Consider the following 57,322-nt stretch of genomic DNA (forward strand, 5'->3'; position numbering starts at 1 on the left):
GGGGGGGGGGGGGGGCGGGGGTGGGGCGGGGGTGGGGCCGATGTGCGGTGGTGGGTGAGGGGGTGGGGTGTCTGTGGTGGATGGGGCTGGGGTTCGGGTGGGGTTACTTGGGGGAGCCGGGGGGGAGGGGGATCCACTTGTGCGACCAGGTGATCAGGGCGTCCAGGACGGGGGCCAGGTCGTGGGCCTTCTCGGTGAGGTGGTATTCGACCTGGACGGGGGTGGTGGGCTGGACTGATCTGGTGAGCAGGCCCTCCGCCTCCAGGGTGCGGAGGCGGGAGGACAGCATTGTGTCGCTGAGGCCGGGGACGGCTTCCTTGATCTGGGCGAATCGGTGGGAGCCGGTGAAGACGGCGCGGAGGATGGCGCCGGTCCAGCGTGCGCCGATCAACTCCACGGCGGTGTGGAAGCGGGTGCAGACCTCGTGGATCTCGGACATGGTTCCTCAGGCTGGCTGGGGGGTTTCGCGTAGCGGGCACAGGGCCTCGGAGACACGCTTGAGCTCGTCGAACATGGCCTTGGCGGAGGACAGCATGACGTCGTTGGGGGAGACGTTACCGTCCTCGTCGATGAACTGGTGGACGAAGGGGATGGCGACGGCCTCGGGCAGGGGGGTCATCTTGAGGGTGGTGACCACCTGCTTGATCATCTGTGCGGCCCTCGTGCCGGCCGCGACGCCGCCGTAGCTGACCAGGCCGACGGGCTTGTAGGCCCACTCGTGGTGCAGGTAGTCGAGCGCGTTCTTCAGGGGCGCGCTGTACCCGTAGTTGTACTCCGGCATGACGAACACGAACGCGTCCGCCTCGGCGACCTTGGCGCTCCAGTCCTTGGTGTGCTGGTGGACGTACGTCCGCAGCCGCGGGTGGTGCGGCTCGTCGAGGAACGGCAGGCCCACCTCGGCGAGGTCCACAAGCTCGACCTCCTCGAACGAGCCCTGTGCCCGCGCGGCCTCCTCGATCCACCGCGCCACGGGCAGGCCCACGCGGCCGGGCCGGGTGCTCGCCAGGATGATCTGCAGCTTCGCCATGTCGTGCTCCTCGTACTAAGAAAAACTAAGCTACTTAAAAGAACTTATCAGGCGTCTCGGCGTGTTCCTCGCCGCCCCCCACGCTGGAAGGCGCAGGACGAGACGGGCGCCTCGGCGGGAGTCCTCGATGCCGAGGGTCCCGCCGTGGGCCTGGGCGATCTCGCGGGAGGCGGGCAGGCCGAGGCCGCTCCCGGCGGGGTCGAGGTCGCGGGCGTCGCGCAGCCGGGTGAAGCGCTGGAAGACGCGTTCGCGGTCGGCGTGCGGGACGCCGGGGCCGTCGTCGGTGACCGTCATGACGGCCAGGCCGCCCGCGCGGGACACCTGGACGGTGACGGCGGACGCGGCGTGGCGCTGCGCGTTGTCCAGCAGGTTGGTGAGCAGGCGCGCCAGCTCCGCCGGGGCGGCAAGGACCTGGACGCCGGGGGCCGCGTCCACCTTGACGGGGACGCCGCCGGCGCGGCCGGCCACCTCCTCGGCGACCAGGGCGCCGAGGTCGACCGGCTCGCGGACGGTCGCGGAGCCGTCCTGGAGGCGGGTCATGAACAGTACGTCCTGGATGATCGCGTCCATGCGGGCGGTCGCCGACAGGACGGTCTCCAGGGCCTCGCGCGGGCCGGCGTCACCGCGGTGGGGCGAGGTCTCCTCCCGGTGCGTGCGCATCCCGGTGACGGTCGTCCTCGGATCGTGGCAGGTGGCGGACGCGACAAGGTGTCGCCGGCGGGCGTGCGGCGTCGTGCGGGCCGGCCGGCACGCGGCGAAGAGGTTGCGGATGACGCCAGTGACGGCGACGTAACTGCTCATGGAATCGGCCCCCCGGTCCGATAGATATGTACACTATGTTTATATCCTATTATGAACAGAGTGTCCATATATAGTGGAGAAGAGGTGAGTCGATGGACGCCGTGGAGCCCGTGCGCAGAGGTCGTGGCCGCCGTCCCGCGGGGGAGGTGCGGCGCGAGGTGCTGCGTGCGGCGGGCGAGCTGCTGCTGGAGCAGGGAGTGGCGGGCTTCACCATCGAGAAGGTCGCCACGCGTGCCGGCGCGAGCCGGGTGACCCTGTACAAGTGGTGGCCGTCCAAGGGGGCACTGGCACTGGACGGCTTCTCCACCATGGTCGCCGCGCCCCTCGCCTTCCCCGACACCGGTGAGATCGGCACCGATCTCACCGGCCAGCTGCTGGACTTCGTCCGACTGGTGCGGGACACCCCGGCGGGCCGCGTCATGGCCGAACTCATCTGCCATGCCCAGAGCGACCCCGATCTCGCCGTCGCGCTGCGCGAGCGTTACACGTGGCCGAGGACCTCGATGGCCGTCGAGGTGCTCGACCGGGCCAAGGAGCGCGGCCAGATCAGGTCCGACGTCGACTCCGAGGACGTCGTGGCCCAGTTGTGGGGCGCCTGCTACTTCCAGTTACTCGTCTTCGACCGACCGCTGACCGACCAGTTCGCCCGGTCGATCATCGTCAACCTGCTGGGAGGGATCCGTGCCTGACGGCCGCCTGGCGCGGTGACGCTACGCTGAAGCGTGGCTGACAAGCGTTATTCCGATTCCCCCGAGCCCGGTGGACGGCCGTCAGGGCCGGGGCGCGGGGTGCCCGCCCATCCGCTCGCGCGCGGGGCCGCGGCGGGGCGCCCGCGTGGTCGGCGCCCGCTGCCGAAGGGCGAGCACTTCTCCACGCCGGACGCCTCCGAGGCGCGGCGCGCGGTGGAGCGCAGGAGCGCGACGCCGCTGGTCTACCTGTACGGCCTGCCGCGCTGGGTGGTCCCGGTGGTGCTCGTCGTGCTGCTGCTCGCCGGGTTCGCGGTGCCCGACTGGCGGGGCGGCGTCGCCGTGCTCCCGGTGCTCGGGTTCGTGGTGTGGCTGGCGTACATGTCCTGGCCCTCGCTGGGCAGAGGGGGGAGGCTGATGCGGGTCGCGCTCGGGGTGTTCCTGCTGCTCCTGGCCGCCGATCGCTTCGGTCTCTTCTAGGTGGTTTTGACAACCGTTTTCATTCTGCCGCATACTCGGTAGGGTGATGCCCTTTTCGTCCAGGTGTGGCTCGCTCGACTCGACCAGCGCGCACGACCGTTCCATCCGTCCCGCCCGAGCTGGTCAGGCCGGTGAGACCACCCGCCGCGCCCGGCTGCGGGCCGCCGCGCTGCTCGGCGCGGGCCTGCTGCTCGCCGCCGCGGGATGCGGCGGCGGCCCCGCCGGTACCGCCGGTACCGGCGCCGCCGGCACGTCCGGCAAACCGGGCATCCTCGCCGCCTTCTACCCGCTGGAGTGGATGACCGCGAAGGTCGCGGGGCCGGACGCCCAGGTCACCACGCTCACCCAGCCCGGCGTCGAGCCGCACGACCTGGAGCTCGACCCGCGGCAGATCGCGTCCGTCGAGCAGGCCGGCCTCGTCGTCTACATCAAGGGCGTGCAGCCCGCCGTGGACGAGGCCGTCGGAGAGCAGGCCCCGGACAAGGCGTTCGACGTCGCCACGGCGATCTCCACCCTGCCCTCCACGGGCGACGAGGAGGGCCACGCCGAGGAGGAGGGCCACGAGGAGCCGTCCTACGACCCGCACGTCTGGCTGGACCCCACGCGCCTCGCCACCGCGGTCACCAAGCTCGGCGACCGTCTCGCGGCGGCCGACCCCGCGCACGCCGCCGGGTACGCCGCCCGCGCCAAGTCCACCGTCGCCGAGCTGACCGCACTGGACGGGGAGCTGCGCGCGGGGCTCGCCACCTGCAAGAGCCGGACCTTGGTCACCAGCCACTCCGCCTTCGGCTACCTGGCGGACCGCTACGGCCTCAAGCAGGTCGGCATCAGCGGCCTGGACCCGGAGGCCGAGCCGTCCCCGGCGCGGCTGGCCGAGGTGGCGCGGGTCGCCAAGCAGGAAGGGGTGACTACCATTTTCACCGAGGAGCTCGTCAGCCCCAAGGTCGCCGAGGTCCTCGCCAAGGAGGTCGGCGCCACGACCGCGGTGCTCAACCCGATCGAGAGCCGCCCCAAGTCAGGTGACTACCTGTCGGCGGCCCGCGCGAACCTCACCGTCCTTCGCAGCGCACTTGGATGCTCATGACCCCATCAGCCCAGGCCACCGGCGTGTCCGAGCGGAGTGCCGCTCCGGCCGCGCCGGTGGCGTTCGCCATGTCAGGCGGCCAGGTGAGCCTCGACGGCCGCCGTGTGCTGCGCGGTGTCGACCTTCGGATCACGGCAGGCGAGGTCGTGGCCGTGCTCGGGGCCAACGGCTCGGGCAAGTCCACGCTGATCAGGGCGCTGCTCGGCCTGATCCCGCTGTCCGGCGGCACCACCGAGCTGTACGGCGTGCCGCCCGCGCGGTTCCGTGACTGGTGGCGCATCGGTTACGTGCCGCAGCGCCTGTCGGCCGGCGGAGGCGTGCCCGCCACCGTGCGCGAGGTGGTGGCGTCCGGCCGCATCGCCCGCCGCGGCCGCCTGCGCCGCGCCCGCCCCGAGGACCGCGCCGCCGTCGCCCGTGCCCTCGCCGCCGTGGACCTCACCGAGCGGGCCGGCGACCCGGTCGGCTTCCTGTCCGGCGGGCAGCAGCAGCGGGTGCTGATCGCGCGGGCCCTGGCCGGGGAGCCGGACACGTTCGTCATGGACGAGCCGACGGCCGGGGTGGACGCCGCGAGCCAGCGCCAGCTCGCCGCCACGCTCACCGGGCTCGTCCAGGAGGGCAGGACGGTGCTGCTCGTCGCCCACGAGCTCGGCCCGCTCGCCCCGCTGATCACCCGTTCGATCGTGCTGCGCGACGGCCTGGTCACGCACGACCACCGGCCCGCCGAGGACGCCGGATGCCACCCCCGCCCGGGTCACGAGCAGGTGCACCCGCACGCTTACGACGTCTCCGGCGGCCCGATGAGCCCGGGAGCCTCCCGATGATCGAGATGCTGCAGTTCGACTTCATGGTGCGGGCCCTCACGGCGGCGCTGCTGGTGGGCCTCGCCGCCCCGGCCGTCGGGGTGTTCGTCGTGCAGCGGCGCCTCGCGCTGCTCGGGGACGGCATCGGGCACGTCGCGCTGACCGGCGTGGCGCTCGGCTTCCTCACCGGCACCGCGCCCGTGCTCACCGCGGTCGTCGTCGCGGTGCTCGGCGCGGTCGTCATCGAGCTGGTGCGCGCGCGGGGCCGCACCACCGGGGACGTCGCGCTGGCGCTGCTGTTCTACGGCGGCATCGCGGGCGGCGTGCTCCTCATCGGCCTCGCCCCCGGCGGCAGCAACTCGACGCTCACCTCGTACCTGTTCGGCTCGATCAGCAGCGTCACCACCGAGGACGTGTGGGTCATCGCGATCCTCACGGCGTTCGTGCTCGGCGTGGTCGCCGTCTTCGGGCGTGAACTGTTCGTGTTGTGCCAGGACGAGGAGGTGGCCCGGGTCAACGGCCTGCCGGTGCGCTTCCTCAGCCTGCTGATCGCGATCACCGCCGCGCTGACCGTCGTCATCGCGATGCGGGTGGTCGGGCTGCTGCTGGTCAGCGCGCTGATGGTGGTGCCGGTGGCCACCGGGCAGCAGGTCACCCGGAGCTTCACCGCCACCATGCTGCTCGCGATGCTGCTCGGCGTGGTCTCCACCGTCGGCGGCCTGACCACGGCGTTCTACGCGGGGGTCGCGCCGGGCGCGGCGATCGTGCTGCTCGCGCTCGCCGGGTTCGCCGTCGCCCTGGTGGCGGGGCGGTTCGTGCGGCGCGGACGGGTGGCGGGCCTGGAGCGAGGCCGGGTGCCGGCCACGATGGAGGCGGGGCCATGACCAGCAGGCGGGAGGCGGTGCGGCAGGTGCTGGCCGGCAGCACGAGCTTCCGCAGCGCACAGGACATCTACGCCCAGATGCGCGCTGAAGGCGCCAAGATCGGGCTTACCACCGTGTACCGGGCGTTGCAGTCCCTGGCGGACGCGGGGCAGGTCGACACGCTGCGCACCGACGACGGCGAGTCGGTCTACCGGGCCTGCGCCACCGGCGGCCACCACCATCACCTGGTCTGCCGGGGCTGCGGGCGCACGGTGGAGGTCGCAGGGCCCGCCGTCGAGCGGTGGGCCGAGTCGGTGGGCTCCGAGCACGGCTTCACCTCGATCACCCACACCGTCGAGGTCTTCGGCACCTGCCCCACCTGCCGTGCGGTGGCCTCGGCGGGCTGAGGCCACCGCCGTGCCGTCCGCCCGCCTGGGCCCAGCAGGCGCGTGGCCTGGCGGGACGGGGTGCCGGGGGCTGGCATGCTGTGCGGCATGCTCGCTTTCATCAGATACTCGGTGCCCGAGGCCAGGACCGGCGAGTTCGTCGCGTCGGCGACGTCGATCCTGGAGCTGTTCGCCCTGCAGGACGGCTACCGCGGCGGCCACCTCGGGCGGTCCGCCGACGAGCCGGAGCTGTGGGCGCTCGTGAGCACGTGGGAAGGGGCCGGGTTCTACCGCAGAGCCCTGTCGGCGGCGCGCATGGAGATGTACCCTCTGATGACGCTCATGCTGAACGAGCCCAGTGCCTTCGAGGTCGTGGTGAGCAATCCCTGACCCCGCTCCGGGTGACGCCGTAGCTTGCCGTGGATTCGTGGGCGGGTCGTGTCGCCGGTTCCCCTAAGCTTGTGGGAGAGATCGGGCAGGTGACGCGCCCTTCTATCCACTCCCAGCCCCACCCCGACCGCCAGCCGGATGGAGATTCTTGATGGCCCGCCGTACCGACATCATGGACACGATCGTCAGCCTCGCCAAACGCCGCGGGATCGTCTACCCGTCGAGCGAGATCTACGGGGGTCTGCGCGCGTCCTGGGACTACGGGCCGCTCGGCGTCGAGCTCAAGAACAACGTCAAGCGCGCCTGGTGGCGGGCCATGGTGCAGGGCCGCGACGACGTCGTGGGCCTCGACTCCTCGGTGATCCTCGCCCGCGAGGTCTGGGAGGCCAGCGGCCACGTCAAGGAGTTCGTGGACCCGCTGACCGAGTGCCAGTCCTGCCACAAGCGTTACCGCGCCGACCACCTGGAGGAGGCCTACGCCGAGAAGCACGGCGGCCGGGCCCCCGAGAACGGCCTGGCCGACCTCACCTGCCCCAACTGCGGCACCAAGGGCGCGTTCACCACGCCCCGCATGTTCAACGGCCTGCTCAAGACCTACCTCGGCGCCGTCGAGGACGACTCGGGCCTCGCGTACCTGCGGCCGGAGACCGCGCAGGGCATCTTCATCAACTACCTCAACGTCCAGCAGTCCTCCCGCAAGAAGATCCCGTTCGGCATCGGCCAGATCGGCAAGTCGTTCCGCAACGAGATCACCCCCGGCAACTTCATCTTCCGCACCCGCGAGTTCGAGCAGATGGAGATGGAGTTCTTCGTCAAGCCCGGCAGCGACGAGGAGTGGCACCAGTACTGGATCGACGAGCGCATGGCCTGGTACGTCGACCTCGGCATCGACCGCGACAACCTGCGGCTGTACGAGCACCCGAAGGACAAGCTGTCCCACTACTCCAAGCGCACCGTCGACATCGAGTACCGCTTCAACTTCACCGGCACCGAGTGGGGTGAGCTTGAGGGCATCGCCAACCGCACCGACTTCGACCTCAGCACCCACGCCGCCGCCTCCGGCACCGACCTCTCGTTCTTCGAGCAGGAGTCCGGCGAACGCTACGTCCCGTACGTCATCGAGCCCGCCGCGGGCGTGGACCGCTGCACCCTGACCTTCATGATCGACGCCTACACCGTGGACGAGGCCCCCAACGCCAAGGGCGTGATGGAGCAACGCACCGTCATGCGCCTGGACCACCGCCTGGCCCCCGTGAAGGCCGCCGTCCTGCCCTTGTCCCGCAACGCCGACCTCTCCCCCAAGGCCCGCGACCTGGCCGCCCAGCTCCGCCGCCGCTGGAACGTGGAGTTCGACGACGCCGGCGCCATCGGCCGCCGCTACCGCCGCCAGGACGAGATCGGCACCCCGTTCTGCATCACCGTCGACTTCGACACCCTGGAAGACCAGGCCGTGACCATCCGCGAACGCGACTCCATGGCCCAGAAGCGCATCACGCTGGACCAGGTCGAGTCCTACCTCCGCCAGCACCTCAACGACTGACACCCGTTCCGCGTCCCCGCCCGCACCGGTCGCGGCCGGTGCGGCACGCGGGCGTCACGGCTCGCCTGTGCGGGCGAGGTAGCGGGTGTGGTGGGCCGTGGCCATGCGCGTGGCGCGGGTCGCGGCGGTGGCGGGGACGGGCTGGGCGCGCAGGGCGGCGAGGGAGCGGCGCATGCCGGTGGTGAAGCGGCGGCCCGGTGGGGTGAGGCGGCCGGTGTCCAGCAGGGTGCCGGCGACCTCCCAGGTGGCCTGTCTCCAGCGGGCCAGCTGGGTCTGTGCGTGCAGCAGGGCCTCGGGGGTTCTCGTGACGCCGGCCTGGCGGGACCAGAAGGTGGCGATGCCCAGGTGCGCGTAGGCGCCCTGGAGGAGTGCGCCCAAGGGGCGGGGGTCGTCGCGCCAGGGGGCGTAGAAGAGGTCGTCGCCCTCGTCGTCGATCATGGGGAACAGGGTGCCGAGGGCGGACAGTTTGGCGTGCTGTACCTCGTGGGCGAACGACTGGGCCGTCGTCACCGGGTCGGGGGGCAGGGATATCGCCACCGAGCCGAAGGCGGCGGGGGAGGTGGCGCTGCTGGTGCCGCCGGACGGGGCCCGCAGGGGGACGAGCACGGTGACGCCCGCCGCTGTCTCCGCGGCCACCCCGGGGTGTGCCCGCACGAGCAGCCGCCACGCCGGGGCGAGCATCTCCCGCCAGGCGGCGAGGTCCTCCCGGCTCAGGCGCGGGGCACACCGGTCCCGCAGGGGGAACCGCATCGGGTCCACGTCGTCCACGAGCAGGGTGAGTGTGTCCCGCCCGGTGCCGACGACCAGCCGCCGCAGCCCGAGCCAGGGCCCCGATTCGGCGTGCGGGTCCTCGGGCACCCGGACCACCTGGTCTCCGGTCGCCACGGCCGCCCCCGCGCCGCCCGCCAGCACGATGGCCTCCTGCCCGTCCGCCGCGCCGGGGAACTCGGCCAGCCCGAGGGACGGCAGCACGACCCCCCGGCCGTGCACCCGCACCGGCACCGACATGGGGACCCGCGCCCGGACGGCCGCCGCCGCGGCCACCGACGCCAGCCACTCCGGCCCCACTCCGGGGTCGGCGGGCGGCGCCGCGTACGGATCGGGGCGGGTGCCGGCACGGGGTTCCCGGTGAGGGCCGGGTTCCCCGCCGGGACGGCGGCCCCCGGACGTGAGGCCGCGCAGGACGGTGACGGTCAGAGCGCCCACCCCCGGGTAGGCCAGCACCTCGCGGACCGCTCGGGGGGCCCGCCGTTGCAGGTCGGCCAGGGTGGCGTACGCGCGCCGCGCGATGTCGGCCTGCGGGTGGGACCGGGCGGTGGCTTCGGTGACGACGGTGCGCAGGAGCAGCAGCCGTTTGCTGTACTCGGCGGTGGACAGCGCCCGCAGCGCACGGCCGCCGCCCTCACCGGCGGCGATCCGGTCGAACAGCCCGGCCGCCATGGTGTGCCGCCGGGTGTTCACGGGGGGCCGCCGGCCGATCCACCGGCCGCCCGCGCGCCGGGACCGGCGTCCTCCTCGGAGCGGCGTGAGGGAACGAGGTCCCGCGCCGGTGCGCTCGGGGTGGTGGTCCCGGGGCGGCGCAGGGGGAGGAGGTCCTGGGTCAGGCGGTGCTGGATGTGGCGGATCAGGCGGTAGAGGTCGGGGCAGTACACGCTCGGGTTGGCGAAGCCGGTGCCGGGGCGGTAGCGGTGGGCGTAGTGGCCGGCGCCGCACACGCGGCTCAGGTCGCAGGAGCGGCATCCGGTGGCCAGGGCGGCCGGGCCCAGTTGGCGGGCGGCCACGGAGGGGAGGCGCAGGACGTCGTCGAAGGTCGCCGTGCGCAGGTGGAGGCCGGTGTGGGGGGCGCCGGAGTAGGCGGTCTTGAGGACGTCGCCTTGCTGGATCCCGCCGTCGGTCTCGATGACGACGCAGCGCATGGGTTCCAGGCCGAGGCCCTCCACCCGTGCGGTGCCGCCGAGCAGCAGGTGCACGATCTCCTCGAACATCCGGACGCCGGTCTCCTTGGGGACCGCGCCGTACCACCGGTCGAATATCGCGATGAGCCAGTCGGCGTACGGTGTGGCGGCCGAGCCGGGCGGCCGGCCCGGCGGGGGAGAGGCCCAGTTGCCGTGGGGCAGCAGGAAATCCACCGCGGGCGGGCGGTACGCCAGCAGCGCCTCGTAGGTGCGCACCGGGTCGTTGCGCAGGTCCACCGTGCAGAGCAGGCCGCCGAACAGGTGGCGGTACCGGCCGCCGGACAGCCGCCGTACGGCCGCCGCGACCCGCGCGTGGCTGCCGCGGCCGTCGGCGTGGCGGCGGTGGCGGTCGTGGGCCGCGGCGTCGCCGTCCACGCTCACGCCGACGCGTACGCCGAGTTCGGCGAACATCCGCAGGTAGGCGTCGTCCAGCAGCATGCCGTTGGTCTGGACGGACACCCCGACGGTGGTGCCGGGCCCGGCCGCCCGCCGGGTCTCGGCGACGGCGAACCGCAGCAGGCCGGAGCCGGACAGCAAAGGCTCGCCGCCGTGCAGCACCACGTTGACGTGCGGCAGCCCGTGCGTCCGCGCGTGTTCGGCGATGCGTTCGGCGGCCAGGGTCACGACGGCGCGGGGCATGGCCTTCGGCTGGTCGCGCCAGCTCTGGTCGGCGGCGCGGTACATATAGCAGTAATCGCAGGCCAGATCACAGCGGCTATGCATTTTGAGTATGAAATTGCGCAGCGGCCGCGGCGACCAGCCCTCGGCGATGAGCGCGCCGACATCCAAGGTATGGGGCCATTCCTGGGTGGGGTTCGGATCCCCGAGTGAAAGGCCGGACTCGACGCCGGCGGTTCCTCCCGCCACACCTGGCTCAGCAATCAAGGAGCGCCCCATACATGTCTGTTTTGACAATGCAAGAGTAGGTCAGCCGGGCGAGCAGCCGTCAAGGCCCCGGGCTGGGGCCCCGGCCGGGGCGGCGTACGCCTGCCGTGCGGATTACGTGGCTATGATGGGGAAGCTCGCGAAGATCGGCACGGTGTCCCGCCGCCCGGCCCGACGGGGTGCCGCGCACCCCAGCGTCGGCGGCGGTCGAGACCAAAAGGCACGGTGACGCCTTGAACACAGGTGACAAGGGAAATCCTCCGGACACTCTGGCGTCCGATCTCGTCGACCTCTCCGGCATCTCCCTGGACGCTCTGGCGGAAATGCCGGACTCCGTGCTGGCGTCGGCGCTGCGCCGCGTGCACCGGGAGGCCACCGAGGGCGCGGGCTCGTTCTTCAACGATTACGCGGAGAGCAATCCGGGGCAGCCGTGACGTCCGACGCCGCCGACATCCCTCTCGCCGGTTTCACCGTGCTGTTCTGCTCGACCAGCGAGAACATCGGCAGGACGACGACGATTCTCAATGTCGCGCTCATCCTGGCCGACGCCGGCCGTAAGATCCTCATCGCCGACGCCCACCCCTCGACGACGCGGGCCGACCATTATCTGCGCCCTTTCCTGCCGGCGAGCGTCACCGCCTCCCTCCCGGGCACGGCGGCCCCGCACTCGGCGCCCGCGGACGCGGCCGGGGTCATCCCGGTCCGGTACGACGCGGCCCACGCCTCCGGCGCGATCGGCCTGCTGCCCCTCGACATGGCGGGCCCGGCGGGGACGGCCGCCGTGCGGGCCATCGGTGAGGCGGCCAGGTCCGGCGCGTACGACTACGTGCTGGTCGACGTGCCGAGCGAGGGCTCCGGCATCCGGGTGACGGGGCTGGCCAGCCTGGCCGACGTGATCGTGGCGTGTTTCTCGCCGAACGTCCGCACCATCGAGAGCGCCGCCGCGCTCGCCGGCCGGCTGCGGCGCGGCGCGGGCCGTCCGGTCAGCGTCATCGCCCTGTGCGTCCGCGCCGACACCGCCTTCCCCGCGTACCTCGCGCAGGCCAGGACCGTGGCCGCCGAGCGTTTCTCCGACCTCGGCCCCGGCGGTCCCGCCGTCTACGCCGAGATCCCCTACGCCGCCGAGTACACCGTCACCGACACCCTGGCCATGCTGAACGAGCCGCCCGGCCGGTCCGACGGCCTGCGCGTCGCGTACGAGGACCTCGCCCGCACGCTCACCAACGGCCGGGTCGGCGCGCTGCGCCACGTCACCCTCGCCTACACCCCGCGCCACCGGGTGTGGGCCGAGTGGGCGGTCGCGCAGCTCGAACGTTTCGGCGTGCGGGCCGACGCGGTGGACATGGCGCGGTTCGCGGGCGTCAGCGCGAGCGACGACTCGGCGGTGCTCGTGGTGTCGCCGGCGGGCCTGGACGAGGAGGCCGCGGCGCGGCTGCGCCGCATGCCCGCGCCGGGCGTGCGGCTGGTCGTGGTGGACGACGCGCCGCTGCCCGAGGGCCTCGGCCACCACGTGCTGCTGGACCTGCGCGGGCGCACCGAGAGCGAGGCCGTGCTGGCCCTGCGGCGCACCCTGCGCATCAGCGGCCCCGCGACCGGCGCCGCCGCCGGCCCGCGTTTTCCCGGCGCGGCCGACCACGTCAGCCTGCCGCCGCGCGACATCGTGTTCGTGGGCCGCGACGACGCCGTGGACGGCCTGCGCGACGCCCTGCTCGCCCGTCCCGCCACGCACGGCCGGTTCCTGCTGCACGGCCCCGCGGGCATCGGCAAGTCCGAGATCGCCCTGGAGTACTGCCGCCGCTTCGGCGGGGCCTACGACATCGTGTGGTGGCTGCCCGCCGGGGACGAGCAGAGTGTGCGCTCGGCCCTCGGCGACCTCGCCGCCGCGCTCGGCATCCCCACCGCCGCCGACGCCGCCGGCGCGGTGCTGCGCCACCTGGCGTCCGAGCGTTCCGGCACCTGGCTGCTCGTCTACGACAACGCCTCCCCAGAGGTCGACCTGTCCCGCTGGACCCCGGCCGCCCGGGAGCGTTGCCACGTCGTCGTCACCGCCCGCCCGGCCGCCCCCGGCGAGGCACAGGAACGGTCCGTGCCCACCCTGCCGCCCGCCCGCCGGCCGTCCGCGCCCGCGGTGGACCGGCCGCAGGCGCAGGTGCGGCCGTTCAGCCCCACCGAGAGCGCGGCGCTGCTGCGCGTGCGGGTGCCGGACCTCACCGACGAGCAGGCCGAGACGGCCGCGGACCGGGTGGGCCACGTCCCGCTGCTGGTGGACCTGGCCGGCGCGTGGCTCGCCACCCTGGTGGCGCGGCTGCGCCAGGACAACGTCGCCCCCCGCGAGGCGGTGCGGCGGGCGGTGGAGATGTTCGCCGAGGCGGCCAACCGCGAGCACGCCCGGCTGCTTGCCGAGCACGGCGCCACCACGCGCGCCCGCGTCATGTTCGAGCTGGCCCTCGCCGCCCTGCCCGGCGACATCGGCGGCAAGGCCCTGCGCCGCGACACCATCGGCGGCGACGCCGCCCTGCGGCTGCTCGAGACCCTCGCCGTCCTGTCCCCGGAGGGCGTCGGCCTGCGGCTGCTGCGCTCCGGCCCCATGCTGGCCCTGCTCAGCGCGGACGACCCCGCCGAGGGCGCGGAACGGCTCGGCGACCCGCTGATGGTGGACGTCATGCTGCGCACCATGGGCAGGTACGCCCTGGTCAGGGCGGACCTCGGGCGCCCGGGGCGGCTGGTGCGCATGCACCCCCTGGTCGGCGAGCTGCTGCGCGAGCGCATGGGCGACCGGCTGCCCGGCGCGGTGGCCGCGGTGCGGCTCGCCCTGGCCGCGTGGTCCCCCGCGGACGCCGACGACGAGTCGTCCCCGCACATCCACAGCGAGCTGGAACGCCACCTGGACGTGCTGCGGCCCTGGGAGGACGCCCGCCCACCGGTGCGCCGCTGGTTGCTGCGCCAGCTCGACCACATCCTGCGCAGGGACGACCGGCTGGCCCGCGACCGCGCCAAGGCCATCGGCCTGCTCGCCCTGGACGCCTGGGAAGAGGACTCCGACCAGACCCTGCGCCTGCTCAACACGCTCGCCCGGGTGTCCCGGCTGCGCGGCGAGCACCACGACAACGAGCGGTACAGCTTCCAGGCGCTGCGCGCCCAGCGCGCCGTGCTCGGCGTCAACCACCCCCGCACGCTGCTCACCGCCGGGTCGCACGCGGCGGCGCTGCGCATGATGGGGGAGTTCGACGAGGCCCGCGACGAGGAGCGCAACGTGTTGCGCGAGGTGCGGGAGCTGTTCGGCGCCCACCACCCCCGCACCGGCGACGCCATGCACAACCTCGCCATCTCCGAGGCGCTGATGGGTGACCCGCGCCGCGCGCTGGAGCTGGCAGGGGAACGCATGCGGCTGCGCGTCGCGCTGAGCGGCGAGGGCGACCTGGCGGTGGCGCAGACCGCGATCACCATGGCCCGCTACTACCGCGACCTCGGCATGCTGGAGGAGTCGCACAGCATGCTGAGCCGGGTGCTGAGCAGGCGCGGCGTCCCCGCCGCCCCCGGCGCCGGGCCGGGGCTTGAGGTGCTGCGCGCCGAGAGCGGCCTGGCGATCACCGAACGGCGCCTCGGCCGCCCGTTCGAGGCCCAGGAACGCGACGAGCGGGTGCTGCGCGACCTGCGCGCCCACCAGGGCGACCACCACCTGGCCACCCTGACCTGCCTCGCGGGCCTCGCCGCCGACCTCGACGCGCTCGGCAGGCACGAGGAGGCCGCCCGGCAGGCCACCGCCTGCCAGAACGGCCTGCGCGACACCCTCGGGCCCGACCACCCCTACACCTTGCTGTGCCAGGTGTCGCTCAGCGCCTACCTGCGCAACTCCGGCCTGCTCACCGAAGCCGTCGACCTCGGCGCGCCGGCGTTGCGGCGGCTCGCCCGCCGGCTCGGCCCCGCGCACCCCTGGACCATCGCCGCCCGGGTGGCCCTCGCCAACACGCTGGTCCTGCAGGGGCGCCTGGAGGAGGCCGCGGCGCTGGAGGAGGCCGCCCGCGTCGCGTTCGGCGACGCCGGCCTGCCCGGCCACCCGGACGCCGCGCTGCTGGCCAGGAACATCGCCGACACCCGTGCGCGGCTGCGCGGCGCGGCCCCGGCCGACCCGCTGGCACGGGCGGACATCGACCTGGAGATTCCGGGGCTGTGAGGGCTCCGCGGGAACAGGGGAGGGGGCGGCCGTGACCACCTCGGCAGGCGACCGGCGGGTCGCGCACGTCATCGAGGCGGCGCACGCGGGCGAGGCGCACCGCAGGCTGATCGCCTACTGCCGCCGCGCCGTCGAGACCGGCGCGGGCCTCCACTGCGTCTCCCATTTCGGCAGCGGGGTCTTCGACTTCTCGGTGGACGTGCTGGAGGCGGGCGACTGCGAGGACGTGCTCGGCATGCCGTGCGCGCAGGCCCGCGAGCAGTACGTCCGGGTCGCGCGCCAGCTCGTGGCCCGGCACGCGGACTTCGACGAGTCGCTCACGGCGCTGCGGTCGGGCTCGCTGATGCGCATGATCGTCGAGGCGGGCGGCGTCGCGCTGCACTGCGGGCGGCTGCGCGCCGGGGAGCACCTGGTGGGCGCCACACTGCACGCCGAGCAGGTCGAGGCCATGGACCGCGCGATGAGCGGCCTGGTCACCGAGATCCGCGTGCGGGAGTTGCGCCTCAGCGACGAGCACCCCGGCGGCGACCACGGCATGGCACAGTCCCGGCCGCGGCTGACGTCCGGGCCGCACTTCGAGACCGGGCCCGCGCTCGGCACGCCGTCCCAGGCCAGGCTGTTCGACCTGTGGGCGGGCGCCGTCAACGCCGAGGACCTGCACTACCTGGCGCTGTACAAGGGCTGGTCCCCGGCCTGCGCGGGCGACGCGTTCGGCGACCCGGCGCTCGGCCTGTGGTTCACCGACATCACCCTCGGCACCCGCCGCGCGCTGTACCGGGACATCGCCCGGCGGCTGCGCGCCGACCTGGCCCGGCTGCGTCACGCGCTGCGGCACATCGTGGACGCCCCGGTCGAGCGCCTGGTGCTGGACGTGGAGGCCGGGGCGCTGTACGTGCACTGGCTCGGCACCGCTCCGGGGGACTTCCTCCTCGGGGTCACGTTTTTCCAGGACAAAGTGCATTACGCCGAGAATCGCATGCGTGAGGTGGCCGAAGAAGTGCGCGCCGCCGGATAGACGTCCCGGAAATCCGACCGCCAAAACCCGTGAAAGGCATATTTCCCTTACTGCGAAGCAGTGGCAACAACTCGGTGTTCGCTTATCATTGCCGGTAGAGCGGAAGCGCCCCCCGCATCGGGGTTGGAGGGACACCAGTGAAGGTGATCGCCCGGTTCACCCGTACCCCGGCGGGCCGTCTCGCCTCCGTTCTCCTCGTCGCCGGCGCCGGCCTGCTGATCGCCGGGTACGGCGACGCGCCGGCCGTCGCCACGGGCTCCTGGTACATGTGGGGCGTCGGCGCCCTGCTCGCCGTCGGCCTGTACGGCAGCGCGTCCGGCATCCCCCGCGAGGCGGTGCGCGACTGGCGCGTCGTGCTGGCGGCGGTGACGGTCGGGGTGCTGCTCAAGACGGCGCTGATCGCCGCGGTCATGTACGCCGCCGCGGGGCTCGGGCCCGCCGCGATGCTGCTCGGCGTCGCCGTGGCGCAGATCGACCCGCTGTCGGTGGCCGCCATCACCGGCAGTTCCCGCATGTCGCGCCGCGCCAAGGCCCTGCTCAGCGCGTGGGCGTCGTTCGACGACCCGGTCACCGCGCTGCTCACCGTCTACCTGATCTCGTTCGCCGTGGGCGGCGCCGGCCCGGTCGGCGGCCTGTCCGGGTACGCCACCGGGCTCGCGCTGAACGCGGTCTTCGCCGCCGTGGTGTTCGCCCTGTGGGCGCTCGCCCGGTCGTACGTGCCCGACCGGCCAGGGCCCGGAGGGGAGCCGAGACCGCCGCTGTGGTTCGGCGTCGCGGCCGGGGTGGTGCTGCTCGGGCTGGTCGCCGTCGCCGCCACCTGGTACCTCATGCTGGGCATCGCGCTGATCGGCCTGTTCTACCGGCCGGGCATCGACGCGGTGACCGAGAGGGTCACCCAGGCCGCGTTCTACGCCGCGACGTTCGTGCTCGGCCTGCTGCTCGCGGGCGGCGTCCACATCGGGCTCGGCGTGCTGCTCGGCGTCTCGGCGTTCGCCGCGCAGATCGTCGCGGGCCTGCTCATCGCCCACCGCCTCCCGGTCACCGACCGGGTGCACCTCGCGCTCGGCCAGCAGAACGGCATCACCGCCGTCATCCTCGCCCTCACCCTGCAGCCGTACCTGCCGTACGCGGTCGGCGTGGTCGCCCCCGCCATCCTCACCGTCAACGTGCTCCACCTGCTGAGCAACTCCGCCTGGGACGCCGTCCTGCGCGGCCGCCGTCCCGCGCCGCCGCCATGGGTGCGGCCCGCCCCGGCGCGTCTCGCCCGCCCGGCGGCCCCCCGTCCGGCGCGGCCCGCGCGCCTCCCCACCCGGCCGCTGCGCCCGGCGCCGCTGTCCAAGGACTGACCGGCTACGGCCGCAGGCTGGCCATCGTGGACTCGAAGACCCGCTCGCCGAGGCGGGACAACGCCTGCTCGGCCTCCGCCCGGTGGAACGACCGGGCCGCCTGCTCCATCGGGTCCAGCTCCTCGGTGAACGGCCCGAGCGCGGCCAGGCTCTCCAGCCGGAACACCGGCAGCATCTCGGCCGTGATGTCGTAGCTGCGGCAGATGACCCGCAGCCTGCGTTCCTGGTCCGTGGTCGGCGTCACCGGGCCGGACCTGACCTGGCGCACCCACTCGCCCACGCTGTCACGGAACGCCTCAAGCAGCTTCTGCAGCAGCACGGCCACCCCGACCGCCTGGAACTGCTCGCGGGTGAAGTTCAGCCGCCGCGGCCGCGTGGCGTCCGGGTCGTGCAGGCTGAACACCTGCCGGAACGTCGTGGGCACGCCGGCCATCAGCCCCACCGTGTCGAAGGCCCGGTCGAAGTGCCGCTGGATCTCCTGCGGCAGCCGGGCCCGCGAGGCCGGGCCCCGCGACCGCGCCGTGCCGGGCAGCGGGACCTCGCCGGCGTCGGAGAGCACCTGGAACAACTCGCCGAGGCGGGCGCCGGAGGAGGCGTTGATCTGCTCCACCCGCCCGTCGATGCGCTGCAGGTAGTCGAGCACGTTGGTCTGCTGGTACGCCAGCCCCTCCATGCGCTCCCGGAGCAGTTGCAGCGCGCCGTCGCGTCCGCTGTTCTGCAGCCGCAGCACCGCGTCCCTGATGGCCTCCTGCACGGCCCGCCGGAAGTGCTTGTCGCTGTACACGATCGGCTGGGTGCCGGTGAGGTCGGCCAGGCGCTGCCGCAGCGGCGCCGCGAGGTAGCCGTTCACCACGACGAGCACCTCGCACGGCGCGGAGCCGGTGTCGGCGCGGGCCGCCTCGATGACCCGTTTCAGCCGGTCGACCTGGGAGTCCAGCACCATCGAGTCGCTGGTCACCAACGCGACCGCCGCGCCGGAGCGCCCCACGGGGACCCAGAAGTCGACGTCCTCGGCCGCGTGCCCCGCGCGGTGCTCGAAGCGGGTGGAGCTCGGCTCGAACCGCCACGGCCCGGTCAGCAGCACGCTCTCCAGCGCCGCCCTGATGTCGTCCCGGGTGGCCACCTCGAACGCCTCGCGCACCGCCTCGCGCACCACGACCTCGTCGATCTCGCCCGGCGCGCCGCCGCCCCTGGCGGCCGCCAGCGTCCACGCGTGGTGGCACAACTTCAGCACCCGGCGCGGCACGCCGCCGCCGAGCTCCCGGATGTACGCGACCGCGTCCGGCAGGAACGGCGCGACGTCCCGCGCCCCGACAGGCGCGCCGGGTTCCCGCCCGGGGCGCAGGTGGCGGGCGACCAGCTCGAGCGTCTGCGGGACGGTCAGCGGCGTCGGCCGGATCGGCAGGATGCGCTCGTGCAGGCTCTCGCTGAACTCGCTCAGCGCCTCCGGCAGCACGCAGAACACCATCAGCCCGCCCACGCTCACGTAGACGTTGACGAGCTTCTCGAAGGCCTGCATGAAGTCGATGCGCCGGTCGCGCGGCCACTCCAGCGCCTTCTCCAGCATGTCGATGATCAGCACGAACCGGCGCCCCGACCTGCCGTACAGGAACGCGAACACCGCCAGCGCGTCGAACACCGAGCTCACGTCGTCGATGGGCGAGGTGATGCCGCGCTCGACGAGCACCGGCGCGGGCGGGTGGCCCATGAGCCACTCCCACACCGCGTCCTGGTACTCGGGGAACTGCAGCAGCGCGAGCGCCGAGGCGAACTTGCCGTGCTCGGTGAGCACCTGCAGCCGGTGCTCCAGGTCCCGCCGGATGGCGCTTTCCGACAACGTGTACGCCTCGATCACCGCGTGCGGGTCCAGGCGCCGCCGCCGCAGCCCGTCGGCGATGTCGCGCAGCGACCGCGTCTGGTCCAGGCTCTCGGCGGTGACGTCGGAGTAGTAGTCGAGCAGGACGTCGTAGAACGCCGCCTTCTGGTCCTTGAGGTCGTTGACCAGGCGGTCGCGGTAGATGGCGCCGAAGTCCCACACCGGCTCGTCGATCAGCCACAGCAGCGGCTCGGACGGGTGGGCGGTGACCCCGCGCACCAGGCCCCGCGCGATGTGGCTCTTGCCCGAGCCGTAGTCGCCCACCACCGCGAGCGCCCGGCCCCGGGACGGCAGGTCCTGCGCCTGATCGAGGTACGCCGCGAGCTGGCGGTTCACCGCGCGGATCGCGTCGGTCTCGACGGTGACGTACGGTGCGGCGGCACCCACCAGGGGCGCGAGGTCGTCGGAGCCGGTCAGGCGGGCCGCGGGTACCGAGGGGAACGGGTTCTCCTCAGCGCTCATCGCGACCCCTCCCTCGCCGGGACCGGGGACGGCGGATCAGCTCCGGGCTGCTGCGCCGCTGTTCGCTGAGCGCACGCACGTCATGGTCGGAGATCTCCAGCCGTCCGGCCCGGCACACGATTTCGCCGAGTTGAAACAACGAGTTCTGGAGCCAGCGTACTCTCTGAAAGTGGATTTCCGGTGACACCTCGGCCACGGTCTCCGGGGAAATGATCACATGGGGCTGGGTCAGCCCGGGGCGTCCCTGCCACACGTTGACGAAGCTCTCGGAGTCCTTGTCCTTCAGCGGCCCGATGGACAAGGCGGTCACGAGGTTCTCCTCCTCCCAGGTGAGGGAGAGACGCACGGTGTCCATGAGATCGGGCTCGGTGGTCTCGGCGAAGAACACCATGCGGCGCTCGCTGAACGTCACGTACGAGAGCAGGAAGTTGCCGTGCATCTCCTTGGAGCCGAGCCTGATGTACGGCAGGATCACCAGCGCGAAGAGCTGCCGGTCGTCCAGGAAGTCCCGCAGCCGCTGGTAGAGCTCCACCAGCGACGACCGGGTGTCTCCCGCCAGCTCCGCCAGCTCGGTGGCGTCGCCGGGGAAACGCTCGCGCACACCGATGAGCACCCGCTTGAAGATGTTGTGGTTGATGGTCTCCAGCGGGTGGAGCTGCGACTTGTTGTCGAACGCCACCTTGCGCGCGTCCCCGCTGAGGTCGATGACACAGATACCGGGGACCGCCGGGCGCGGGTGCCACAGGCCGGTTTCGTCGCCGGGGTCCTCGGCGGGGTGGCCGAGCTCGGCGGCGAGACGGGTGCGCAGGTCGTGCACGCAGCGGTGGATCAGGCTGGTCTTGCCGCTGCCCTCCACGCCGTCCACCACGACCACGTGCCCCGACCGCACCAGCATGTTGATGTCGCCGAACCGCCCGCGGAAGTGGCGGAACGCCTCCTCGGTCTCGTCCACCGGCACGTACAGCCGCTCGTGGCCCCGGTAGCGCCAGGGGCACAGCGGTGTGCCGGTGATGTACGCGAGGCGGGGCACGCCGCTCACCTGCGGTTGCATCACCGGGATGCCGAAGGTGTTGACGACGGTCACGCACCCGCCTCCCGTCCGCGGGCCCCCCGCCGGACGAGTGACTCGGCGCGGGCCACCAGGGTGGCCACGCGGCGCAGCTCCTGCTCGCCGGCCTCCCGCCGCTGCGCGTGGTTGAGGCCCGTGCCGCCGGTGCCGCCGGGGGCGACGTCGTAGGGGACCGGCAGGTCGTCGGCCAGCTTCGCCGCCTCGGCGCGGTGGCGGCCGGACACCTTGTGCTTGGCCAGCTCCACCTGCAGCTCGAACGCCCGCGCCGACACCGCGTCACCCGGGGTGCGGGGGTTGTCGATCCACGCGGTGACGTACTCGTGCGCGGCCCGCCGGAAGTGGCCCGCCGCCTGTAAGAGAGCGTCCCGGGACGCCTGCCTGCGGGTCACGGCGGCGTCCACACGCTGCACGGCCAGCGTGAGCAGCGCGCCGGCCAGCACCGGGAGCAGCAGCTCGACGAACGGCGGCAGCGCGCCCGGCTTCTCGTCCGTCACCAGTTGCGGCACGGTGGCCAGCAGGGCGTCGCAGGCGCGGCCGAAGTCGTCCGGGTGCTGGTCGCGCCACGCCCGCAGGGGGTACGTCCAGCGGCCCACCTTGAGTGAGCCGGGTTCGCCGTGAACCGCCGCGCCGAGGCGCAGGTTGACGGCCGCCTCGACGACCTGCTCGCGGTGCGCGGCGGACAGGCAGTAGACGGCGCGCAGGTCGGCGTCGTCGTCGGCGTGCGCGGCGCCGGCCGGTCCGAGCGTCGCGGCGACCCATAACAGGAGCGCAGCCCACCGGCCCCGCCGAAACCGCATCCCCTCACCCCTTCACCCTCGAAGGTCATCGGCGCCGAGGGCGAAGGAAATGGTCTCATGGGACGCGCTGGGGCTCCGTAACAACCCGGAAAACCATCGATGCGATACTCCATCGTTTCCCAGGATAAATCCCGCCGTGAATCGGCGGCGCGGCCGTCAGCGCGCGGCTGCCGCGTCCGACCGGAGCACCCGCACGTCGGCCGCCTTGACGAACGCGATGCGGTGGCCGAACTGGATCTGGAAGTACACCGCCCGGCCGCGCACCACCCGGTGGTTCCCGGGGTCGAGGGTGGTCGAGTGGTAGTACTCGCCGCGGGTGGCGCGGCCCACGGCGTACCGCTGGCCCCGCGGGAACGCGTACTGCAGCGGCGTGACGTCCTGCACCGGCACGTCGCCGGGGTACGCGCCGGGCTCGGGGTAGGCCCGGCCGTACACCGGGACCTCGTCCAGGCCGCGGCGCGGCGTGACGAGGAAACCCTCGGTGTTCACGGCGGTGGGGCGGGCGGCCGGGTTGTGGAACCAGGCGAGCCGGCCGAGGTACCAGATGGCCGTCCAGTCGCCCCTGCGCTCGGCCACGGCGAACCGCTGGCCCGTGGTGGCCCGCGCGCCGTGGTCGTACACGTCGTAGGTCGCCTCCCCGCTCGGCTTGCGGCCGATGTCGCGCACCAGCGGGGCGTCCCGGCTCGGCGCGGTGTGCAGCCGGACCGACGCCGAGCCGTGCGGCGGGCAGTCCTCGCCGGCGCCGCCGCAGCCGGTGTAGCGGGGGCGGTGGCGTGCGTAGTCGGTGCGGATCGTCACCAGCCCGGCGTCCCGGCCGCCGGTGGCCCGCACGGGATGGCCGAGGAGGTCGAAGTAGTGGGCCCAGTCCCAGTACGGCCCCGGGTCCACGTGCATGCCCGCCACCGCGCTCGGCACCGTGCCCGGCACGTTGTCGTGGCCGAGGATGTGCGCCCGGTCCAGCGGGATGTCGAACCGCTTGGCCAGGTAGCGCACCAGGCGGGCCGAGCTGCGGTACATCGCCTCGGTGTACCAGGCGCCGGCCTTGGCGAGGAAACCCTCGTGCTCGATGCCGATGGACCGGGCGTTGACGTACCAGTTGCCGGCGTGCCAGGCCACGTCCTTGGTGCGCACGTGCTGGGCGATGTGGCCGTCGGCGGACCTGATGGTGTAGTGCCAGCTCACGTACGCCGGGTCGGCCACCAGCTTGAGGGTCTGCGCGTAGGTCGCCTCGGTGTCGTGGATGACGATGTAGTCGATGCCCTGGTCGCGGGGCCGGTCGGCCAGGTCGTGGTTGCCGTACTTGCCGCCGGGCAGCCGCTGGTACGGCGCCGGCAGCCACTCGCACGCCACTCCCCGCGGGCACTCCACCGTCCGTCCCTCCCCGTTCTGCTCCGGCACGCGCGGGAGCTCCCGCGCGGGGGGCAGCGTTACGCGCTGGCCGTCGTCGGTGACCCGGGCCGCGCCGGTGCGCAGCACCGCGAACACCTCGTCGGCGAAGCACGGCCCGGCGTCGGTCCCCGCGTACCGCGCCACCGCGCCGTACCACGCCGCCGGGTCGCTCGTGGGCGGGCGGCCGAGCTCCCGCTGGTAGGCGGCGAGCAGCGCCGCGCCGCCGAGCACGTTGGCGTCCGGGTCCCCGATGAGACGCTCGCCCGGCAGGCCGGTGAGCCGCGCCGCCTCGTCCACCCGTTGCAGGGCGGGCCCGGCCGGCACCGGCGGCGGCTCGCCGCGCAGGGCCGTCCGCGCGTCGGTGATGTGCATGGGGCCGTACCCGCCGGTCACGCTCGGCACGCCCCGGTTCGCGTCCCACCGGGACTCCAGGTACGACACGGCCAGCAGCAGGTCCTCCGGCACGCCGTACGTCATGGCGGCGGCCCGGAAGGCCTTCTGGCGGGCGTGCGCGGGGTCACCAGGCTCGTGCGCGCCCGTTCTCAGGGTGCCGCACCACGAGACGCCGGCCAGCACCAGGGCCGTCATCTGGAACGCGGCACGTCGCGGCGCGCAGGGCCACGCGGGGAACAGCACGCCGGTCACCCTAGGCGAACCGACTCGTGACTTCACTCATGTCATGCGGCGTGTCAAGGCCTTTCGCCTGGCCTGATGTGGCCGCCGGTCACCCCGCCGCGTAGTCGCGCACCTCGATCGAGTCGTGCAGGCGCACCCCCTTGGTGTTCAGCTTGGCGAGGGCCCGGGTGACCCCGGCCGGCAGGGCGCTGATCAGCCGCGCCCCCTGCACCAGGCCCCAGACGCCGGACGCGGAGCCCGGCACGAGGGTCTTGGCCGCGCCGAGCGCGAACGCGCGGCTGTCGCGCACCGCCTTGGCCATCGCCCGCTCGTAGGCCGGGTAGGCCCGCGTGTGCTCGCCGCCCGCCTCGGCCAGCTCCCCGGCCAGCACATAGGCTCCCACCACGGCGAGGCTGGTGCTGCCGCCGACGGCCGGGCCGGGGCAGTACCCCGCGTCGCCCACCAGCGTGACCCGGCCGCGCGACCAGGTGTCCATGCGGAGCTGGGTGATGGAGTCGAAGTAGAACGCCGGGGTGCCGTCCAGCTCGGCCAGCCACCGGTCCACGTCCGGGTGCATGCCCTCGAACCTCTGGCGCAGCAACTCCTTCTGCCGCGGCACGTCGCGGTAGTGGTAGTCGAGCTCGCGCTCGCTGCGGAACAGGAACACCGCCCGGGCGTCGTGCATGTGCGCGGCCCGGTAGAAGCCCGCCACCCGGCCGGCCTCCACGTGGGCGGCGTACTCCCCGGCCGGGTTCAGGCCCGCCGGCAACGTCAGCACGGCGAGGTAGGCGCCGATGAACGCACTGAAGTCCTTCTCCGGCCCGAACACCAGGCGCCGCACGTTGGAGTGCAGGCCGTCCGCGCCCACCACCAGGTCGAACCGGCGCGGCGTGCCGCGCTCGAACCGCACCTCGCCGTCGTCCCCGACGGCGGTGATGCTGTCGCCGAACACGTACTCGACGTCGTCCTTGGTGGCGTCGTGATAGATCTCGCTCAAGTCGTCCCGCATGATCTCCACATGCCGGTCCGAGGCGGCGCGGAACACCTTGGTCAGGTCGAGCCTCACCGGCTTCGCGTGCCCCCGGCGGTGGATGACCATCCGGTCGGTGCCGGTGGCGAGCTTCTGCACCTGCGGTAACACGCCCATGCGCTCGCTGATGTCCATGGCCGGGCGGAACAGGTCGACCGAGTGCCCGCCGGTCTTGCGCAGCGCCGGGGCACGCTCCACCACGGTGACGTCGAAGCCGTACCGGGTGAGCCAGTAGGCCAGGACGGGCCCGGCGACGCTGGCGCCGGAGACGAGAACGTGCATGACCTCTCCCTTACTTAACGATAGGTAAGGAGCGTACCACAGTAATTTACCGATCGTTAAGTAAGCTATGCTGGGAGGATGCCGCGCCCATCCGACACCAAGCAGCGCATCCAATCGGCCGCGCGGGAGCTCTTCGCCCGCCAGGGCGTGCAGAAGACGAGCCTCCAGGAGATCGCCGACCGCCTCGGCATCACCAAGCCGGCCCTGTACTACCACTTCTCCTCACGCGAGGAACTGGTCCGCAGCATCATGCAGCCGCTCATCGACGACGGCGAGCGATTCGTCCTGGAGCAGGAGGCCAAGGGGACGGTGGACCCCCGCGAACTGCTCGACGGTTACTTCAGGTTCCACTACCGCCACCGCCGCGACATCATGCTCATCCTCACCGAGATGTCGACCATGGTGGAACTGGGCCTCATCGAGACCGTCCTGACCTGGCGCGCCCGCCTGGCCGTCCTCCTGGTCGGCCCCGGCCCCACCCTGCAACAGGCCGCCCGCGCCGTCGTCGCCCTCGGCGGCCTCCAGGACTGCACCGTCCAGTTCCCCGACGCCCCCGAGACCGACCTCCGCGAGGCCGCCGTGAACGCCGCCTGCGCCGCCCTCGGCATCTGACACCCCGCCACCTCGGCGGCGCCGCGTCCCGTCCCGCACGAGGCCGGGCCGGCTTCCGCACCGCCGTGGCGTAAAACGCAATAACCGTGTCGTTGACGCCATCCCACCCGGCTGACGAGCATGGATGCCATGCAGCGCCGCGTCGTCATCGTCATCTACGAGGGCTTCCAACTCCTCGACCTCGCCGGCCCCGCCGACGTCTTCACCACGGCGAGCCTCCTCACGGGTGACCCCGGCTACACCGTCGACGTGGCGGCCCCGCAAGCAGGCGAGGTCACCGCCCTCGGCGGCGTCACCGTCACCGCCCGCACCGCCCTGGCCGACGTCCCCACCCCCATCGACACCCTGATGGTCGCCGGCGGCCTCGGCACCCGGCACCACCTGGACGACCCAGACCTCACCTCACACCTCACCCGCCTGGCCGCCGCCTCCCGCCGCGTCACCTCCGTCTGCAGCGGCGCCTTCCTCCTCGCCGAATCCGGCCTGCTCACCGGCAAACGCTGCACCACCCACTGGCTGGTCGCCGACCAGATGGCCACCCGCTACCCCGGCATCTACGTCGACCCCGACCCCATCTACGTCAAGGACGGCGACACCTGGACCTCGGCAGGCGTGACCGCGGGCATAGACCTCGCCCTGGCCCTGGTGGCCGAGGACCACGGCCACGCCCTCGCCCGCGACGTGGCGAGCGGCCTCGTCGTCTACCTCCACCGCCCCGGCGGCCAGAGCCAGTTCAGCACCCCCCTGCACGCCGCCACCCCACCCACGGAAACCCTCCGCGACCTCCAGGCATACATAGACGCCAACCCCGGCGAAGACCTGAGCGTCCCCGCCCTGGCCCGCCGCGCCGGCATGAGCGACCGCCACTTCTCCAGGGTCTTCACCCAGCAGACCGGCATCTCCCCAGGCCGCTACGTGGAACGCAGCCGAGCCGACGCCGCCCGCCGCCTGCTGGAGACCACCACCCACCCGCTGCCGACCATCGCCCGCACCACCGGCCTCGGCGCCCCCGAAACGTTGTACCGAATCTTCCGCCGCCACTGGCGAATCTCCCCCGGCGACTACCGCCGCCGCTTCCAGTCCAAGGAGCCCTGACCCACGATGCGCGTAGCCATCCCCCTGTACCCCCGCTTCACCGCGTTGGACGCCGTAGGCCCCTACACCGTCCTCGCCTTCGCCCCCGGCTTCGACGTCACCTTCATCGCAGAAACCCCCGGCCCCGTGGTGGACGACCAGGGATCCCTCTCCATAACCGCCACCGCCACCTACACCGACCTCCCCGCCCCCGACATCATCCTCGTCCCCGGCGGCCCCGGCACCCTCGAAGCCATGTCCGACCACCCCCTCCTGAACTGGCTCAAGCAAGCCGACCCCCACACCAGATGGACCACCTCCGTCTGCAGCGGCTCCTACCTCCTCGCCACCGCCGGCCTCCTGACCGGCCGCAAAGCCACCACCCACTGGGCCCTCCTCGACGGCCTGACCAACCTGGGCGCCACCCCCGTCGCCGACCGAGTGGTCATCGACGGCAAGTACGTGACCGCCGCCGGCGTCTCCTCCGGCATAGACATGGCCCTCACCCTCCTCGCCGAAGCCACCGACATCCCCACCGCCGAGAGCGTCCAACTGGCCATGGAGTACGACCCCCAGCCCCCGTTCCAAGCGGGTTCTCCGAAGACGGCATCCCCAGAGGTGAGGGAACGAGCCCTCGATCTGATCGTCTGACGGTCAGTAGCAATCCGGGATCCACTGCGGCACCGGGGTCTTGATGCGGCCCAGCGCACCGGTGGATCGCGTGGAGCGCCGAGACCGCGTCGAAACGAACCTGATCGGCGACGGTTGAGTCGACCACTATCTCGCGCAAGGCCAGGAGAGCCGCCTCTTCGTACGGCTTGCCGTACCAGCCGAGTTCCTCGGCGATGTGGCGACGTTGATCAGCGGGAACGTCCGTCTCCCGTAGCGTCCGCGTGGCCGCCTCCGCCGCGGCCATCCGGTACGCGGGATCGAACGCGGCGAGTGTTTGCATCATGAGGGCCCATTCCGCCGGGTCATCGCCTAGTTCGTCGGCGAGCCGGCGGAGCACTCGCACGGCCTGGTCCCTGAACGCGTAACCCAGTTCGCCGAGCGCTTTCGCCGAGGCTCGCCGCTCGGTGACGTGCTGCGTCGGGTCGTCGGTCATACGGACAAGGATCCTCGCTGCCATGGCACGGTGCTCGGCACCGGCCCCGGCCAGGGTCACCACGGCCTGCCGGAGACGCTCGGCATCGCCGGTCGGAGCGTTGTCCAAGCGGATAAGTGCTTCGAGGACGTGTGCGCCGCTCTCTCGAGCGAGGACGGCGCGGGTCGCCCATGCCGCGGCGCGGTCCGCATCGTCCACGGTGGGGTCCTGGGCGAACCGATGGAGTGCGACAGCGGCACGAGCGCGGTGCTCGCCTGGGAACCTCGTCAAGAGCAGGGCGATGTGATGCCTCTCCGCCGCGCCGTGCGCCGGGTCGGCGAGAAGTTCGTGGAGCACCTCCGCAGCGTGGTCACGATGCTCGTCGCTCAGCTTTGCCAATGCTTGCGCCGCCTGCCGGCGCACCCCGGCTTCGGCGCCGGTGTCCGAGACGACGCGGTGGAGCACCTCGGCGGCCATCGGGCGAGTCGGGGCGCCTAAGCTGATCAGCGTCGTAGCGACGCGTAGTTTCTCGTCGGCGTCGACGGCCGGGTCGCGGGCGATGGCCCCTAAGATCTCCCCCAGGTGGGGCCTGCGGTCATGGTCGAGCTCGGCCAGCGCGACGGCCGCCTCCGTCCGTTCCCACACACTCGTGCTGGTATCGGCGACGAGTTCGGCCAGCGCGTCCATCGCCTGTGCGCGCCGGACGGAGCCGAAACGGGCGAGGAGGTCGGCCGCCATACGCCGTTCCCACGCGCAGAGGGTCCTGTCCTGGGTGATGGCACTGAGCAGGTCGGCGCCGCGTTCCCGCATGAACACGCTGAGCCGTGCCAGGCCCATGGTCGCGGTCATACGGGTTGCACCGTCATACGCCGGATCGGCGGCGATCCCGGCCAGCGACTCGATGGCCTCGTGATACCACCGGCCGTCGGCGTCGGCGAGCGAAGCCGTCGCGAGGGCGCGGGCCAGTCTGGCCTCGGCGTCCTCGCCGGTGAACCGGCCCAGTGCCTCTACCGCGAGACGCCGGGCCGCTGGACCTGATTGGCTCAGTGACTCGATGGCCTGGAACCGGCTCCAGACGTCGGTTCGTTGATCGATAGCAAGGCGGTGAAGGTGCCGCCGCGCGAGCTCACGGGCCTTAGGGGAAGGCAGCCGCCGTAACCGCTCGGCCGCCCGGCGGCGGACGGCGGCGTGGGCCGGCTCGTCTGCGGCCAGCCGATCCAGAACGCCGATTGCCCGGGCGGAGGCCGCCGGATCCTCGGACATGAGCGCTTTCGCCGCGTCCAGGCGTGCCTCCGGCTCCGCTGCCGAGTCGGAGGCCAGCTCATGGAGGAGGTCCGCGGCCGTGCCGCGGTGCTCCTCTCCGAGCCTGGCCAGTGCGACCGCAGCTTTCCGGCGTGACACGGCATCGATCAACGCATCGGTCGCCAGTTCCCGCAGAAGAACGGCCGCCTGAGCGCCGGAGGTGCCGCCCAGGCTCCCCAGTGCCAGTGCCACCTCAAGTCGGTCTTGGGCGAGGAGGGTGGTGTCAGCGGGCAGGAGAGCGAGCAGCTCGGCGGCGGACTCACGGCAGGCACCACCGAGCTTCACCAGTTCCTCGCTCGTCCTGAGGCGATCGCCGGGTTCGGCGAGCGAGTCGCGACCCCACGCCAGCATCATTTCGGCGGCACGGGCGCGATGTTCGTTTCCGAGACTCGCGAGACCCGTTGCCACATGAAGGCGATCGAACGAATCGGCCGCCGGATCGGTGGCGAGATCCAGCAGAACCTGCGCTGCGCGGGGAGCTTGCCGGGGGTCGAGCACGGAGAGGGCCACTAGGGCACTGGCTCTGTCCTGTATCGCGGCCACGGTGTCGTCGGCCAGCCACCGGATAACGTCTATCGCCGTCGCGCGTTCGTCGTCACCAAGTTTTGCCAGTTCGTCCGCGGCATACAGGCATTGTCCATTCGAGTTGACCGCCGTGTCCGTGGCCAGATCACGCAGGATGTCGACCTGATCAACATGGTGTTTCGCCGCAAGGTCACCCAGTGTGGAAGCCATATTAATGCGCTGCCAGATGGTCACCAGTGGATCGAAGCCCAGAATACGTAGGGGTGCCGCCGCGCGGGCATCGTGGTCGCCGGACAGCCGGGCCAGGTTGAAGGCGGCCCTGTACCGGCAGTCTGAGGGAATCGCCGGATCGATGGTGAGCTGGTACAGGGAAGCTACCAAGGGCTGGCAAGCACCGCCCAGTCCTTGAGCGGCGGACACACGATCTTTGGGCGAGGTCATGGGATCGCTGCTCAGCGCGCCAAGCATGGCGACTGCCTGGTCGAAGAAGCGGGGCCCGAGACCCGCCAACGTCAGCGCGGCCTGCATACGTGCCTGCGAGCCGGTTCTTGGAGCCTGCGCGAGATGGCGGAGCAACGCGGCGGCCGGCGTGGCGGTGTCCGGCTGGAGCCTGACCAATGCGATGGTGGCGTAGACACGGTCGTCGGATGATGAGAAGGGGTCGTGCAGGAGAGCAGTGAGCCTCTCCGCAAGCGTGGCCACATGGTCACCCCCGAGTTTCGCCAGGAGCCTCGTGGCCCAGAGGCGCTGCGGGGGATCGACGTCGGGATCGTCGATCAATTCGTTGAGGATCGCCGCGGCACGCTGACGATGCCGTTCGCCGAACGCGGCAAGCACCTCGGCGGCCTCGCACCGGTCTCCTGCGCCGAGATTGATGTCGGTGGCCAGCCGGTCCAGGGCCTCCGCCGCCCGGGTACGGTACTCGTCGCCCAGTTCACCCAGCGAGACGGCGACCATCTGACGGTTGTAAGAAACTGCGCCGGGGTCGGTCGCGATCTCGAACATGGTGTCCGCCGCGCGGACGCGGTATCTGCCGCCCAGCTCGGCGAGTGCTTCCACTGCCTCGCGCCGCTCCCAATCATCGAACGCGCGGTCCTTGGCCACCTGATACAGGGCCTCGGCCGCACGAGGGAGGTACCGCGGGTCCAGCGAGGCCGCCGCCGCCAGCGCGAGAGCCCGGTCGGGGGTGCCGCTCGCAGGGTCGGCGCTCATCAGAACGGTGATCTCGATGGCTCGCTCTCGCTGTGCCCGGCCAAGCCTCGCGAGGTCCTGGGCGGCTTCGCGGCGTTGCCATGAGGCGTGCGCCGGATCGGTGGCGAGGCGCGTGAGCGTATCGTCGGCGCGTTCGCGAGACTCGGAGCCCAGCTTGGCCATGATCTGAGCCGCCTGCCGGCGGCGCCAGAAGTCGGCGGAGACGGTGGAGCCGCGGATGAGTATTTCAGCTGCACGTAGGCGGTGTGCCCCGCCGAGTCTGCCGAGTGCCTCCGCGGCCGCCAGGCACTTCCCGGGCTCGATCGTGGGGTCGTTGGCGATGGTCTCCATGACCTTGGCGGCCTCGGCGCGGTGCTCGTCACCGAACTTGGCGAGGACCGCCGCCGCTTCACAGCGAGGCCCCGGGCGCGCGGTCTCGGATATGAGCTGTCGCAGAATGGCGGCGCCGTTGCGCCGGATGTGATCGGAACGGTCGCGTAGCAGGTCGACCAGCACGATCTTCTCGTGCGTGCCGCACATGTCTTGGGCAAGGACTTTCTCCAGCCTGGCGCGGACGGCGGGATACCGTGTCTGGCCGGACAACGACCTTCGCAGATCATCTGCCGAACCGGTGAGGATCATGTCCTCCACGCGGGCGAGATAGGCGGTGCGTTGCACCTCGGTGCAGGGAACCCCTTGCCTGATCAGCACTCCCGCGCAGTCGCGTTGGTCGTGTGTCCCGGCCTGCAACCAGTCGATGAGCCCGGTGCCCGGCCCCGAGAGGTGCAGGTAGTGCAGCAGCACTCGTTGTGCGTTCTCGTCGTCGAGGAGGAGTCCTTGTACCAGTTCGCCCCATGGAGGTGCGTCATGGGTGAAGCGGTCCGGCAGGGTCTTGGCCTGGGCGGTGGCGGCGAGGTGCTCGGCGAAGGTCTGGTGGAGGAAGCGGAGGCGGTGGCCGAGGCGGGTCAGGACGCCGGTCTGGGAAAGCCACTCGGCCAGGGCGCTCTCCCAGCCGAAGGGAGGGCGTGGCGGTAGGGGGGCATGGGTGGTGAGGATGTTCTGGGCGACCTCCAGCAAGGGGGCCTCGCTGGTCGTGTATGCCGTGGCCAGTTCTTCCAGCAGGAGGGTGCGGTTGTCGTGCAGCCAGTCGAGGAGGGCCGGGAGGTCGCGGAGTGCGGTCAAGGTGGCGGTGCGTGCATGGATGAACTGGTTGATGTACTCCTCATAGAGCTCATAGCGACTGGCGGGTAAGGGTTGGTCGGGGCGGGACTGGTGGAGGTTCGCGGCGACGGTGGCCAGCAAGGGGACGTCGAGGAGGTCCTCGAGGTCGGCGAGGCGGACCTGATGGAGGAAGTCCTCGGCGGCGGTGGTGCCCGCAGCGGTGGCGTCGGGGTTGAACCAGTTGTGGGCGAACTCGATGAGGGCGTCCTCGTCGAAGGGCTGGAGTTCGTAGAAGCCGACCCTCGGGCCGCGTAGGCGTTCGATCTCGCCGGGGGAAAGGGGGCGGGTGGTGACGAGGAAGCGTGCCGGTGGGTTCCCGGGGGACATGCGGGTGGCCAGGGCGGCGAGGAGTCGCTCGCGGTCGTCCTGGTCGGGGATCTCGTCGAGGGCGTCCACCACGATCAGCCACCGGCGGCCGGCGACGGGGCCGGTGAAGAGGTGGGCGGGGATCTCGCCGTCCGGGCGGCCGTACTCCTCGGTCACCGAAGCGCGCAGGGCTTCTGGCCAGCTCCGGGAGATGTGCGTGGCCAGGACGCGGGCCGGCAGCAGGACGGGGATCAGCGTGGGTTCGGTCGAGCCCAGTGCGGACTCGGCGAGGCCGCGGGTCAGGTTGCGGCCGAGGGTGCTCTTGCCGAGACCTGCGGCGCCCTCGATCACCAGGTGGTCGTGCAGGTCGAAGACCTGGTCGAAGGCCTGGGTGAGGCGGGACGCGCGGCGGGCTTCCTCCGGGGGGCCGTACTCCTCGGGCTGCTCGTCCCATGGGCGGCGGGTGGGGATCGAGGCGGCGGCGACGCTCTGGCGGACGTAGACGCTGGACAGAGGGAAGCGGCCGTACTTGCCGCGGACGGGGTAGGGGAGGTCGTCGGTGACCTGGCACATCATGCGAAGGACGCCGGCCAGTTCCACGGGGAGCGGGTCCTGGGACGGGAGGCGCGGGACCGTCGGGCAGTGGGTGGTCAGGGTTGCCATGGGGAGCATCCAGGCGACCTTGGCGGTCGCGGTGCGGTCCTCGGTGACGGCGATGCCGAGGACGTGGCCGGTGGTGTCGCATTCGACGCCGGCGCCGCTGAAGCCCTGTTCTATGCGGCGGCCGGTGACGCGGGTGGCGTCCAGTTGGATCCACTCGGCTCCTGGGCCGCTCGGGTCGCCCAGTTCGTACGACGTGGCCCAGACGCCGGTGTCGACGCCTTTGGGGTAGCCGTACACGCGGACCTTGGTGCCGCGGGTGGGACGGTCGGTCAGGACGGCTGGGAACGTTCCGGTGGGGGCGGGGGACGGCAGGTGGAGGACGGCGATGTCGCCGCGTTCGTCGGGGTCGATGGGGAACCAGCCGTCCTCGGTCACCGAGGCGCGGACGCGAGGGGAGTCCGGGGCGGCGGGGAAGTCGAGCTCGATCGTTTCCTCGGGGTGGCTTCGGGCTCCTGCGGGGCGCCGAGGGCGGCGTTCACCACGTGGGCGCAGGTCAGGACGCGGTGAGGGGTGATGAGGACACCTGCGCCATGGATGCCGCCGGGGCCGTGGATGCGGGCGGACCAGGGGTGCACGTCAGGGGGCCTCTCCTTCGCGCCAGGTCAGTTTCACGGTGAGGTGGCCCTCGGTGCCGGTCTTGGCTATCACGGCGCCGGCTTCGGCGGTGAGGCGGACGCCGAACTCGATCTCCACCTCGTTCGGGCCCGCTTTGCGGAAGGTGTCGAGGGCCGCTTCCGCGGCGGTGCGGATGGGGGCCAGGGCCGATTGGAGGGAGTCGGCCGACGCGGTGATGATGTCGCCCACCCGGGAGGCCCGGCGGATGCCGGGGTCTGTCTCTGACATCTCTACCAGGACTTCGCCGCCGCCGGAGAGGGCGATCGACATCAGTTCACTCATGAGGGGGATCCCGGGGGGTTGGGAGGCTTACATGATGAATGACACGGATCGTAACGCCATCGGCACGCGGACGTACGGTTCAGGCGTCTGAGCTCACCAGGTCGGCGAGGGCGCGCAGGCGTTCCTCGGTGGGGGAGCCCTTGGGGGCGGTGTAGGTGCACAGGCGCTGGCCGGTGTCGCCGGGGATGGCGAAGGACTCGTAGGTCAGGGTCAGTTCGCCGACCTGGGGGTTGAGGACGCGTTTGACGCCGTGGTCGCTCTCCAGGACCGACTGGGTGTCCCAGAGGGCGCGGAAGTGGGGGCTGGCTTCGGTGAGGTCGCAGATCACGGCGTGGACCTGGAACAGGTCGGGGTGGTGGCCCACCTCGGCGCGGAGGATGGCGACGACCTCGGCGGCCATGCCGGGCCAGTCGGGGTAGAGGGCGCGGGCGTCGGGGTGGAGGAAGACGAGGCGGGCGGTGTTGAGGTCGTGCTCCGGGAGGGTGTCGTAGTCGAACGCGATGCGGGACGCGATGCGGTTCCAGGCCAGGACGTCCAGGCCGGGGCCGTAGACGACGGCGGGGACGGTGTCGTCCATCGCGTCGAGCAGTTCGCGGATCTGGGGGCGGACCTCGGGGCGGTGCGGCGTCCCGGCCGCGCCGTCCTCGCAGCAACCGGTGCCGGTATAGCGGCGGGGGAGGGTGATGTTGCGTAGGTACGCGTGCTCGTCGGGGGTCATGCGCAGGGCGCGGGCCACGGCGTCCACCACCGAGTCGGAGATGGACGGGGCGCGGCCCTGCTCGATGCGGGTGTAGTAGTCGACGCTGATGCCGGCGAGCTGGGCGACCTCCTCGCGGCGCAGCCCGCGTACCCGGCGCCGGGCCGGGCCGTCGGGCAGGCCCAAGGCCGCGGCGTCCAGCGCGGCGCGCCGGGTCTTCAGGAATGGCGTGATCTCTTCCGTCCCGTGCCCCATATCAGCATTATGCGGGTGCGGGCGGCGTGGGGGGTTCTGGCCGACCCCGGTTGAGCCGGGCCTGGTACCCGTCCGGCGGGGCGGGGGAGGGTTGAGGGGTTGGCAGACAGACCATGATCCTTTTGGAGGTCGCACCTTATGCAGCGCAGGATCCTCGGGGGCACCGGCATCTCGGTGAGCGAGTTCGCGTTCGGGGCGATGATGTTCGGGCACATGGGCAACGACGACCCCGGCGACGGTGTGCGGATCATCCACCGTGCCCTCGACGCGGGGATCAACTTCGTGGACACCGCGGACATCTACTCGGCCGGCGAGTCGGAAGAGGTCGTCGGCAAGGCGCTGAAGGGCCGCAGGGACGACGTCGTGCTGGCCACCAAGGCGCACGGGTCGATGGGCCCGGACCCCAACCACGCGGGCACGTCGCGGCGCTGGCTGGTCCGCGAGGTGGAGAACAGCCTGCGGCGGCTCGGCACCGACTACATCGACCTGTACCAGATGCACCGGCCCGACCCGGCCACCGACATCGACGAGACGCTCGGGGCGCTGACCGATCTGGTGCGGGCCGGGAAGGTGCGGGCCGTCGGCACGTCCACCTTCCCCGCGGAGCTGATCGTCGAGGCGCAGTGGGTGTCGGAGCGGCGGGGGCACGTGCGGTTCCGCACCGAGCAGCCGCCGTACTCCATCCTGTCGCGCGGCGTGGAGGCGGCCGTGCTGCCGACCACGCAGAAGTACGGCATGGGGGTGCTCACCTGGGGTCCGCTGGCGGCGGGCTGGTTGTCCGGGCGTTACCGCTCCGCGGAGGACATCGACCTCACCGGCGGCAGCCGTACCGCCATCGAACGGCACAAGTTCGACGTCTCCATCCCGGAGAACGCCCGCAAGCTCCAGGCCGTCACCGAACTCGCCAAGCTCGCCGACGAGGCCGGCATGCCCCTCCCGCACCTGGCCGTCGCCTTCGTCCTGTCCCACCCCGCCGTCACCTCAGTGATCATCGGCCCCCGCACGATGGACCACCTGGAGTCCCTCCTGACAGGCGCCGGCGTCACCCTGAGCGCCGACATCCTCGACCGCATCGACGAGATCGTCCCCCCGGGCACCGACCTCAACCCGGCCGACAAGTACTACACGCCCCCGGCACTGACCGACCCCACCCTCCGCCGCCGCCCCCGCTGACCGCCCCATCTTCGGCTGCCGCCCCCGGCTGACCGGCGCACCGTCGGCTGCCGTACCCGCTGACCTGTACGGCAGCCGCCACCGACGATCGGCCTGGTCCTTCGCCGCCCCGCTGACCTGTCCGCACAGGCCGGCACGTCACGTCCCGCCCTCGTCACCAGGCCCTCTGGGGCAGCACCGGCGCCGAGACGGCGGGACGTGGTGCGGCGGACCCGGCGCCGCTGTACGGCGCTCCGCCGGGAGAGCCCGCGAGGTCACCGTGCGGGCGCGGCGATCCGCCCGATGCCCAGAGTGTTGGTCGCGGGCAGTAGCCCGGACTGCAGCACCGCGACGAACAGCGGGTTCGTCAGCTTGGCCAGCCGCTCGGCCTTCTCGGACCCGAGCGCCTCCCACGGACCGCAGGCCAGGTCGTCGGTGAGCCGCTCCACCCGGTCCCGCAGTTCCCGCCCCGTGCCGGTCGCGACCCCGTCCGCACCGACCAGCCCCCGGGACGCGAGACGCTCCCGCGCCGCCCCCCACTCCTCGTCCGACCACCCGCGCCCCGCGAACGCCTCCACCGGCGCCGCCCCCACCGCCGCGAACGACACCAGCGACTCGCAGGGGTCCAGCCCCTCCGTCAGCAGCGCCGCCACGTGCCCGTCCCCCCGGTGCTCCCGCAGGATCCCGATCGCGTGCCACAACACCAGATGCGGCTCGTCGGGCCACCCCAGCCCGGCGTTGGCCGCGGACATCGGCCGCCCGTGGTGCCCCGCCGCCTCCGCGGCCGCCCGTGCGAGCGCGGCGGCTTCCCGCACCTCGGCCGACCCTGCCCCGTCCTCCAGCAGCCCCCGGTACATGCGATCCACCGCCCGCCACCGCGCCTCCAGCACCCGCTCCCCGGACGCCACCTCCCAGACGGAGGGCACATACCTCTGCACCATCCGCGGACTGAAGCTGTAGAAGGCCGACGCCACCCGCCCGGCCGAAGGCTCGCCGAGCGGCGCCGCCCGCCACGCGAAGTAACTCGGCCACCGCTCCTCGACCGGTATCCCGAGCCCCGCCGCCTCCGCGAACACCTCCGGCGAGTACCAGAACCCCGCGTGCACCGGCTCCAACTGATGCCACATCCAGCGCGCGAACCCAGCGTCCATGATCCATCCTCCAGAGGACACGTCTTTCCGAACCGCCGCCCCCGCGGGCGGTGACCCCATGCTAGATAGTGATGCTATCCAATGTCCAGCCGTGACCGGAGAAGACGTCTCGCGACGGGAAAGACGCGGGTCACGCCCTCTGGCGCGTCACCGCCGCCTCGTCCAGGAGGGTGCCCACCGTACGGCTGCCCGGGGCCGGGGACGGGACAGGGGTGGCGTGGTGAAGGAGCTCCAGGCGGACCTCGGGGGCCTCACCGGAAGCGGTGCGGAGGAGGAGGCTGCTCTTGTCGGGGTCAGGAAGGGCGGCGATCAGGTCGGCCTGGGGGGCGAGCGGGGCGGCGAGGGCGGGGGAGAGGGTGGCGGCGGTGGTGAGGAGGTCGGGGTCCAGCCGGAGGAAATCCGCCAGGCACCGCTGGGCGGGAGTCAGGGCCGCGAGGCCCGCGGGGACGGGAGGTTCGGTCTCGGCTTCGAAGTCGTCGTCGAAGGCGTCCTCGTCGCGTTCCCAGGTGCCGACGGCGGCCAGCCAGGCGAGGTACAGGGGACGCAGGTCGCCGGAGGCCAGTTCGTCACGGAGGGCGCTCAGGGGGAGCAGCAGGCGCTCGTCGTCCTCGTCCCAATCGGCGTCATCGTCCTCGCTGCGCAGGTCCAGCACCAGGTGGTCGCCGGACACCCACGCCTCGACCTGCTCGTCCAGCAGGTACGGCCGGACGGTGTCGAGGGGAAGGAGCTTCTGCGGCACGCGGAGCATCAACTGGCGGCTGCCGTAGTCGGACAGGTACAGGTGGACGTCGTAGTAGCGCTCCACCATGTCGCGCGGGTCGCCGTCGAAGTCGCCGCTCTCGTAGTGGTCGACGAATCCGGTGACCCCGATCTCGGCGGACGCCGACAGCTCACGCACCTCGGCGAGCTTTCCGGGAGTGAGGGGGTGGTCCAGCGCCAGGAACTCGTAGTACTGGTATTCGCCCATGGCGTGACCTACCCGGTGACAGGGGGCGCCGATCCACTCGGCCGCCCGCGGACGGCGTGCCGCGCGGGCACGGCGACCGGCCACGGCCCGGCGCGGTCACGGGCGCCGAGCATAGTGGAGGCATGGCCGCGGCGGGATCCCCTCCGCCGTATCGGCCTCGGAGACATGTCCCAGCCCGGCGCCCCCACCGGGCCGCTCCCCGCGGTGCCGTCGCGACCACACACGAAGACCGTGGTGAACCCGGCGGCTCGCTCCTCGATGCCGATGCCCGGCCCGACGGCCCTCACCCCGGCGAGGAAGACCACGGGCGGACCGCCGGAGCCGGCGCGGTGGAGGAACAGGCACCACGTCCACGTCGTGGCGCCGCCCCGCCTGGGAGAGTGCCGCCGGCCAGCGCGATGGGCTCGCGGCGCGTTCCCGTCCCGCTCATGGCTGCCGCTGCGCCCCTGACGCACGGACGAGGTCAAGCCCTTTCCCGGCGTTCCCGGCGGCCGCCTCCGTGGGCCACCGGGCGGCCGGTCTCAGCCCTTGCGGGGCTCGCCGCGGTAGGTGCCGAACGACCACAGGTTGCCCTCGGGGTCCCGGACGGCGAACTCACGCGACCCGTAGTCGGTCTCCCGGAGGCCCCGGAGCACCTCGGCCCCGGCCTTGGTGGCGCGGGCGAACAGGGCGTCGGGATCGTCCGTGACGACGTACGTCCCGAATGTGCCCGGCGTCAGGCGCCAGGGGTTGCCGTCGTCCGCCGTATGCTCGGACCCCAGCATGATCCCTCCGCCGAGCGGCCAGTCGAGCTGGGCGTGCGTCACCACGTCGCCCTCCCCGTACACGGCGGTCTCCTCGAACCCGAACGCCTCGACGAGGAAGGCGATGAGCCCCCGGGCGTCCCGGGCGCTGAGCGTCGGCCACACCTGCGGCCGTGGTGTCTCTGTCATACCCCCGACTGTGCCCGCGAGGGTGCCCCGGCGGCTTGGACGTTTCGGAACTCCTCCGCCAGCCACCGCGTCGGTGAGCACCCGGAGAACTCCCGGAACTCCCGCACGAGATGCGACTGGTCGTAGAACCCCATCTCAACCGCCAGATCCGCCAGCACCACCCCTTCCCCACCCCACCGCCCTCGCTCCCCGCCGCCCCATCGACCCTCTTCGCCGCTGTCACGCCGCCCCGGCTCCCCGCCGCCCCATCGGCTCCCTCGACCGCTGGCAGGCAGGCTCTGCTCTCCGTCGCCCCATCGGCTCCCTTGACCGCTGGCACGCCGGCTCCGCTCCTCGCCGTCCCACCCGTTCCGCTCGCCGCCGCCCGGATCCCGCCGCCGCCCGCCGCCGGTACTTCCCCCAGCCGGGCCTGCCGCGGCCGCCGCCCGCGCCTGCAACGCGCGTCGTGCGCGGTCGAACCTGATGACCCGTCCCGCGACCTTGGGGGCGAGGCCGATCTCCGCGCCGAACCGTGCCCCGAGGTGGCGGGCGCTCCACCCCACCTCCCGGGCCAGTTCCGCGACGGGGACCGTGCCCCCGCCGCGCAGCAACATCGTCCACGCCCGCACGACCTCGGGCGGCACCTCGCGCGACCGGTCCAACCGCCGGGCCAGCAGCTCGTCCAGCACCCGGAACCGCTCGCCCCACCCCGCCGCCGCGTTCAGCCGCTCGTGCAGCTCCCGGGCGGCGGCCACCCCCAGTAACTCCCCGGCGTCCACGTCGACGTTCGCCAGCTCCCCCGCGGGCACGCCGAGCAACGCTCGCGCCCCGAGCGGGCTCAGCCCCAGTTGCACCCCGGCCTGCCGCCCCTGGTGCGTGATCAACGCGGGCGAGGTGTGCAGCCCGCCCACCAGCGTGTCGTACCGACCCGCTTTCTGCCGGGGGTCGGGGTGGGCCGCGACCTGCAGCGGCTCCTCCAGGGTGATGATCACCGTCAGGTACGGCGAAGGCAGGCCCCGGTGCGTCCCGGGCTCGTCGCCCCACTCCCGGTACCCGTGGTAGCTGTCCACCAGCCCCCGCACCGGCCCGGCGGGCATCCCGAGCACCATCTCCACCCGTCTCACCTCCTCGACGGCCCATCATGCCCGCCGCCCCCGACAGAAACTCGGTGTGGGCGAAGCCGGGATGGGCTGTCAGAGGGTGTGGCTATGCTGCCGGTGATGGATTTGTGGACGGTGGGGTGGCAGACGTGATCGAGAACGGGGTGGCGAGCCGGGCGGGGTTGAACGGAGGGGCCACGGCGGCGGGGGAGGCCGTCGGCAGGGTGCTCGGCACGCAGGCGGCGTCGCCGCTCTCGTTCTGGGTGGGGGTCGAGCCGGGGCGGGTGTTGCAGCTCGACGACGTCGTGGTGACCCGGCGCGAGGTGCCGGGGGTGGGGCAGGTGCTGGTCGCCGGGGTCGTGGTGGGGGTGGAGGCCCGGCACGAGGGGGCGGGGTTCGATTCGGACGTGTTCCTGATCGCCGACGGGGCGTTGCCCGCGGCCGTCATGGAGAGCGCGGAGGTCCGCGTCACCCGGGTGGAGCCCGAGGTGTTCGTGCCGCCGGTGCCGGGCGCGGTGGTGTTCAAGGCCGAGGCGGGCGACCGCGACCAGGCGCTGTACTTCGACGTGATGGAGCGGCGCATCCCCATGGGGCTCGGGCGGGACGGGGCGCCGCTCTATGTGAACTTCGACTTCATGGACGGCACGCGGGGGGCGCACGTGTCGATCTCCGGTGTCTCCGGCGTCGCGACCAAGACGTCGTTCGCCACGTTCCTGCTGTACTCGATCTTCAATTCCGGTGTCCTGGACGCGGAGGCGGCCAACACCAAAGCGCTGATCTTCTCCGTCAAGGGTGAGGACCTGCTGTTCCTCGACCACGCCAACACCCGCCTCGACGACGCGGGCGCCCGGGCGTACGGCATGCTCGGGCTGCCGGCGAAGCCGTTCGGCAGCGTGCACGTGTTCGCGCCGCCGCGGCCGGGCGACGTCAACGGCGTGCCGCACGTGTCGGCGCGCACCCACGGGGTGGGCGCGTTCTACTGGACGCTGCGGGAGTTCTGCGACCAGGAGCTGCTGCGCTTCGCGTTCGCGGACGCCGACGACGAGCGTGCCCAGTACTCCCTGCTGATCGGCCAGGTCGCCGCCCGCCTCCAGTCGTGGGCCGAGACCGCGGGCGAGAGCGGCGCCGTCATGGTCAGGCTGCCTGACGGCACCGCCACCCCGGTGTGCCGCACCTTCGCCGACCTGGTCGACGTGGTGGCCGACCAGCTCACCGACGACGAGACCAGGAGCACCTGGACCGGCGCGCAGACCCCGCTCGGCACCGTGAACGCCTTCCTGCGCCGCCTGCGCAGCGCCGTGCGGCCGCTGTCCCCGATCATCCGCGGCGACCTGCCCCCGGGGCGCGCCCACTCGATCAGCACCTCCGACGCCCAGGTGTCCATCGTCGACCTGCACAACCTGCCCGAGCGGGCCCAGCGGTTCGTGGTCGGCGTGGTGCTGCGCGGCGAGTTCGCCCGCAAGGAGAGCAGCGGCACCGCCCGCCCCCTGCTGTTCGTGGTGCTCGACGAGCTCAACAAGTACGCCCCCCGCGAGGGCGACTCCCCGATCAAGGAGATCCTGCTGGACGTCGCCGAGCGCGGCCGTTCCCTCGGCGTCATCCTGATCGGCGCCCAGCAGACCGCCTCGGAGGTCGAGCGCCGCATCGTCGCCAACTGCGCCGTCCGCGTCGCCGGCCGCCTGGACCCCGCCGAGGCCACCCGGTCGGAGTACGGCTGGCTGCCGCCGGCCGTGCGTGAGCGGGCCACCATCGCCAAGCCGGGCACCATGTTCGTGGCCCAGCCCGAGATCCCGGTTCCGCTCGCGGTGACGTTCCCGTTCCCCGCCTGGGCCACCCGCCCCGCCGAGGCCGGGCCCCCGCCCGCCGGCGCGCGGGCCCTCACCCAGGGCTCGCGGCCCCCGGACCCCTTCGCCGGCCTGCCGGGCGCCGACGACGACATCCCGCCGTTCTGACCGGAAGGACCGGAGGATTGAAGATCCTGCACACCGCCGACTGGCACGTCGGCAAGGTCCTCAAGGGACGTTCCCGCATCGACGAGCACCGCGCCGTGCTCAGGGAGCTGGTCGAGCTGGCCCGCCAGGAGGACGTGGACGCGGTCGTCGTCGCCGGCGACCTGTTCGACACCTCGGCCCCCACCCCCGAGGCGCAGTCGCTGGTGCTGCCCACCCTCATGCGGCTGCGCGAGGACGGCAGGGACGTCGTGGTGCTGGCGGGCAACCACGACAACCCCCACCTGCTGGAGGTGTACCGGCCGGTGCTCGGCGCGCTCGGCATCCACGTGGTGGGCGCGTTCCGCCGCCCCGACCAGGGCGGCACGCTGGCGTTCCGCGCCAGGTCCGGCGAGGACGTGCGGCTCGCCGTGCTGCCGTTCCTGTCCCACCGGTACGTCGTGCGCGCCGCCGACGTGCTCGCCGGGGGCGCCACCGACCACAACCGCGACTACGCGGCACGCATCGGTCAGCTCATCGGCGCCCTCACCGGGAGCTTCGCGGCGGGCACCGTCAACATCGTCACCACCCACGGCACCCTGCCGAGCGGCACGTTCGGCGGCGGTGAGCGCGAGGCGCAGTCGATCTTCTCCTACTACTTCGAGGCCACCGCGTTCCCCGCCTCCACGCAGTACGCCGCCCTCGGCCACCTGCACCGCCGTCAGCGCATCCCCGGCCCGTGCCCCATCTGGTACAGCGGCTCGCCGATCGCCGTCGACTTCGGCGAGGAACGCAACACCCCCGGCGCCTTGCTGGTGAACATCGAGCCGGGCCGCCCCGCCGTCGTCCGCGAGGCCGCGATCCGCTCGGCCCGCGCCATGGCCACCGTGAAGGGCACCCTCGGCGAGCTGGAGGCCATGGCCGCCGACCTCGCCGGCACCTGGCTGCGGGTGGTGGTCGCCGAGAAACCCCGCCCCGGGCTCGCCGAGACGGTGCGGCGCGTGCTGCCCGGCGCCCTGGACGTCACGGTGGACGAGCGGTTCCGCCCTGCCCGGGCCACCCGCGCGCCCGGCGGTTCCGCCGCGCGCGGCCCGATGGAGCTGTTCCACGACTACCTCACCGCCACCGGCCGGGGCGACGAGCAGGTCGAGAAGCTGTTCCACCGGCTGTACGACGAGGTGAGCGGCTGATGCGCCCCCTGCTGCTCCACCTCGACAACTTCGGCAGCTTCCGCGAGCCGGCCACCGTCGACTTCACCGACGTCGACTACTTCGCCCTGGTCGGCCCCACCGGCGCCGGCAAGAGCACGGTCATCGACGCCGTCTGCTTCGCCCTGTACGGCACGGTGCCGCGCTGGAACAACGAGAACTCGATCGCGCACGCCCTCGCCCCGTCGGCCATCGACGGCAAGGTGGCCCTGGTGTTCGAGACCGGGAACCGGCGGCACGCCGTCGTCCGCGCGCTGCGCCGCGACTCCCGCGGCCGGGTGCACACCCGGGAGGCGCGCATCGACGAGCTGGACCCGCGGGTGCCCGCCACGGCCGGGCTCGCGGAGGTCACCTCGGCCGTGCTGCGGCCGGTCGCCGAGGGCGAGGCCGTCGCGGCCGAGGTGCAGCGGGTCACGGGCCTCGCGTACAAGTTCTTCACCCAGTGCGTGGTGCTCCCGCAGGGCAGGTTCGCCGAGTTCCTGCACGCGCAGCCGCGCGAACGGCAGGACCTTCTGGTGCAGCTCCTCGACGCCGGGGTCTACGACCGGGTCCGCGAACGCGCCGCCCGCGAGGAGGCCGTCGCCCGGCAGGCCGCCGCGCTCGCCCGCGACCAGCTCGCCCGGCTGCCCGACGCCGACGAGGCCGCCGAGCGCGCCGCCGCGGGCCGCCTTTCCGCGCTGCGCGGTTTCGCCGACGGCATCAGGGCCGAGGTGGAGGCCCTGCGCGGCCTGGACGAGGCGCTGCGCAGGGCGTGGGAGCAGCGTGCCGAGGCGGCCAGGCGTCTCGCCCCGCTCGACGCCCTCGCCATGCCGCCCGAGGCGCCCGCGCTGGCCGCGACGCTGCGCGAGATCGGCGCCGAGGTGGAGGCGCGCGGCGCCGAGCTGCACCGTCTGGAGGCCGAGGAGCAGCGTGCGCACGAGGAGCTCGCCGGGCTCGGCGACAAGGTCGCGCTCACCGCCGAGCTGAAGGCCCTCGACGAGCACGAGCGCCTGACCGCCGCGCACGCCCGCGCGGCGGCCGACGCCGAGCGGGCCGCGGGTGAGCTGTCCCGCCTGGAAGCAGAGGCCGGCGACGCCGCCACCGCGCTGGCCGCCGCGGAACGCGACCGCGACCGCCTGCGCGACGCGCACGCCGCCGCCGGCCTCGCGAGCAGGCTCACGGTGGGCGAGCCCTGCCCGACGTGCCTGCGCACCGTCACCGAGCTGCCCCACCACCCCGCCCGCACCGACCTCGGCACCGCCGAGCGTGTGCTCGCCGCGGCACGGCGGGCGGCCGAGGAGGCGAGGACGCGGCACGGCCAGGCGGTCACCCGTGCCGCCGTGGCCGCCCGCGGCGCCGAGGAACTGGCCGGACGGCTCGCCGGCTCGCCGCCGCAGGGCGACAGGGAGCAGATCGGGACCCGCCTGGAGGCCATCAAGGCGGCGGAGAGCACCGCCGCCCGCGCCCGGCGTGCCAGGTCGGCGGCGAGGTCCGCCCATGACGACGCCCGGCGCCGCGCCGACGAGGCCCGGGGCCGGTCCGAGCGGGCCTGGCGTCACCTGGACGCGGCGCGCGACACCGTCGTCACGCTCGGCGCGCCGCCGCTGGACCGCACGGACCTGCGGGCCGCCTGGGCCGCCCTGCTCACCTGGCGTGACCGCGCCGCCGCCGAGGAACGCGCCGCGCTCGCCGCGCAGGACGCCGGGCTGGCCCGCATGCGCGGCGACCGCGACTCCGCCCGCGTCCGGCTGCTCAAGCGGCTCGCCGAGCACGACATCGCCATGTCCGGCGAGCCCGCCCCCGGCGCCATCGCCGAGGCCGTCGCCACGGCCGTCGCCCGGGCCGAGGCCCGGGTGGAGCGCATCAAGGAGAACCGCCGCCACGCCCGTGAGCTGGCCGAGCAGGCGGCGGCGAGGGAACAGGAGGCCCGGGTCGCGCACGAGCTCGCGCAGATGTTGCGGGCCGACGCGTTCGAGCGGTGGTTGTGCGCAGAAGCGCTGGAGCTGCTGGTCGCCGCGGCGTCCGACACCCTGCGGGAGTTGTCCGACGGCCAGTACGAGCTGGCGCTCGGCGGCCGCAACGAGATCGAGGTCATCGACCACGCCGAAGCGGGCATGCGCCGCAACGTGCGCACCCTCTCCGGCGGCGAGACCTTCCAAGCCGCCCTGGCCCTGGCGCTCGCCCTGTCCGAACAGGTCGCCGGCATGGGCTCCACCCACGGCCTCGAATCCATCTTCCTCGACGAGGGCTTCGGCACCCTGGACCCCGCCACCCTGGACATCGTGGCCACCACCCTGGAACGCCTGGCCACCACAGGCAACCGCATGGTCGGCCTCGTCACCCACGTCCCCGCCCTGGCCGACCGCATCCCCGTCCGCTACGAGGTCACCCGCGACACCAAGGGCTCCCACCTCCGAAGGACAACCACATGACCCACCGCCCCACGGCTCCCTCTTCACCAGGATCGACCCGCCCCATGGCTCCCTCTTCACCAGGATCGACCCGCCCCATGGCTCCCTCTTCACCAAGGGACAGCCTCATGACTGGCCGCCCCACGGCGCCCTCCTCGCCGGGGACGGCCCCATGACCGCGGCCCGTTTCACCGTCGACCCCTGGGACCCCTCGTACGGCGCCGCCCTGGACCACGACGCCGGGGCGGGGCTCGAATCCACCACCGCCGAGCTCGACCTCGCCGTCGAGGTCCCCCCGGAGCAGTGGCGTCCCGTCACGCCGGCGCCGGGCACCCCTCTGCCCGCCGTCCTGCTGATCGCGGACGGTGTGCGGCGCGTGGACGCCCGCGTCTGGACCCACTCCGGTGCGGACGGCGGCATGCCGTCGCCCGGCATCGCCGCCTCCGCCGCCGCGGGCATCGTCCGCTGCGCCCCCGGCGCCCCCGCCACGCTCGCCGCCGTGCAGGTCAGCCGCTCGGTCTTCAGCGCCGCCAAGGACACCCCCGACGTCGTCACCCCCGCCGCGACCTACATCTCCCGCCGCGCCGCCCAGCCCACCGTCGAGCACCTCTCCCTCGCCCTCCAGCAGCACCTCGCCGAGCTGGAGGTGGACCTCGCCATCCGCCACCGCGCCGAGACCCGCGAACAGGACGACCTCCTCCTTGTCGACGGCCCCCTGCGCGGCCGCACCCACCTGCCCCGCACGGTCGGCTACGTCAAGACCCACCACACCGCCTACCTCCCCCCGCCGCAGGCCGCCGTCGTCTCCGCCCTGACCCCCGCCCAGCGCACCCCCGTCTTCCTGATGGGCACGAGCTGGCGCCGCCACACCTGGTACCTCCGCCTCCCCACGACCTCCACCACCCCGTGGTCCGGCGTGGTCCGCTGCGAGACCTCCGCCGACCTGTTCCCCGACCAGCTCACCGCCCTCGCCGACGCCGTGACCCTGACCCTCCCCCCACTGGCCGGCGTCGACTACAAGGACCCCCGCGCCCCCCAGAACCTCGTCCCCATCGGCGGCCTGGAAAAGCTGCTCCGCCACCGCCTCGGCGACCCCCGCCTCCTCTACCGCTCCCTCCGCGCCGCCGCGAACCCCTCGCCCACGGCCCCCGTGTACCCCCCTGTCCCCGTGTGACCCGCACGCCCGGCGTCCCGCGCGCATCGGCGTTTCCCGGTGCCATGCTGGAGTGGTCAGTAGTAGCCGCCGTTCTGGGGGCGGGCGTGGCGGCCGTGGTGGTAGGTGTCCTCGGGGGGAGTGGGTGGGGGTTCGGCGCCGGTGCCGGTGAGGGAGCGGACTTCTAGTTCGGCGTGTTTTCTTGGGTTGTGTTCGTGGCTGAGGAGGGTGGCGAGCCAGCCGGCCAGGAAGCCTGTGGGGATGGAGACGATGCCGGGGTTCTCCAGGGGGAACCATTGGAAGTCGGCGGTGGGGAACAGGGAGGTGGGCTTGCCGGAGGTGGTGGGGGAGAAGATGACGAGGAGGATGGCGGAGCCGAGGCCGGCGTAGATGGTGGTGACGGCGCCGGCGGTGTTGAAGCGGCGCCAGTACAGGCTGTAGAGGATGGCGGGGAGGTTGCCGGAGGCGGCCATGGCGAAGGCCAGGCCTACCAGGAAGGCGACGTTGAGTTTCTGGGCGGCGAGGCTGAGCACGATGGCGACGCCGCCGATGACGAAGGCGGCGATGCGGGCGAAGCGTACTTCGTCGCGTTCGGTCACCTTGCCGCGTTTGCCGACGTGGGCGTAGAGGTCGTGGGCCACCGAGGAGGACGTGGCCAGGGCCAGGCCGGCGACCACGGCGAGCATGGTGGCGAAGGCCACGGCGGCGATGACGGCGAGCAGGACGGTGCCGCCGATCTCGCCGAACAGGAGGCGGCCGATGGTCTCGGCGAGCTGGGGGGCGGCGGTGTTGCCGGCGGGGTTGGCCCGGGCGATCTCCTCGGGGCCGACCAGGGCGGCGGCGCCGAAGCCGAGCACCAGCGTCAGCAGATAGAACGTTCCGATGACGGCGATGCCCCACAACACCGAACGGCGGGTGTCGCGCGCCGTGGGCACGGTGTAGAAGCGGATCAGGATGTGCGGCAGGCCGGCCGTGCCGAGCACCAGCGCCAGGCCGAGGCTGATCAGGTCGATCTTGCCGGCGAGGCCCTGCGCCTCGGTGGCGAACCGCTGCCCGGGTTCGAGGAACGCCTCGCCCTCGCCGCTGCGTTCGGCGGCCTCACGCAGCAGCGCGCTCGGGTTCAGGCCGAACCTCACCAGCACCAGCGTCGTGACCACCAGGGCGCCCGCGACGAGCAGGAACGTCTTGACGATCTGGATCCAGGTGGTGCCCTTCATGCCGCCGCCCGCCACGTACACGATCATCAGGGCGCCGGTCAGCAAGATGGTGACCGCCTTGGCGACGTCCCCGGTGAACCCGAACAGCAGCGACACCAGGGCCCCAGCGCCCACCATCTGCGCGAGCAGGTAGAAGATCGAGATGACGATGGTGGAGACGCCGGCGGCCACCCGCACCGGGTGCGGGTTGGTGCGGAACGTCAGCACGTCCGCCAGCGTGAACCGCCCGGTGTTCCTGACCGGCTCGGCCACCAGCAGCAGCGCCACCAGCCAGGCCACGAGAAAACCGATCGAGTACAGGAACCCGTCGTAGCCGTACAACGCGATGGTGCCGGCGATGCCGAGGAACGACGCGGCCGACATGTAATCGCCGCCGATCGCGAGGCCGTTCTGCGCGCTGGAGAAGGACCGCCCCCCGGCGTAGAAGTCGACGATGCCCTTGGTCTGCCTGCTGGCCGACACCGTGATCCAGAGGGTGACCGCGATGAACACGAGGAAGAGGACGATGGCGAGGGTTTCATGACTCACAGGTGGGACTTCCCTTGACCGTACGTGTTGTGCGTTCCCCCGCGCGCCGCCGGGACGGCTGCCCTCGGATCACCAGGTGATTAAGGTCATGTCACTGTAGAAAGGCGGGTCATCCGCCATCGGAGCGGCTGTGACCGGCGGCGTGAACAACGCGCCGAGCGGTCGCACACCGCGCCGGACGGTCGATTCGGCGCGCCGAACGGTCGTGGGCCGTGGAACCGAAAACCCTGCCGGCGTGACGCCGTACCGGACCCTCCCCGGGTGCGGCAGGGAGGTCCGCCGCCGGAGGGGGGCGGCGGCGCCCGCCTGTGGGAGGTCGCGACGGGTCGCCGCAGGGGCGCCCCTCTCATCGGTCGCGCCGGTGTCGCGCCACTGGACCGCCGGAGTGGCGTGTCCCTGCGCCTCCCCGGGCGGGCGGACGTCCCTGCGCTGCGGAGGGGGATTCGCACTACTCGGTAGGGGGACCGGTGAGGGGGTTATGGGCGGTTTTATATCTAAAAAACGGGATTTAGTGGGGTGTGTGCGTACTTCAAGGAAATCCCTAAACGCGTTCGCCGATGCGCCCGAATCGGGAAACCTTTCCCGGGGGTTGGACGTCTCCTTCTACGTAGGATAGGCGATCAATAGTCGTCTGGGATGGTGACGATCTTTTGCCCGGCTTTCGGCGACGTCTGGCATTCCGATGAAGAGCCAGATTTGCCAGGTCTGTTATGACTCATGGGTGGCGCCCGCCGTTCGCGTGTGCCCGGACTGCGGCTGGCCGGCCGGTGCCGTCGTCGCGCACGGCGGTGTCACGCTGGCCCGGGCGCGCCATGTGCGGGACCTGCGTGCCGTGCTGCGTGCGGCGTTCCACGAGGAGGTCTCGGACTGCTGGTTCGACGAGGACACCGTGGCGCGGCTGATGCCGCTGGTGCGCGAGCCCGGCGCCGGGAGGCCGGACAACGAGGCGCGGGAACGACGCGCGCTGGTGGCGGAAGCGGAGCGCGCCAGGGACGACGACTGGAAGCGCCACATCGACGGCAGCACCGTGCTCACGGCGGATCTCGGCCTGCTGCTGAAGGGCTCCGGCACCGCCTGGGTCGTCCAGATCACCGAGAGGAGCATGCTCCGCCACCCCATCCGGGTGGACGAGAAGACGGGTGTGCCGATCAAGGACGCCGGTCTCGACCGCCCCTGGCCGTCCGTCCTGCGTGGCCTGCCGGACGACCAGGACCTGCGGAGGTTCACGCTGGCCGGCGGCGTGGGCCCGGAGCACCCCCCGGCGGGCCTCGGCACGGCCGGGCTGGACGCCGTGCTGCGCGAGGCGATGCCCGACGTGCCGGTCCGCATGCCCGTGTTCCCCAATGTCGTGGCGGTCGACCACATGCCGGGGTGGCCGCTGCCGGGGCGGGTGCTGCGCTGCCTGCGGGAGACCTTCGAGGCGGAGTCGGTCTTCACCGTTCGTGAGCCGGGAGAGGTGTCCGGCAGGGTGCTGGACGCCCTGCGGGCCCGGGTGCCGCTCGCCGCCCGGTACACCCTCGTCCTCGCCGACATCGGACCCGGGCCGGGCGAAGCGGGGGAGAGCAGGGTCGAGCTGCGCGACGTCCCGCTGTTCGAGGCCGGCGCGGTCGCGCCCGCCACCGCCGAGGTCACCGTCGAGGCGCCGCGGGCGGCGGGCAGGCGGGTCTGCCTGCCCGTGGTGCTGGGCTGCCCGGCCGCCGAGGAGAACGGCGCGGGCGAGGACGGATGGGCGAGCCGCACGGTGGTCCGCGCGATGACCGTCCAGCTCAGCCCCGGCAAGCCCACGAAGATCACGTTCACCCTGTGCGGGCCGGGCGACGTGACGCCGGACCGGGCGCACGGCAAGGAGACCCGCACCTGGCCCAAGCTCTACGAGCAGTACCTGGCGTGGGTGAAGCGCGACGCCCCGATCGACCTGCTCTTCGCGGTGGAGCTGAACGCCGCCACCGAGGAGGTCCTGCGGCGGCGCAAGGAGATCGTCGAGGGCGTCATCGTGCAGGCGCGGCGGGTGCTGCTCGGCGACGACCGGTTCCACGTCGGCCTGATCGGCTACCGCCAGCACGGCACACCGGAGCCGTGCCTGGCCGAGCCCCATGCGCTCGGGCCGGCGGAGGACGCGCTGCGGGCGCTCACGGGCTGGACGTGGACCGGCCCGCCCGCCGACCCGGTGTCGGCCGCGGCGGAGGAAGCCTTCGCGGCGGCGTCCCGCACGGCGTGGCGGGAGGGCGGCGACCGGTTCCTGATCACGGTCGGCGGCCGGGTGCCGCACGTGCGGAGCCAGGTCGTCGACGGCGGCGGTTACGAGACCCGCTGCGTCAACGGGCTCGCCTGGCGCGAGCAACTGGCCGTGCTGCGGGGCCAGGGCGTGCGGCTCCTGGCCGTGGGCGACCTCAAGGAGGCCGCGCTTCCCGGCCTTCAGGGCAGTCACCAGGAGAAGTACGTGGAGCGCATCTGGACCGAGGACATCGGGCGGGACGGCTTCCACCCCCACACCATGGGGGCGGTGCGAGAACTGCTGGCCGCCGTCGGCCTCGGCGGGGCCGAGGCGGACTTCCCGTTCGCCCTCCACATCCCGGCCGTGCGGACCCCGGGAGGCGGCCGGTGAGCGCCCCCTTGCGGCTCGGCCTGCTCGGCGCGCCGGGCAGCGGGAAGCTGACGTTCCTGTCGGCGCTGTCCATCACGGGCCGGACCCTGCCGGGGTACGGCAGGTGGGTGGTGAGGCCGGACGTCTCCACCACCGATTTCATGAACTCCGCGAGGGAAATCCTGACCGAGGAGAAACGATTTCCCCGTCGCGGCTCGGTGCCCGGAATCCGCGATCTCCTCGGATTCACCTTCTGGAAGGACTCCACCCTGGACTTCCACGTGGAAGTGGTGAACCTGCCCGGCGCGCATTTCGCCGACGACCGGGAGGACCGTGAGGCGGTCGCCAGGAACCTGTCGTCGTGCGACGGATACATCCTGCTGTTCGACCCGATCGCGGAACGGTGGAGAAAAGACAACCACAGGTTCCTGTCCGCGATGGTCAACCGCGTCGTCGCGCTCGACCCTGGCGCGTTCCCGAAACCGCTCAGCGTCTGCTGCGTCAAGTACGACGACCCGCAGGTCTTCCTCCCGGCCCTCGCCGGGGGGTGGGGCACCGACCAGGACGCCGAACCCCGCTTCCCCCGGGTGAGCGACGCCAAGGGGTTCTTCACGTGGGCGTGCGGGCACTTCGGCGACGGCAGCGGGGAACGGTTCCGCGTGGAGGTCCAGAACTTCGACCCCGGGCGCACCGCCTATTTCGTGACCACCTCCGTCGGCTTCAAGGCCGAGCGCGGCCGGTTCGACCTGGACGACTACGTCAACGCGCAGGGCAACCGGATCCTCGGCGAGATCCGTCCCGTCAACGTCGTCGAGCCGTTCATCGCGCTGGCGCGGATGACGGGGAGGACGTCGTGACGGGCACGCTGTGGCGGCTGGCGGCGGCCCTGCTCGGCGGGGTCGTCTGCTGCGCCGTGGCCGGGGCGCTGGGGGCGCCGGCGGCGGCCGACCAGGACCTCGACACGGTGTACGCCGGCCTCGACCTGGCGAGCACCCGGGCCACCTACCTGGTGCTGCTCGACGCCTCCGGCAGCGTGCGCGACCGGTTCCCCGAGGTGCGCGAGCAGCTCAAGGCGCTGGTGAAGGCGAAGGGGCCGGGCGACGAGGTGCTGGTGTTCCCGTTCGACGAGAAGGTGCGCAGGCAGGTCCTTCTCACCAGGCCGGAGGACGTGGACCGGTTGGAGGTGCCCGAGGGCCGCTGGACCGACATCGGCGCGGCCCTCGACTCGGCCGTCGCGTGGCTGGACGAGCACCCGTCCCCGCTGGCCGCGATCATGCTGGCCTCCGACAACGAGCACGACCCGGCCCCCTACAGCCGGTACCGTCCACGCGGCACCCCCGCCTGGCGGGCCCTCGCGGCCCGGGCCGCCGCCCTGGACGACAAGATCCGCTGGCTGCGGGTCTACTCCTTCCCCTTCCCCGCCGGCCCGGCGCGCGGCGAGCGGGACCGCGGCGAGCTGCGGGACGCCCAGGAGACCGTGCTCGGCCGGGTGTTCCCCCGCTACCTCATGCACGACCCGCGCGACGCCGCCGAGCGGCAGGACCTCGCCGCCGTCAAGGAACTCGCCCGCCGGGACGTCGCACGCGACACCCTGCTGGAGGCCGAGAGCGGACGCGGCGTCACCGCCGAATGGCTGACCGCCCCCGGCGCGCTGGACGTGATGTCCGGCAGGGGGACGGCCCGTCTGCGCCTGCGCTCCACCCTGCGGTACGTCCCCGTCCAGGTCTCCGGCCTCACGGTGCCGGTCACCGGCCCCGGCGGCTTCCAGGTGGCGGCGCGGCCCGACGTCCCGGGCCTGCTGCTGCGGCCCGGCGCGTCGGCGGAGCTCGACGTCACCTTGGTGTGGGGCCCGCCGTCCAGAGAACTGCTCGACCGCCCCCTGCGCGCCGGGCACCAGGCCGTCGCCGGGGCGCGGTTGACGACCCCGTGGTCGCCCGGCCTGGCCAAGCTGTCGGTCCGCCCGCCGCCGCCCGTCGCCGTCACGCCCCCGCTGCGCCTGTTCCCGCCGGGCGAGATCCAGGTGACGGGCACCTGGCGCCCGCTGACCATAGGGGGCCTCGCCGGGACGACGCTCGCCGCCGCCCTGTTTCTCTGGATGCGGCTGCGCAACCAGTGGCGACCCAAGATGTACGGCTACCTCAGCTTCACGTACTGGGAGTTCGACCACGACGGGAACCCGGTCGCCCGCCGGGGAAGGACGGTGCCGCTGGACGGCAGGCGCGGCCCGCAGACCGTGCACCCCCTGGACGGCGACCGGGCGGCGGACGGCGCCGGGGCCCCGGCCCCGGACGGCGGCCCCGCCGAGGCGAACGGCCGCCCGGCCGCCGTCGTCAGCGGCCGGGGCCTGCTGCCGGGCACCAGGAGACTCCTCATCGCCTTCACCCGCGACGGCACGCAGGCCGAGCCCACGTCCGTGCCGTACGGGGGCACCAGCCTGATCGGCGGCGTCCGCTTCACCCACCACGAGAAGCCGGACGAGGACACCCATGGACGATGACTTCAGCCGCGAGGTGCTGCGGCTCTGCGCCCGGGTGACGGCACGGCACACGGACGGGCCGCTGCGGGACGCCGCGCGCCTGGTACGGGAGCGCCTGACCGCAGGGCGGCTGCGCGTCGCGATCGGCGGCCGGATGAACGCGGGCAAGTCCACCCTGGTGAACGCCCTGATCGGACGGCGCGTCGCCCCCACGGGCAACACCGAGTGCACGCTGGTCGTCGCCCGGTACACGCCCTCGTACCTCGACCGTGTCACGGTGACGCCCCGGCGGGACGCGCCGTACGAGGTGCGCCCGGGGCCGCGGGGCGGGCTGCCGGTGGAGCCGGGCGCGCTCGGGCGCGGCCCCGAGGACATCTTGTGGGTGGACGTCGAGTTCTCCAAGAAGGACATGTCCGTGGAGTGCGTCCTGGTCGACACGCCGGGGCTGGACTCGCTGAACCGCGGCGACGAGGCTTCGATCGACGCGCTCGGCGAGGCGGACGCGATGCTGTTCGTCATGCCGCACCCCGGCACGGGGGACACCGAGGCGTTCGCGGAGATCCGCCGCGGCGTGGGCACCTCCCTGGCCGGCCGCTCCGGGCGGATCGGCGTGATCAGCCAGATCGACCGGCTGCCCACCGACCCGAGGGACGACCCCTGGCCCCCGGCGCGGAGGCTGGCCGAGACCTACGCCGCCGAGCTGCGCGAGCAGGTGAGCGAGGTGATCCCGGTCGCCGGCCTGCTGGCCGAGACCGCGCTCGGCGCCGACTTCACCGAACGGGACGCCGGCCTGCTGCGCCTGCTCGCCGGGCACGACCCCGGCGAGCTGTACGACGCCCTCTACGACGCCGACAGCTTCCTCGACTGGGACGAGGGGCCGCTGGACGGGCACGACCGGGCCAGGCTGCTCCGCATGCTTGGCATCCACGGCCTGCTCCTCGGCGCCGAGGCCGCGGGACGCGGAGCCCGGGGCGCCGAGGAGTTCCTGGCACTCCTGCGTGAGCGCTCCGGGGCCGGCCGGCTGATCGAGGCGATCGAGCACACCCTGGTGCCCCGGGCCGGCTGGCTGCGCGCCGCCGCCGCGCTGGCCCGGCTCACCGAGGCCGCGCGGGCCGACCCGCACGGCGGATGGCTCATGGACGCGGTGGAGGAGCTCGGGCGGCGGCCCGCGTTCGCCCGCGCCGGGCTGGGCGAGATGGTGTGGCAGGCGGAGAGCGGGCGGTTGCGGCTCGACGCCGGCGACGTCGAGGCGCTGCGCCTGCTCGCGTCCCGCGCGGTCCCCGCCGAGGCCCTCGGGCTGCCGCCGGTGTCGGGCCGGGACGACGTCGCGCGTGCGGCGGCACGCGAGGTGGCCCGCTGGCGGCGCGTGGAGCAGGACCTGGCCCGCCCGCCGAGCCTGCGGCGCCTCGCCAGGGCCGCCAGGGAGCTGTGCCAGGACTACCACCCGGACATGCGGCGATGAACGAAGGATCGAGCGTGGACAAGACGATGACGACCGGTGGGTCCGGCTGGCAGCTCGCCGTCGACTTCGGCACCTGCTACACCGCCGCCGCCACCCTGTACGCGGGTGCCGTCGAGCCGTTGGAGCTGGAGCCGGGGACCGGGCGGCACTTCCTCCCCTCCGTGGTGGTGGTCACCGGCGACGACGGCGGCATCGTGGTCGGCACCGAGGCGCTGAACTCCGCCGGGCTGGCGCCTGACCGGGTCGTCCGGCTGCCGAAACGGGAGCTGTGGGCCGGCCCGCACACGGTGGTCGGCGAGGGGCTGGTCGAGACGGCCGACCTGGTCGCCGCGATCTTCCGCAGGGTGCTGGACGTGGCGCGGCGGAAGTTCGCGCGCACCGGCAGGGACCTGGAGCGGGTGGTGCTCACCCATCCGGCCCGCTGGGCGGGCGAACCGCTGGAGCGCCTGGCCCTCGCGGCGGAACGCGCCGGGCTCGGCGCGGTGGAGTTCATGCCGGAGCCGGTCGCGGCGGCGCGCTGGTACCTGCGGGAGTGGGAACTGGCCGTGGGCGAGTACGTGGTCGTCTACGACCTCGGCGGCGGCACCTTCGACACCGCGGTGCTGCGCCGCGGGCCGGAAGGGTTCGTGGTGTGCGGCGAGCCGCGCGGCCGGCACGACATCGGGGGCGAGGACTTCGACCAGGCGCTGCTGGAGGTGGTCCAGGACCTGGCACGCAAGCAGGACCCGGTGACGGCGCACACCGTCTGGGAGGGCACGGGCTGGGAGGCCCTGATGTGGCGGGACAAGTGGGCCAGGAAGATCACCGAGGCGAAGGAGGCCCTGTCGGAGCGGGACCGGTACCTGATCAGGGAGCAGGGCTTCTACGACCCCGGCATCAGCGTCACGCGGAAGCAGTTCGAGGAGGCCATCGCCGACAAGGTGAGCAGGACGCTCGTCGAGCTCGGCGCGGCCATCCGCCAGGTCACCGCCGACGGCGCGGGGGTGGACACCGTCTATCTGACCGGCGGGTCGAGCGCCATCCCGCTGATCCGCGCGATGATCGGCGAACGATCCGCCGACCGGGTCAACGCGGTGGTCGCCCCGGAACCGAAGGCCGCGGTGGCGCTCGGGGCACTGACCGAGCCGCCCGTGCCCGAGGGCGCCCCGGCCCGGCCGAGACTCTGGCGGGCCGAAGTGACCGGCACCCCCGCCGCGCCCGTGCTCGCCGGGGACGTGCTCTACACCGGGACGGACGAGGGGTTCATCTACGCCTTCGACGCCGGGACCGGGGCGCAGGTGTGGCAGCGGGCCGTCTGCGCCGCGGTGACCACGCCCGCCGTGCACGGTGAGCGGCTGTACGTCGGCGACGCCGACGGCCGGCTGACCGCGCTGGCCACCGCGACCGGCGCGCGGCCCTGGTACCGCTACCTCGGGCCGTCCGCGCACCGCAGGCCGATCACGGCCGCCCCGGTCGTGGCGGGCGGCCGGGTGTACGTGGGGTGCCGGGAACGCGGGCTGTACGGCTACACCCTCGACGGCGATCGGGAGTGGGCCTACGGCATCGCCGGGGTGGACGGGTGCGCGCCGGTCGTGGCACAGGGCCTGGTGTTCGCGGGCAGCCAGTCGGGACGGCTGACCGCCGTCACCGCGGACACGGGGCAGCGGCGGATGAAACGCCGCCTGCCCGCGCCGATCTCCGGCCCGCTGGCCGTGACGGCCCGGCACGTGTTCGCCGCCGACGCGGACGGCGTGCTGCACGCGGTGGAACGCGCGGGGGACAACCGCGTCGCCTGGTTCCTCGACATCGGCGTGCCCCCCGGCACCGGCCCGGTCTTCGACCGCGGGCGGCTCTACCTCGGCACGGCGGACGGCCGCCTGCTCGCCCTCGCCCCCGAGACGGGGGAGGTGCGCGCGTCGTTCCCGCTGGGCGGCGCCGTGAGCGCGACCCCCGTGGTGTGGGACACCACCGCGTACGTCGTCACCGGCGACACCCTCACCGCGCTGGACCTGACCACCGGCACCCCACGCTGGACGGCACACGCCGGAGCCGCCATCACCGGCCCGCCGGCGATCGGCACGGCCTTCGCCTACGTCGCCGTCGCCACCGGCCGCATCGAGACCGTCGACCTCGCCACGGGGGCCACGGCGCCATGACCGAGCACGAGGAGAACGCCATGCCGGATACGCCGAACGCGCCGGATACGCCGGATGGGCTGGGAACGCCCGGTGGGCCGGATGGGCCGGATGGGCCGGATGGGCCAGGTGGGCCGGATGGGCCGGATGGGCCAGGTGGGCCCGGTGGGCCCGGTGGGCCGGGTGGGCCGGGTGGGCCGGG

42 protein-coding genes and 1 pseudogene are annotated in these 57,322 nt (G+C 73.0%); 25 read left to right on the plus strand and 18 right to left on the minus strand.

Translation table 11 applies throughout. The annotated features are described in order from the left end of the window. Window positions 1-103 precede the first annotated feature (103 nt). The 3 genes from ABGB17_RS32820 to ABGB17_RS32830 are packed head-to-tail and all read right to left on the minus strand — an operon-like array spanning window position 104 to window position 1,828. A complete protein-coding gene (locus ABGB17_RS32820) occupies window positions 104-439 on the minus strand; it encodes a helix-turn-helix domain-containing protein (protein ID WP_347637109.1) in 336 nt (111 codons plus the stop codon). Between the two features lie 6 nt (window positions 440-445). Beyond that, window positions 446-1,027, minus strand: coding sequence for an NAD(P)H-dependent oxidoreductase (locus ABGB17_RS32825; RefSeq protein WP_347637111.1), 582 nt, complete (start codon window positions 1,025-1,027; stop codon window positions 446-448). Window positions 1,028-1,057: 30 nt separating this feature from the next. Then, a complete protein-coding gene (locus ABGB17_RS32830; protein WP_347637113.1) occupies window positions 1,058-1,828 on the minus strand; it encodes a HAMP domain-containing sensor histidine kinase in 771 nt (256 codons plus the stop codon). A 92-nt stretch (window positions 1,829-1,920) separates the two neighbouring features. On the opposite strand from ABGB17_RS32830, the gene ABGB17_RS32835 reads away from it, so the two are divergent. The 8 genes from ABGB17_RS32835 (at window position 1,921) to ABGB17_RS32870 (ending at window position 8,057) form a co-directional block, all read left to right on the plus strand. Beyond that, window positions 1,921-2,517, plus strand: a complete 597-nt coding sequence (locus ABGB17_RS32835) for a TetR/AcrR family transcriptional regulator (RefSeq protein WP_347637115.1) — start codon at window positions 1,921-1,923, stop codon at window positions 2,515-2,517. 33 nt (window positions 2,518-2,550) lie between these two features. Further along, window positions 2,551-2,994, plus strand: a complete 444-nt coding sequence (locus ABGB17_RS32840; protein WP_347637117.1) for a DUF6703 family protein — start codon at window positions 2,551-2,553, stop codon at window positions 2,992-2,994. 46 nt (window positions 2,995-3,040) lie between these two features. Next, entirely contained in the window at window positions 3,041-4,078 is a 1,038-nt protein-coding gene (locus ABGB17_RS32845; RefSeq protein ID WP_347637119.1) for a metal ABC transporter substrate-binding protein, read from the plus strand. Window positions 4,079-4,146: 68 nt separating this feature from the next. Beyond that, entirely contained in the window at window positions 4,147-4,899 is a 753-nt protein-coding gene (locus ABGB17_RS32850; RefSeq protein ID WP_347637189.1) for a metal ABC transporter ATP-binding protein, read from the plus strand. Beyond that, window positions 4,896-5,762: a metal ABC transporter permease gene (locus ABGB17_RS32855; RefSeq protein ID WP_347637121.1), complete on the plus strand. Its 867-nt coding sequence runs from the start codon at window positions 4,896-4,898 to the stop codon at window positions 5,760-5,762. Before ABGB17_RS32850 ends, ABGB17_RS32855 begins: the two co-directional genes overlap by 4 nt. Next, window positions 5,759-6,148, plus strand: coding sequence for a transcriptional repressor (locus ABGB17_RS32860; protein ID WP_347637122.1), 390 nt, complete (start codon window positions 5,759-5,761; stop codon window positions 6,146-6,148). The genes ABGB17_RS32855 and ABGB17_RS32860 overlap by 4 nt, the downstream gene beginning before the upstream one ends. An 87-nt stretch (window positions 6,149-6,235) precedes the next feature. Next, window positions 6,236-6,517 (plus strand): antibiotic biosynthesis monooxygenase, encoded by a 282-nt coding sequence (locus tag ABGB17_RS32865; protein ID WP_347637124.1) that lies wholly within the window; start codon window positions 6,236-6,238, stop codon window positions 6,515-6,517. 151 nt (window positions 6,518-6,668) lie between these two features. Continuing rightward, window positions 6,669-8,057 (plus strand): glycine--tRNA ligase, encoded by a 1,389-nt coding sequence (locus ABGB17_RS32870; protein ID WP_347637126.1) that lies wholly within the window; start codon window positions 6,669-6,671, stop codon window positions 8,055-8,057. A gap of 54 nt (window positions 8,058-8,111) precedes the next feature. On the opposite strand, the gene ABGB17_RS32875 is transcribed toward ABGB17_RS32870, so the two are convergent. Both ABGB17_RS32875 and ABGB17_RS32880 read right to left on the minus strand, forming a co-directional pair. Continuing rightward, on the minus strand, window positions 8,112-9,518 hold the full coding sequence (locus ABGB17_RS32875; RefSeq protein ID WP_347637128.1) for an HEXXH motif domain-containing protein: 1,407 nt from the start codon (window positions 9,516-9,518) through the stop codon (window positions 8,112-8,114). Continuing rightward, complete coding sequence (locus ABGB17_RS32880) at window positions 9,515-10,801, minus strand: FxsB family cyclophane-forming radical SAM/SPASM peptide maturase (protein ID WP_347637130.1); 1,287 nt, start codon at window positions 10,799-10,801, stop codon at window positions 9,515-9,517. The genes ABGB17_RS32875 and ABGB17_RS32880 overlap by 4 nt, the downstream gene beginning before the upstream one ends. Window positions 10,802-11,130: 329 nt before the next feature. Here ABGB17_RS32880 and fxsA point away from each other — a divergent pair, with 329 nt between their 5' ends. From fxsA to ABGB17_RS32900, 4 genes are all read left to right on the plus strand, one after another. Next, window positions 11,131-11,331: an FxSxx-COOH cyclophane-containing RiPP peptide gene (fxsA, locus tag ABGB17_RS32885; protein WP_347637132.1), complete on the plus strand. Its 201-nt coding sequence runs from the start codon at window positions 11,131-11,133 to the stop codon at window positions 11,329-11,331. Further along, a complete protein-coding gene (fxsT, locus tag ABGB17_RS32890; RefSeq protein ID WP_347637134.1) occupies window positions 11,328-15,071 on the plus strand; it encodes an FxSxx-COOH system tetratricopeptide repeat protein in 3,744 nt (1,247 codons plus the stop codon). Before fxsA ends, fxsT begins: the two co-directional genes overlap by 4 nt. 31 nt (window positions 15,072-15,102) lie before the next feature. Then, on the plus strand, window positions 15,103-16,086 hold the full coding sequence (locus ABGB17_RS32895; RefSeq protein WP_347637136.1) for a hypothetical protein: 984 nt from the start codon (window positions 15,103-15,105) through the stop codon (window positions 16,084-16,086). A 137-nt stretch (window positions 16,087-16,223) separates the two neighbouring features. Continuing rightward, window positions 16,224-17,432, plus strand: a complete 1,209-nt coding sequence (locus ABGB17_RS32900) for a hypothetical protein (protein WP_347637138.1) — start codon at window positions 16,224-16,226, stop codon at window positions 17,430-17,432. Between the two features lie 4 nt (window positions 17,433-17,436). Here ABGB17_RS32900 and ABGB17_RS32905 read toward each other — a convergent pair whose 3' ends face one another. The 5 genes from ABGB17_RS32905 to ABGB17_RS32925 form a co-directional block, all read right to left on the minus strand. After that, the gene (locus ABGB17_RS32905; protein WP_347637140.1) at window positions 17,437-19,770 is read right to left on the minus strand and encodes a hypothetical protein; all 2,334 of its coding nucleotides are present in this window, start codon (window positions 19,768-19,770) and stop codon (window positions 17,437-17,439) included. Next, a complete protein-coding gene (locus ABGB17_RS32910; RefSeq protein ID WP_347637142.1) occupies window positions 19,760-20,854 on the minus strand; it encodes a hypothetical protein in 1,095 nt (364 codons plus the stop codon). The genes ABGB17_RS32905 and ABGB17_RS32910 overlap by 11 nt, the downstream gene beginning before the upstream one ends. Then, the gene (locus tag ABGB17_RS32915) at window positions 20,851-21,636 is read right to left on the minus strand and encodes a hypothetical protein (protein WP_347637144.1); all 786 of its coding nucleotides are present in this window, start codon (window positions 21,634-21,636) and stop codon (window positions 20,851-20,853) included. The genes ABGB17_RS32910 and ABGB17_RS32915 overlap by 4 nt, the downstream gene beginning before the upstream one ends. A 156-nt stretch (window positions 21,637-21,792) precedes the next feature. Then, window positions 21,793-23,661 carry an N-acetylmuramoyl-L-alanine amidase gene (locus tag ABGB17_RS32920; RefSeq protein WP_347637146.1) on the minus strand — a complete coding sequence of 623 codons (1,869 nt, stop codon included), beginning with the start codon at window positions 23,659-23,661 and terminating at the stop codon, window positions 21,793-21,795. 88 nt (window positions 23,662-23,749) lie between these two features. Continuing rightward, complete coding sequence (locus tag ABGB17_RS32925; protein ID WP_347637148.1) at window positions 23,750-24,952, minus strand: FAD-dependent monooxygenase; 1,203 nt, start codon at window positions 24,950-24,952, stop codon at window positions 23,750-23,752. A gap of 78 nt (window positions 24,953-25,030) precedes the next feature. Here ABGB17_RS32925 and ABGB17_RS32930 point away from each other — a divergent pair, with 78 nt between their 5' ends. From ABGB17_RS32930 to ABGB17_RS32940, 3 genes are all read left to right on the plus strand, one after another. Beyond that, window positions 25,031-25,564 (plus strand): TetR/AcrR family transcriptional regulator, encoded by a 534-nt coding sequence (locus tag ABGB17_RS32930; protein WP_347637150.1) that lies wholly within the window; start codon window positions 25,031-25,033, stop codon window positions 25,562-25,564. Window positions 25,565-25,684: 120 nt separating this feature from the next. Then, window positions 25,685-26,659, plus strand: coding sequence for a GlxA family transcriptional regulator (locus tag ABGB17_RS32935; RefSeq protein ID WP_347637152.1), 975 nt, complete (start codon window positions 25,685-25,687; stop codon window positions 26,657-26,659). A gap of 6 nt (window positions 26,660-26,665) precedes the next feature. Beyond that, on the plus strand, window positions 26,666-27,289 hold the full coding sequence (locus tag ABGB17_RS32940; RefSeq protein WP_347637154.1) for a DJ-1/PfpI family protein: 624 nt from the start codon (window positions 26,666-26,668) through the stop codon (window positions 27,287-27,289). 4,855 nt (window positions 27,290-32,144) lie between these two features. On the opposite strand, the pseudogene ABGB17_RS32945 reads toward ABGB17_RS32940, so the two are convergent. From ABGB17_RS32945 to ABGB17_RS32955, 3 genes and pseudogenes are all read right to left on the minus strand, one after another. Beyond that, window positions 32,145-32,939, minus strand: a pseudogene (locus ABGB17_RS32945) (NACHT domain-containing protein); the annotation flags it as partial. 567 nt (window positions 32,940-33,506) lie between these two features. After that, the gene (locus tag ABGB17_RS32950; protein WP_347637156.1) at window positions 33,507-33,827 is read right to left on the minus strand and encodes a CU044_2847 family protein; all 321 of its coding nucleotides are present in this window, start codon (window positions 33,825-33,827) and stop codon (window positions 33,507-33,509) included. Window positions 33,828-33,906: 79 nt separating this feature from the next. Next, a complete protein-coding gene (locus ABGB17_RS32955) occupies window positions 33,907-34,779 on the minus strand; it encodes a helix-turn-helix transcriptional regulator (RefSeq protein WP_347637158.1) in 873 nt (290 codons plus the stop codon). A 138-nt stretch (window positions 34,780-34,917) separates the two neighbouring features. On the opposite strand from ABGB17_RS32955, the gene ABGB17_RS32960 reads away from it, so the two are divergent. Next, the gene (locus tag ABGB17_RS32960) at window positions 34,918-35,952 is read left to right on the plus strand and encodes an aldo/keto reductase (protein WP_347637160.1); all 1,035 of its coding nucleotides are present in this window, start codon (window positions 34,918-34,920) and stop codon (window positions 35,950-35,952) included. Between the two features lie 254 nt (window positions 35,953-36,206). Here ABGB17_RS32960 and ABGB17_RS32965 read toward each other — a convergent pair whose 3' ends face one another. From ABGB17_RS32965 to ABGB17_RS32980, 4 genes are all read right to left on the minus strand, one after another. Next, window positions 36,207-37,082, minus strand: a complete 876-nt coding sequence (locus tag ABGB17_RS32965; RefSeq protein WP_347637162.1) for a hypothetical protein — start codon at window positions 37,080-37,082, stop codon at window positions 36,207-36,209. Between the two features lie 130 nt (window positions 37,083-37,212). Next, complete coding sequence (locus ABGB17_RS32970; RefSeq protein WP_347637164.1) at window positions 37,213-38,049, minus strand: hypothetical protein; 837 nt, start codon at window positions 38,047-38,049, stop codon at window positions 37,213-37,215. A 521-nt stretch (window positions 38,050-38,570) separates the two neighbouring features. Then, window positions 38,571-38,981 (minus strand): VOC family protein, encoded by a 411-nt coding sequence (locus ABGB17_RS32975; RefSeq protein WP_347637166.1) that lies wholly within the window; start codon window positions 38,979-38,981, stop codon window positions 38,571-38,573. Beyond that, window positions 38,978-40,084, minus strand: coding sequence for a DUF6597 domain-containing transcriptional factor (locus ABGB17_RS32980; RefSeq protein ID WP_347637168.1), 1,107 nt, complete (start codon window positions 40,082-40,084; stop codon window positions 38,978-38,980). Before ABGB17_RS32980 ends, ABGB17_RS32975 begins: the two co-directional genes overlap by 4 nt. A 125-nt stretch (window positions 40,085-40,209) precedes the next feature. On the opposite strand from ABGB17_RS32980, the gene ABGB17_RS32985 reads away from it, so the two are divergent. The 4 genes from ABGB17_RS32985 to ABGB17_RS33000 all read left to right on the plus strand — a co-directional run bounded on the left by ABGB17_RS32985 (window position 40,210) and on the right by ABGB17_RS33000 (window position 46,760). After that, window positions 40,210-42,012 carry an ATP-binding protein gene (locus ABGB17_RS32985; RefSeq protein WP_347637170.1) on the plus strand — a complete coding sequence of 601 codons (1,803 nt, stop codon included), beginning with the start codon at window positions 40,210-40,212 and terminating at the stop codon, window positions 42,010-42,012. Window positions 42,013-42,029: 17 nt separating this feature from the next. Then, on the plus strand, window positions 42,030-43,178 hold the full coding sequence (locus ABGB17_RS32990; protein ID WP_347637172.1) for an exonuclease SbcCD subunit D: 1,149 nt from the start codon (window positions 42,030-42,032) through the stop codon (window positions 43,176-43,178). After that, the gene (locus ABGB17_RS32995; protein WP_347637174.1) at window positions 43,178-45,607 is read left to right on the plus strand and encodes an SMC family ATPase; all 2,430 of its coding nucleotides are present in this window, start codon (window positions 43,178-43,180) and stop codon (window positions 45,605-45,607) included. Before ABGB17_RS32990 ends, ABGB17_RS32995 begins: the two co-directional genes overlap by 1 nt. Before the next feature lie 151 nt (window positions 45,608-45,758). Beyond that, window positions 45,759-46,760 (plus strand): hypothetical protein, encoded by a 1,002-nt coding sequence (locus tag ABGB17_RS33000; RefSeq protein ID WP_347637176.1) that lies wholly within the window; start codon window positions 45,759-45,761, stop codon window positions 46,758-46,760. 56 nt (window positions 46,761-46,816) lie between these two features. Here the strand turns inward: ABGB17_RS33000 and ABGB17_RS33005 are convergent, their stop codons facing one another. Next, window positions 46,817-48,484 carry a cation acetate symporter gene (locus ABGB17_RS33005; RefSeq protein WP_347637178.1) on the minus strand — a complete coding sequence of 556 codons (1,668 nt, stop codon included), beginning with the start codon at window positions 48,482-48,484 and terminating at the stop codon, window positions 46,817-46,819. Window positions 48,485-49,205: 721 nt separating this feature from the next. Between ABGB17_RS33005 and ABGB17_RS33010 the strand changes: the two genes are divergently transcribed. From ABGB17_RS33010 to ABGB17_RS33030, 5 genes are read left to right on the plus strand one after another with little or no spacing between them, the layout of a single operon-like run. Further along, window positions 49,206-51,089, plus strand: coding sequence for a hypothetical protein (locus tag ABGB17_RS33010; RefSeq protein ID WP_347637181.1), 1,884 nt, complete (start codon window positions 49,206-49,208; stop codon window positions 51,087-51,089). Beyond that, window positions 51,086-51,925 carry a hypothetical protein gene (locus ABGB17_RS33015; RefSeq protein ID WP_347637183.1) on the plus strand — a complete coding sequence of 280 codons (840 nt, stop codon included), beginning with the start codon at window positions 51,086-51,088 and terminating at the stop codon, window positions 51,923-51,925. The genes ABGB17_RS33010 and ABGB17_RS33015 overlap by 4 nt, the downstream gene beginning before the upstream one ends. After that, window positions 51,922-53,565, plus strand: a complete 1,644-nt coding sequence (locus tag ABGB17_RS33020; RefSeq protein ID WP_347637185.1) for a vWA domain-containing protein — start codon at window positions 51,922-51,924, stop codon at window positions 53,563-53,565. The genes ABGB17_RS33015 and ABGB17_RS33020 overlap by 4 nt, the downstream gene beginning before the upstream one ends. Next, window positions 53,555-55,006 (plus strand): dynamin family protein, encoded by a 1,452-nt coding sequence (locus ABGB17_RS33025; RefSeq protein ID WP_347637186.1) that lies wholly within the window; start codon window positions 53,555-53,557, stop codon window positions 55,004-55,006. The genes ABGB17_RS33020 and ABGB17_RS33025 overlap by 11 nt, the downstream gene beginning before the upstream one ends. A 14-nt stretch (window positions 55,007-55,020) precedes the next feature. Continuing rightward, on the plus strand, window positions 55,021-57,141 hold the full coding sequence (locus tag ABGB17_RS33030) for a hsp70 family protein (protein ID WP_347637187.1): 2,121 nt from the start codon (window positions 55,021-55,023) through the stop codon (window positions 57,139-57,141). Window positions 57,142-57,322: the final 181 nt, after the last annotated feature.

The sequence above is a fragment of the Sphaerisporangium sp. B11E5 genome (genome assembly GCF_039871875.1).
Classification (GTDB): Bacteria; Actinomycetota; Actinomycetes; order Streptosporangiales; family Streptosporangiaceae; genus Sphaerisporangium.

Excerpts from the sequence above, each read along its gene's own strand:
- ABGB17_RS32870 (WP_347637126.1), top strand. The coding sequence starts at position 6,669 with ATGGCCCGCCGTACCGACATCATGGACACGATCGTCAGCCTCGCCAAA.
- ABGB17_RS32995 (WP_347637174.1), top strand. The coding sequence starts at position 43,178 with ATGCGCCCCCTGCTGCTCCACCTCGACAACTTCGGCAGCTTCCGCGAG.
- ABGB17_RS32830 (WP_347637113.1), bottom strand. The coding sequence starts at position 1,828 with ATGAGCAGTTACGTCGCCGTCACTGGCGTCATCCGCAACCTCTTCGCC.
- ABGB17_RS32965 (WP_347637162.1), bottom strand. The coding sequence starts at position 37,082 with ATGGACGCTGGGTTCGCGCGCTGGATGTGGCATCAGTTGGAGCCGGTG.
- ABGB17_RS33000 (WP_347637176.1), top strand. The coding sequence starts at position 45,759 with ATGACCGCGGCCCGTTTCACCGTCGACCCCTGGGACCCCTCGTACGGC.
- ABGB17_RS32860 (WP_347637122.1), top strand. The coding sequence starts at position 5,759 with ATGACCAGCAGGCGGGAGGCGGTGCGGCAGGTGCTGGCCGGCAGCACG.
- ABGB17_RS32955 (WP_347637158.1), bottom strand. The coding sequence starts at position 34,779 with ATGGGGCACGGGACGGAAGAGATCACGCCATTCCTGAAGACCCGGCGC.
- ABGB17_RS32925 (WP_347637148.1), bottom strand. The coding sequence starts at position 24,952 with ATGCACGTTCTCGTCTCCGGCGCCAGCGTCGCCGGGCCCGTCCTGGCC.
- ABGB17_RS32960 (WP_347637160.1), top strand. The coding sequence starts at position 34,918 with ATGCAGCGCAGGATCCTCGGGGGCACCGGCATCTCGGTGAGCGAGTTC.
- ABGB17_RS32825 (WP_347637111.1), bottom strand. The coding sequence starts at position 1,027 with ATGGCGAAGCTGCAGATCATCCTGGCGAGCACCCGGCCCGGCCGCGTG.
- ABGB17_RS32940 (WP_347637154.1), top strand. The coding sequence starts at position 26,666 with ATGCGCGTAGCCATCCCCCTGTACCCCCGCTTCACCGCGTTGGACGCC.
- ABGB17_RS32915 (WP_347637144.1), bottom strand. The coding sequence starts at position 21,636 with ATGCGGTTTCGGCGGGGCCGGTGGGCTGCGCTCCTGTTATGGGTCGCC.
- ABGB17_RS32850 (WP_347637189.1), top strand. The coding sequence starts at position 4,147 with ATGTCAGGCGGCCAGGTGAGCCTCGACGGCCGCCGTGTGCTGCGCGGT.
- ABGB17_RS32835 (WP_347637115.1), top strand. The coding sequence starts at position 1,921 with ATGGACGCCGTGGAGCCCGTGCGCAGAGGTCGTGGCCGCCGTCCCGCG.
- ABGB17_RS32935 (WP_347637152.1), top strand. The coding sequence starts at position 25,685 with ATGGATGCCATGCAGCGCCGCGTCGTCATCGTCATCTACGAGGGCTTC.
- ABGB17_RS32865 (WP_347637124.1), top strand. The coding sequence starts at position 6,236 with ATGCTCGCTTTCATCAGATACTCGGTGCCCGAGGCCAGGACCGGCGAG.
- ABGB17_RS32845 (WP_347637119.1), top strand. The coding sequence starts at position 3,041 with ATGCCCTTTTCGTCCAGGTGTGGCTCGCTCGACTCGACCAGCGCGCAC.
- ABGB17_RS32950 (WP_347637156.1), bottom strand. The coding sequence starts at position 33,827 with ATGAGTGAACTGATGTCGATCGCCCTCTCCGGCGGCGGCGAAGTCCTG.
- ABGB17_RS32820 (WP_347637109.1), bottom strand. The coding sequence starts at position 439 with ATGTCCGAGATCCACGAGGTCTGCACCCGCTTCCACACCGCCGTGGAG.
- ABGB17_RS32975 (WP_347637166.1), bottom strand. The coding sequence starts at position 38,981 with ATGACAGAGACACCACGGCCGCAGGTGTGGCCGACGCTCAGCGCCCGG.
- ABGB17_RS32855 (WP_347637121.1), top strand. The coding sequence starts at position 4,896 with ATGATCGAGATGCTGCAGTTCGACTTCATGGTGCGGGCCCTCACGGCG.
- ABGB17_RS32970 (WP_347637164.1), bottom strand. The coding sequence starts at position 38,049 with ATGGGCGAATACCAGTACTACGAGTTCCTGGCGCTGGACCACCCCCTC.
- ABGB17_RS33025 (WP_347637186.1), top strand. The coding sequence starts at position 53,555 with ATGGACGATGACTTCAGCCGCGAGGTGCTGCGGCTCTGCGCCCGGGTG.
- ABGB17_RS32930 (WP_347637150.1), top strand. The coding sequence starts at position 25,031 with ATGCCGCGCCCATCCGACACCAAGCAGCGCATCCAATCGGCCGCGCGG.
- ABGB17_RS32905 (WP_347637140.1), bottom strand. The coding sequence starts at position 19,770 with ATGAGCGCTGAGGAGAACCCGTTCCCCTCGGTACCCGCGGCCCGCCTG.